This is a genomic window from Amorphoplanes digitatis, assembly GCF_014205335.1.
In the GTDB taxonomy this organism is placed as follows: domain Bacteria; phylum Actinomycetota; class Actinomycetes; order Mycobacteriales; family Micromonosporaceae; genus Actinoplanes; species Actinoplanes digitatus.
In genome coordinates this window covers 3,938,391-3,993,427 of sequence record NZ_JACHNH010000001.1, presented here as the reverse complement: position 1 = coordinate 3,993,427, position 55,037 = coordinate 3,938,391, and the positions used below count along the sequence as shown (strand labels likewise).

Below are 55,037 nucleotides of genomic sequence, written 5' to 3'. Positions count from 1 at the left end.
CCGCCGTCGCCTCACCGCCGAGGCACGTGGTGCCGCTGAAGACGAGCTCGGCGGCGTCCAGCAGGGAGGTGGCCACGTCGGTGGCCTGGGACGAGCGGATGACCGGCATCGACTCGCCGGTCAGCGCCGACAGATCGATCGTGAGCTCGCCGTCGATCAACCGGGCGTCGGCGCAGACCCGGTCGCCCTCCGCGACGACCAGGACGTCGCCGGGGACCAGGTCCGCGGCCGGGATCTCGGTGCGGACCCCGCCGCGGACGACCTGGGCGGTCGCCGGCAGGAACGCGGTGAGCGCCTCCACCGCGCGTTCCGCCTGCATCTCCTGCACGAAGGCGAACGCGGCGTTCAGCAGGATCACCGCAACCACCGCGACCGCCAGCGCCGGCGAGCCACCCACCCAGGCCAGCACGGCGGCGACGGCGAGCAGGACCGCCAGCGGCTGAGTGAACTGCGACAACAGTTCGCCCGGCCAGCGGCGGCCGACACGCCGGGACAGCACGTTCGGCCCGTACACCACGAGACGGCGGGCGGCCTCGCGGGAACCGAGGCCGGCCGGGGACGTCCGCAGATCCCGGAACAGCGTGCCCATGGGTTCCCGGCTGTCCACCGTGACCGCGCCCTGGTCCGGTCCCTGCCCGGACACCGCCGGGCCGACATCGCGGACGCTCATCGCGGCAGCCGCCGCTCACGCGCATGCTCCCCCTGCCGTACCGGGTAGCGCACCTCCCAGTCCTCCACGACCGCGGGCGGACAGCGACCGGTATGCAGCGTGTTCATGACTCCCCTTCGTGCATCCTTTGGGCCACACCGCGCCGGACGGACCGCCGCGAACTGTCAGGACCTCAGGTGTACCGGCCGATGGGTGAACTGCTCGATGTCGCCCGCGGCCACGTCGAGCAGCTTGTAGGCCAAATCGGCCAGCGCCCTGGCGGTGGCCAGTTCGTCGCCGATCTCCGGGACCTCCCGGTCCCTCGGGCTACGATGCGCGTCGCCCTCACCACGCAGAAGGGGACGCATGCTGTGCAGGACTGCGGCGGCGTGGGTACGGCCCTCGTCCTCGTGCTCGTTGATCGTGATCTCGACCGTCCAGGTTCGTGTCAGGCCCATGACGGCACCTCCTCAGGCTGGCTCTCTCCCATTCCAGCGCCGGTTCGATGGCCGTCCCAGGGCCAATGGTCCTGGACACCTCGGGCATTACTCCCTGGCGAACCCGTGCTGTGAGGCACAAGGGCACGGGTCCGGTGGCTCGACGACGGGCGGACCACACTCATCGTCCCCAGCCCTCAGGCCCGTATCGAATCGCCACGCAGCCGAGGCCGGAGACGGCGATGCCCGCGTCATGAGCAGTGAACCATGAGTCCCCCGATGTCCGCTCCCGAAGGTCGCCGCCAGGATCAGCCGATCAGAAAGATCGGGCAGTACGCGTGTTGCAGCAGGTTCCGGCTGACCGAGCCGAGGAGCGTCACCGGACTTCCGGCAGCGCTGTGCCGGCCGAGCACGAGCGCGGCCGCACGGTTCGAGGCGTCGCCGAGGGCGGTCTCCGGGTCGGCGTCGATCGTCCGGTGATGCACCCGGACGCCCTCCACCATCTCGAGCCGGTCGGCCGGGGCGGCATTCGGGTCGGCGTGCAGCATCACCACCTCACATCCGCGGGCGCGGGCCTCGGCCAGAGCGAACCCGGCCACCGGCGTGAGCTGACCCGGCTGGTCGGCGCCGACGACGATCGGGCGCTCGCCGAATCCGGGTCCCGGCGGCCACCCGGGCACCCGAACGACCAGGACCGGCCCCCTATGTTGTGCGGCCACCCGTTCGCCGACGCTGAGCCCGAACGCGGTGTACGCCGTGCCGTGCCGGTGCCCGACGACGACCATCGACGCGGTCGCCGCCTCGGCGAGCAACAGCCGGCCCGCCGAACCGACGGCGAGCGTGCTGGTCACCATCAACGAGGGCGAGCAGGCGTGCACGCGGTCGGTGAGCCGCCGCAGCAGCTGGGCGCCGGCGTCGTGGGAGGGTGGCCGCAGACCGCCCGCCCGCTGCACATGGACGATGCGCAGGGCCCAGCCACGCAATTCGGCCTCGATCGCGGCGTGGTCGACGGCCGTATAGCTGATCGGGGTCTCGTCCGCGCCGACCAGAACCACCCCGGTCGTGGTGCCGCGCGGAACGGTTGACCGGATCGGGGCCGAGACGGCCTCCTCCGTGCGGTAAACGGCCGCTCCCAGGTATCGGTTGATGGCCTCACCGTACCGATTTAGGTGGCCGGCATCCGCGCTCTGGTGCCTGCTGTCCTGTTGCACTCTGTGTGTTTCGAGGTTCTTCATGGCCAACCTCCCGAGCGCTTACGTCTCCGTTCCAGCACACCGCGAACACGGCCCGCGCACCAGGGTCATTGGACCCGTCCGCCCGGATGCCGCAGCGCTGACGTCCCCGTTTCGCCCGGTCGTTCCGCTAGCGATGGAGGTCCACCCCTTCCCCGGTTACGGCGCCGCGTCTACGGCCGGTCCCTCGGCGCCGGTTCCGGGCTCCGCAGCAGGACATCGGCGAGCCGGCGCCGCGGCGTCACGCCGACCGCCTTGCCGTGACCGACCCGCAACACCAGTTGCGCGATCCGGCCGCCGGCCGGATCGGTGAGCCGGCGCCGCAGATCGGGCACCTCCACCGGCTGGCTGATCGGCGTGGTCGACAGGTTCTGCCAGGTCGCGGTGAGCAGCACCCGCTGCAAGGCCTGCCCGGCCAGCGCCCAGTCCGTCCGGTCGTCGCCGTCCGTGCTGAGCACCAGGAGCGTCGGATAGGGCTCGAACTTCTCGGTCGGCCGCGGCAGCGGCATCAGCTCGGCGAAGTCCCGCATCGGCACCGCCTCAAGGGCGTCCCAGGGCCCGACCGCCCAGATCGGGACGCCGTCGTGCCGGACGCCGCCACCAGACCAGCGCGCCAGCTCCGCCCGATAGCCCGGCCGGGCCCGCAGCCACCGTTCGGCTTCCCGGGCGAGGCGCAGGATCGTATCCCGGCCGGCCGCGGTCGCCACCGTAAGCGTGGCGCCCTCCCGGCGGGCAGCGTCCGCGAGGTGATCGAGGACGTCGTCCGGCACGGGCGTGTGGGCGAAGGGAAACCGGTTGGTGTGCCGATGCGGCACCGCCGCGGAGAGTGCCTCCACGGCCGGGGTCGCCGCCGCCGGTCCGGCCGCATACACGCGGGCGACCAGATCGGGCTTCTTCCGATCGGGAAAGGCCGTCGAGTGGCACCGGTAGCCCGCCTGCCGGATGGCCAGACGCAGATTGAAGATCGCCGCGCCGACGCTGATCAGCTGCTCGCGCCCGTCCGGATCCAGGACCGGCAGCCGGCGGCTCGGGTCGGCGTACACCTCGACCGTCGGCCCGGCGATCCGAAACAACCAGGGCTGGCTGTTGTGCAGGGACGGAGCCGCGGTGGCCGTGCGCACGCATTCGGTAAGGACCTGCCGCGATGGTGGTATGGCGGTCATCATCATGCCTCCTCCTACCCGAACAGCCCGATCGGACGGACCGGTCATCTCCACCTCACCGCGACGGACAGCGGCCGGACCAGGGCCGTTGGTCCCGGCTACGCGGCACCCGCGGGACACGGGACCTACGGCTCCCGCCGGCGGTGGCCAGCGCCGTCAGGACCAGACGGATCCACTGGCACCAGCCGCGACGGCTCGATCTGAGTCCCGTGCGCCGGGCCCTCCTTCCGAAGCTCCGCGGCGACCGACCGGGCCCAGGCTCGGATCCGCTCGGGGTTGCGGAAGTCACCGGCGTGGCCCTCCCGCGCGAGCTGCCGCGCCATGATGCCGAGCCAGCCGTGCGCCTCGGACGTCATACGCCCACCGAACGTCCCGTGTTCGCGTGCCGGTAGCACCCTGAGAGCCAGCTCAGCGTGGTGGCTCGGCGGCAGCACACCCCCATCGGCGGAGGTGTCCAATGGCCCGCTGCTGAACAACCAGACGGGACGATCGGTGAACCGGCCGGCGAACCTGTGGGTGAAGTCCCGGGCGTCGGCGTGCCAGCCGGAGGCGTAGACGGCCGAGCCGAGAATCACCGCCTCGTAGGTCCCGACATCCGTCACGCCGCCGCCAGGCGACAGGTCAACATTCAGACCCGCGGAGCGCAACTCCTCGGTGATCCATCCAGCGATCTCACCGGTGCCGCCACCGGCCGATCCGTACGCTACGAGAACGGTCATGTCGGTCTCCTTTCGAACAGTCGAGAAGTTACGTCAGTGCGGCGCGGTTACTGGGAAGACCGGATAGCCGGTGGCCACCAACGGGCAGAGCCTCGTACGCCCGGAGCGCCGGCTCAGGCGACGCCGTACGCCATGCCGGTGGTCAGGATGGCGCGATCGTCGAAGTCGTACCGGATCTCGTCGGCCACCTCGACCACTCCGGGCACCCGCCGGGTGAGAACGACGGCCTCCTCGGCGGTGGTGGCCCGTTCGACGAGCCCGGTCAGGGTGACGACTCCCGCGGCCACCTCGACCGCGACGTCCCTGGCCCGGCCGGCCACGGCTCCGCGCAGGACGCGTGTCTCGACGTCGGCGCGGATCTCATCGTCCGGACGCAGGTGCGTCTTGAGCAGGTCGCTGCGGGTCACGATGCCGATCAGCCGGCCGAGGTCGTCGACCACGGGCAGCCGCTTGACGTACTTGTGGTCCATCAGGCGCGCCGCGGCCGCGATCGACGTCGTGTCCTGCACGGTGACCGCGGGCGCGCTCATCAGATCGACCGCGGTCCGAGCCAGCGCCTTGCCTCGCTCGCCGCGCCGCCGGCGGCTGTCGAAGAGCCACGGCGCCTCGTCACCTGAATACTCGATCTTGCGGAGCAGATCCGCCTCACTCACGACGCCGGTGACCCGCTCGAGCGCGTCGACCACCGGAACGGCGCTGACACGACGGCTGAGCAGCATCTCCACCATGTCTCGATAGGAGGCGCCCTCATCCACGGACACGACTGCCCGGGTCATCACGTCGTGCACGGTCCAGGTCTTCATGACAACCTCCTCATCCTGACGCTACGAGCACGCGGGACGCCGCTCGGCGACGGTCAGATCGGCAGCAGCGCCGCGGACGGAGCGCTGAACTCGGCGCGCTCCTTGATTCCGAGCAGCATCCGCCGCTCCATGACGAGGCTGCCCGGCTCCATCACGATCCGGTTCATCAGCCGGCGCGGCCAGCGGGCGTCCGGAGTCGCGATGCGGTTCCGGCTGATCAGACGGGTGCCCAGCCAGTAGCTGTTCAGATCGAAGATCCACACCCAGGCGCCGTCGGTGGAACGGAAAGCCAGCGTCCGCTCCGGATCGCAGATCTCCACCCGCATGCCGGGCCCGGCGGGTCCGAGCGGCAGCACGTCACCGACGGCGAGCCGCTGGAACTGCGGCAGGATCTCGTCGGCGCTGTGCATGTCCAGGCCCAGCAGGTTCTCGATCCAGTCGTAGCTGTACACGCCGCCGCGCCCGCTGCCCATCTGCACCAGCCACGGCCAGACCGTCGAGGGTGCGGCATCGATCGTGACGGCCCGGGTGGACCGCAGATCCGGGTACGGCAGCAGCGCGTCGCCGGGCAGTTCCCGGGCGACCTCCTCGGCGGTGGCGCCATAGCCCAGATACCACCGCCGCGCCGGCGGCGAACAGGCCGCCACGGCGGACGCCAGGGCCACGCCGCCGATTCCCTTCCAGACCGCTGTTCTCATGCACCCACGCTCCCTCCCATAGGAGAAAGGTCGGTAGGGCCGTCCGGCCCGGGCCAGAGGTCAGCCGGGCCCGCAGGCGAAGCTGCCGCTCAGCTCTTTCCGCGTACGACGACGACCGGGCAACGCGCGTGCTGGGCGCAGCAGCTTTCCCGCCGCGGCCTCGAGGCCGTCGTAGGGGATCAGCGCCCAACCTATGTAGCTCGGTATCTCCCACGCGCTGACGGCGCGGATCCGTCCTCCGGTCAGCCGCGCCTGCGCGAACGCCCACCGCAGGGCCGCCTGGCCCGGCAGGGAGCCGTTCAGGGCCTGAGGACCTCACCCCGCCGGGACCATCGCCGGTGCGTGCGGGCCGGGCAGCAGCACATCGGCCATCGGCCGCCGCAGCGTCGCGCCCGTCTTCCCTCCGTAGCCGACCCTGAGCACCATCTGTACCGACAGGCCGGTGGCCGGATCGAGCACCATCCGTCGCGCCCACGGCACTTCGAGCGGCTGGCTGATCGGGGTGGTGGCCAGGCCGTTGCCGGTCGCGGTGAGCAACACCCGCTGCAGCGCCTGGCCGGCCCGGATCCAGTCTGGCCACCGATCGCCGGTAGTGGCCAGAACCAGGATCGTCGGGTACGGCTCGAACGGTGCGCTGCTTCGCGGCTCGGCCGCCAACTCGGCGAAATCGCGGATCGGGACCATGTCGTTCCCGTCCCGCGGACCGGCCGCCCAGCGCGGCACGCCGTCGTACCGCGTCCCGCCAACGGTCCACCGGGCAAGTTCCTCGCGGTGACCCGGCCGATCGCGCAGCCAGCGGTCCGCCGAGCGAGCCAACTTCAGGATCGCTTCGCGCCCGGCAGCGTGTGCCACCGCCAGGACGGCACCCTCCCGGCGTGCGGCTCCCCGCAGAGCATCGAGAACGTCCGTCGGCACGGGCGTCTGCGCGAACGGCGACCGGTCGGTGTGCCGGCGCCCGATGGCGGCAGCCAGCGCCCGCACGGCCGGGGAGGGCGCGGCCGCATGAGCCAGGGTCACCCGAGCTGCCAGGTCCGGCTCGGCCGGCTCCGGAAAGACATTGAGGTCGGACAGGTATCCGGCCCGTCGAATCGCCAGGCGCAACGTGAAGACGGCGGCGCCGACGCTGATCAGCTGTTCGCGTCCGCTCGGGTCCAAAACGCGCAGGCGGCGCGCGGGATCGGCATACACGTCGACCATCGCGCCGCGCGGGCGGAACCGCCAGGGCTGGCTGTTGTGCAGGGACGGCGCCTCGGTCGCGGTCCGCACGCAGTCGAGGAGAACCTGCCGCGGCGGCGGGACGGGAATCGTGCTCATCGATCCTCCACAACGATCGCCTCGCGGCACTTGTCCGGCCTTCACGGTAGGAGCAGTCCCGATGGTCCATGCAGGGCCAGAGGTCCCGACCCTCCGGGGCGGGCGCGGTCCGCCCGGCCGGCGCAGCGGGACCTCCGGCTCTGACGGGCCGTGCGCAGCGGAGCCACGGTGGGACATATCGCCGTCCGTCTTCCGGGCGGCTTCCGGAGGGAGGGGCCATGACTACTCGGCACCTGATCGTGGTCGGGGTGGACGGAACGGACGGCGGGCGGCGAGCGCTCGACTGGGCGGTTCGCGAGGCGGACGCCCGCGGCGGCGCTGTTCAGGCCGTCACCGCATGGTCGTGGGACGGGCTGGAGTTCGGACCGGTCACCGCGACGAACCCCACAGAGGCCAAGGAGCGGGCCGCGCGCCTGCTCGACCGCGAGATCCGGTCGCTGATCGCCCGCCACGGATCACACGTCCCGGTCGCCGCCGAGGTGGTCGAGGGAAGCCCGGGTGCCGCGCTGGCACACGCCGGGCGCAACGCCGACCTGCTGGTGCTGGGCAGCCACGGCAACAGCCGGGTCCGCCACACGGTGCTCGGCTCGGTCAGCGAGGAGTGCATTCGCAGGGCGACCTGCCCGGTGGTCGTCATCCCCGTCCCGCTTCCGGCTCTACCCGACACCGAACCGGTACCCCGGCGTTGACCGCCGGAGCCTCGCCGACAATGGCGAGGTGACGACATCCTCCTGGCTCGATCGGTGGGCGCCCGGGCTCGCCGATCTCGTGGCCTATCGCCGTGCCTGGCTGCGCGGCGACGTCCTGGCCGGCGTCACCGTGGCGGCGTACCTGGTGCCCCAGGTGCTCGCGTATGCCACGATCGCCGGCCTGCCACCGGTGGCCGGGCTCTGGGCAACCGTTCCGGCCCTGGCCGCGTACGCGTTGCTCGGCACGTCGCGCACGTTGTCGGTCGGGCCCGAGTCGACGACGGCCCTGATGACCGCCGCGGTGGTCGGACCGATCGCCGCCGGCGATCCGGCCCGCTACGCGGGCCTGGCCGCCGAGCTGGCGATCATCGTGGGGGTGCTCTGTCTGGCCGGCCGCCTGCTCCGGCTGGGTTTCGTCGCGGACCTGCTGTCCCGGCCGATCCTGGTGGGCTACCTCGCCGGGGTGGCGCTGATCATGATCGCCGGTCAGCTCGGAAAGCTGACCGGCGTACCGGTCGAGGGCGAGGCGTTCTTCGAGCAGATCGCCTCGTTCGTCACCCAGCTGTCCACAATGCACGCGGCGACCGCCGGGCTGGCGTTGGTGGTGCTCGCGTTCCTCTTCGCCCTCCAGCGCTGGCTGCCTGCCGCACCGGCGCCGCTGCTGGCGGTGCTGCTCGCCACCGGCGCGACGGCGTTGACCGGCTGGCAGCAGCACGGGATCCGGGTGCTCGGCGAGATTCCGTCCGGCGTGCCGGCCCCCGCCCTGCCGCCACTCGGCGACCTGGCGGGCCTGCTGCTGCCCGCGCTGGGCGTGCTGCTGGTCGGTTACACCGACACCATTCTCACCGCCCGATCGTTCGCCGAACGGACCCGGCAGGCCGGGCCGACCCGCCCGATCGACGCCAACCAGGAACTTGTCGCGTTGGGGTTCGCGAACGTCGGCGCCGGACTGGCACACGGATTTCCGGTCAGCAGCAGCGGCAGCCGCACCGCCCTCGCCGACGCGGCCGGCGGCCGGTCGCAGCTCTATTCGCTGGTCACGCTCGTTCTCGTCGTGGCGACGCTGCTCTTTCTAGGCCCGGTGATGGCCGGACTCCCGACGGCGGTTCTCGGCGCCATCGTGGTGTACGCCGCGGTCCGGCTCGTCGACATCGCCGGATTCCGCCGGCTCGCCGCGTTCCGGCGCAGCGAGCTGCTGCTGGCCCTCGGCGCGCTCGCCGGGGTGCTGATCTTCGACATCCTGATCGGCATCCTGCTCGCCGTCGGGCTGTCGGTGGCGGAGATGCTCGCCCGCGTGGCCCGCCCGCACGACGCCGTCGAGGGCTTCGTGCCGGGTCTCGCCGGCATGCACGACATCGACGACTACCCCCAGGCACGCACGGTGCCCGGGCTGGTCGTGTACCGCTACGACTCCCCTCTCTTCTTCGCCAACGCCCAGGACTTCCACCGGCGCGCGCTGGCCGCCGTGGACACCCAGCGGGAACCCGTCCGGTGGTTCGTCCTGAACATGGAGAGCAACGTCGAGGTCGACATCACCGCACTGGACGCGCTGGACGCGCTGCGCCGCGAGATCGCCGACCGCGGCATCGTCTTCGCCCTCGCCCGCGTCAAGCAGGATCTGCTGGATCAACTGGTCTCTTTCGGCCTGGCCGCGGCCGTGGGTACGGAGCGGATCTTCCCCACCCTGCCCATCGCGGTCGCCGCCTACCGGGATTGGAGCGACGGCGATCGGGCCGGTTAGCCGGGCCACACTTCCACCGTGGATCGGACCGGATGGGCCGAAGGACCACCTCGCTGCCATCGGAGCCTTCCGGCCCTGCCCGGACCAGGACGACGGCCGTCGTTGTTCACCGCTGCCCGCCGGCGATCGCGGACAGCTCCGCCGCCAGGGCGAGGCGCAGGCGTGCCGGCGGGCACCGCGATCGTGACGGCGCCGATCGTCTCGCCCCGGCCGTCGAGCACGACTCGCAACGCCCCGGCCACCGCGGTCAGCAGTGCGGCGTGCAGGCCGGCGTCGCGGCGATGTGCGGCGTCGCGCAGGGCGTCCGACCCCACGCGGATCACGACGGCCCGGCGGAGCGCGCCGGTGGCGTGCAGCAGGGAGCAGGGCGGAACGGCTGCCGGGGCGATGCCGCCGCCCGCGGCCATCGCCGTCCGCAGGCGGCGCAGCCGGGCCGGCATCGTTCGCCAGGCCGCGGCCCGAGACCGCCACGCGTCCGCGGCAAGACTGCGCACCGGCGGGCGCCGAACGGGCGGTGTCCCGATCAGACGCTGCCGCAACCGTGGCACCGCCGCGGTCCGATCGCCGAGCAGCCGGACGCAGGTGTCCTCCGGCACGGGCGGGTCGAGCAGCAGCACGACGGCGACCTGCTGCGGCACCGCGTCCCGGTCCGTCGCGAGGAAGGCCAGGTCGGCGTCGCTCGCGCGGTCTATCCGGTACTTCTCAGGCATCCGCGGGGCCGATCTCCCGCGGCACGTTCATGGGGTGACGTTCGTCGTCCCGGGCCGCGAGCCCTTCGACGGCACGGCGGTACTGGCCCGGGGTGATCTCGCGGGCGACGAGTTGAGTCGACAGCACGCCTTCGAGGCTCTCCAGCCGGCTTGGCGGCGAGTCGCCCGGCTGAGTCGCGCTCTCGCCGGCGCCGGTTGCCATACCGGCCGGATCGGTCGAGAGATTGGGCAAGGTCCACGCGAGCACGCAGATCATGCTGAACGCCGCGATGATCGCGATGAAGTAGAACATCCTTCTCACCTCCTGGACACCATGCTCGTCGAGGAGCCGGGATGGTCAGCAGGGACTCATGTCCGCAGGGCTAGGGCCGAAGTACCCGCCCGAGAGCCATTGACGACGTGCCCGAATGTCTGGCTTGCCTGGGACCGCGCCGGGTCGGGTTACGGCCCGCGCGAGTCCGGTACTGGCAATCGGGCAAAATGGTACCGTCGCGATAGGTGGCCTTGGTGATGGATTCGACCGCTTTGGCCGGTGCGGTGCCAGCGCTGAGATCCTCCTCCCTTCCATCGCTTCCACCTCATCCGGCCTCGGGGCCGAAGGGCCGCGGCCGCCGGGACCTTTGCCCCTGGCCCGCGCCGCCGGCGGCTCCTAGGTTCGGCATGACGAGTGTCCGAGGCGGCGAGCAGGACCGAGGAGGCTGACATGTCACTGTCCGAAGCGGATTCCTTCGAGGTGCCATGCCACCGGTGCTGATGGAGGCGACGGCCCTGCCGGCGCTGTTCGAGGTGTTGCACGCGGAGGGCTACACCGTCGTCGGTCCCACGGCACGCGACGGCGCGATCGTCGTCGCCGAGCTGGAGTCGGCGGCCGAGCTGCCGTACGGCGTGGGTGTCGACACCGAGGCGGGCCGGTACCGGCTGCGGGAGCGCGACGACCGGGCCGCGTTCGGCCACTCCGCCGGACCGCAGTCGTGGAAGAGCGTGCTGCACCCGGCGCGCGCCCCGCTGTGGTCGGCCGACCGTGGCGCCGACGGCACGGTCGTGGTCAGCGAGCCGGAGGAACAGCACCGGCGGTACGCGCTGCTCGGTGTACGCCCCTGCGACCTCGCCGCGATCGGCATCCTGGACCGGGTGCTCGCCGGTGGCCGGCACGCGGATCCGGTCTACGCGGCCCGGCGGGACGGCAATCTCATCATCGCCGTCGAGTGCACCGAGCCCGGGGCCACCTGCTTCTGCACGTCCATGGGTACCGGTCCGCACGCCGGCGCGGGCTTCGATCTCGCCATGACCGAGCTGGCGAACGGCGACGAGCATCGCTTCCTCGTCCGCTCCGGCACGCCGGCCGGGGCCGAGGTGCTCGCCCGGATTCCCGGCCGGCCGGCCGACGACGCGAGCATCGAGCGCGCGAGCGGGGAGGTCGCGGCCGCGGCGACCCGGATGGGACGCGCGATGCCGGCACAAGGGCTGCCCGATCTGCTCGCGGCCGCGCGGGACTCGCCGCACTGGGACGACGTCGCCTCGCGGTGCCTGACCTGCGGCAACTGCACGATGGTCTGCCCGACCTGCTTCTGCACGACCACGGAGGACGTCACCGACCTCACCGGCGACCACGCGGAGCGCTGGCGCCGCTGGGACTCCTGCTTCGACCTGGACTTCTCCTATCTGCACGGTGGCAGCGTGCGCACCAGCGGCCAGGCGCGGTACCGCCAGTGGATCAGCCACAAGCTCGGCACCTGGCACGACCAGTTCGGCTCGTCCGGCTGTGTCGGCTGCGGCCGGTGCATCGCCTGGTGCCCGACCGGCATCGACATCACCGAGGAGGTGGCCACGCTGTCCGTGCTGCACCTGGCCGGCGATGACGAGGCGGGGCCGCGATGACCGGCGGCGTGGTCTCCCGGGTGGCGGCGTTGCGGTTCTTCGCCGCGCTGAACCCGCGGCAGCTGGATCAGTTGTGCGAAGCCGGCACGCCGATGTCGTACCAGCCCGGCGAACGCATCTTCGCCGAGGGCGGCGACGCGGACCGGTTCTGGCTCATCGAGACGGGCAGTGTCGCCCTGGATGTGCGGATACCGGGCCGTGGCGACCAGGTCATCGAGACGCTGGGCGCCGGGGCGGTCCTGGGCTGGTCGTGGCTTCATCCGCCGTATCGCTGGCAGTTCGGCGCGAGCGCGCGTGAGCGACTCGAGACCATCGCGTTCGACGGCGCCGCCGTGCGGAACCGCTGCGACGCCGATCCGGCCTTCGGGTACGCGATGCTGCGCCTGTTCACCCCGGTCATCGTCGCGCGGCTGCAGGCCACCCGCCTGCGTCTGCTCGACCTGTACGCCACCTCGGCGCAGGTCGGACGGCCATGAGCACCGCCGCGGCACCGGCCATTGTCGGCTCGGCGGTGCCACAGCCGTACCGGGTGGTGTCGCGCCGTGTCGACACCGCCGACACCGTCACGATCGAGCTGGCACACGACGCCGGGCCGTTGCCGGCCTTCGCACCGGGCCAGTTCGCGATGCTGACCGCGTACGGAATCGGCGAGGTGCCGATCTCGCTCAGCGGCCTGCCCGACCCGGGCGACGACCGGGCCCGGCGGTTGACGCACACCCTGCGGGCCGTCGGCGCGGTCACCCGGGCCCTGCACGCCACCGCACCGGGCGCGACGATCGGTGTCCGCGGGCCGTTCGGCACGTCGTGGGACGTCGAGTCCGCCGCGGGCCAGGACGTGGTGATCGTCGCCGGCGGCATCGGGCTGGCGCCGGTCCGCCCGGTGCTGCACGCCGTCCTGGCCGGGCGCGCCCGGTACGGCAACGTGGTTCTGCTGGTGGGAGCACGGACACCGGCCGACCTGTTGTACCCCGGCGAACTGCTTCGCTGGGCCGCGTCCGGCGTTCAGCTCGGAGTAACCGTGGACCGGCCCGCGGACGGCTGGAGCGGCCACGTCGGTGTGGTTCCCGCGCTGATCCCCCACGCCCGCTTCGACCCTGCCCATAGCGTGGCGTTCGTCTGCGGTCCCGAGGTGATGATGCGGTTCACCGCACAGGCGCTGATCGAGCGCGGCCTGCCGGCCTCGCGGTTGCGGGTCTCGCTGGAACGCAACATGCGCTGCGGGGTGGGCTGGTGCGGACACTGCCAGCTCGGACCGTTGCTGTTGTGCCGCGACGGCCCGGTCGTCGACTACGCCCGCGCGGAACCGCTGATGAGCATCCGGGAGCTGTGATGGGAACCGATGCGGCGATGCCGACGTTGGCCGTGTGGAAGTTCGCCTCCTGCGACGGCTGTCAGCTGAGCCTGCTCGACTGCGAGGACGAACTGCTCGCCGTGGCGGACCGGGTACGGATCGCCCACTTCCTCGAGGCCAGCCGCCAGGTCGAACCCGGCCCGTACGACGTGTCCCTGGTGGAGGGCTCGATCACCACCGCCGACGACGTCGCACGCATCCACCGGGTCCGCGAGATGTCCCGCACCCTGGTCACCATCGGCGCCTGCGCCACCGCGGGCGGCGTGCAGGCGCTGCGCAACTTCGCCGACGTCGACGAGTTCCGGTCGGTCGTGTACGCCCGCCCGGAGTACGTGTCGACGCTGGCCACCTCGACCCCGATCGCCGCGCACGTCGACGTCGACTACGAATTGCACGGCTGCCCGATAGACCGCCGCCAACTGCTCGAGGTGATCACCGCGCTGCTCGTCGGCCGCCGTCCGAACATCCCCGCGCACAGCGTCTGCTTCGAGTGCAAGCAGCGCGGCAACGTCTGCGTGGTGGTCGCGCACGGCACGCCCTGCCTGGGCCCGGTCACCCACGCCGGCTGCGGCGCGATCTGCCCGGCCTACCAGCGCGGCTGCTACGGCTGCTTCGGCCCGATGGAGACCCCGAACGGCACCGCCCAGGCGGGTCTGCTGCGCGCCACCGGCATGTCCGAAGCCGACATGGTCCGCGCCTACCGCACCTACAACGCCGGGGCGCCGGCGTTCATCGAGCTCTCCCGGATCACCGTCGGGCCACCGCAACCGGAGGGAAGTACATGACGCACCGCTCCGATCGGACCCTGGACGTCCGGGCGTTGGCCCGCGTCGAGGGCGAGGGCGCGATGCACGTACGCGTGCGCGGCGACGCCGTCGAAGAGGTCCGGCTGGACATCTACGAACCGCCCCGCTTCTTCGAGGCGCTGCTGCGCGGACGCCGGTACACCGAGCCGCCGGACATCACCGCACGCATCTGCGGGATCTGCCCGGTCGCGTACCAGATGAGCGCGTGCGCGGCCATCGAAGACGCCTGCGCGGTGACCGTCGAACCGGGGGTGGCCGCCCTGCGCCGGCTGCTCTACTGCGGTGAGTGGATCGAGAGCCACACGCTGCACATCTACCTGCTGCACGCGCCGGACTTCCTCGGCTACCCGAGCGCGCTCGAGCTGGCCAAGGACCGCCGCGACGTGGTGGAACGCGGCCTGGCCTTGAAGAAGGCCGGCAACGAGATCGTCGAGTTGCTCGGCGGAAGGGCCATCCACCCGGTCAACGTCCGGGTAGGCGGCTTCTACCGGACACCGGCCCGCCGCGAGCTGGCGCCGCTGCGCGAGAAGCTCCGGACCGCTCTCGACCAGGCCCTGGAAACGGTGCGCTGGGTCGCGGGCTTCGACTTCCCGGACTTCCACCACGACCACGAAATGCTGGCCCTGGTCACCCCCGGGCAGTACGCCGTCGAATCGGGCGGCGTCGCGACCACGGCCGGGCTCGCCTTCGCCGTGCAGCGGTTCGAGGACCACGTCATCGAGGAACACGTGCCGCACTCCACCGCCCTGCACGCCCGGCTGGCCGGCCGGGGCAACTACGTCGTCGGGCCGACGGCCCGCTACACCCTGAACCGGCAATGGCTGTCACCGCTCGCGCTCGAGGCGGCGGACGCCGCCGGGCTCGGCGCCGACTGCCGCAACCCGTACCGAAGCATCCTGGTCCGCGCCGTGGAGACGGTCTTCGCACTCGACGAGGCGATACGGCTGATCGAGCAGTACGAGCCGCCGGCCCGCCCCTTCGTCGAAGTTCCGCCGCGGGAGGCGATCGGATACGGGGCGACCGAGGCACCACGCGGAATCCTGTTCCACCGCTACGGCCTGGACGCCGACGGCCTGATCACCTCGGCCCGCATCGTGCCGCCGACCTCGCAGAACCAGGCCGGCATCGAGGACGACCTGCGCCGCTTCGTCGGCAGCCGGCTGCACCTGGACGACGAGCGCCTCACCTGGCAGTGCGAACAGGCCATCCGCAACTACGACCCGTGTATCTCCTGCTCCACGCACTTCCTCGACCTCACCGTGGAACGACGATGAACCGCCACGGCACCGGCCGGCGGGTGGTGATCGGCGTCGGCAACGACTACCGCCGTGACGACGGATTCGGTCCGCTGGTCGTCGCCGGGCTGGCCGAACGGCAGGCCTCCGACCGCCGCCTGGCGGCGGTCGACCTGCGGGTCAGCGACGGCGAACCCACCCGGCTCATCGACCTGTGGACCGGCGCCGACGTCGCCGTCGTGGTGGACGCGGTGCTGGACGACGGCCACCACAGCGGACTCCGCTACGAGCTTGTGCTCGACGCGCTGAACGAACTTCCCGAGGAGAGCGCGGCCAGTTCCCACGGCATCAGCCTGGGCAGCACCGTGGCGCTCGCGCGGGCGCTGGACAGGCTGCCGCGCCGGCTGGTCGTGCTCGCCGTCTCCGGATCGGAGTTCGGCTTCGGCGAGGGGCTGACCCCGCCGGTCGCCGCCGCGGTAACGCCGGTCATCGAACGAGCCTGCGAACTCGTGGCCTGAGCCGCATCACACCATCCGGGCCTCGCCACGACGGAGGCGTCCGGCCCGACCGGCCGGGACGAACTTCTCTGGACGGTGCCCGGGCATTGACCGACGCTGAGGAGAACGCTCGGAGGTGAGCCGAATGAACGCAGCACACCCGAAGGTACGGTCGGCGCCGGCGATCGTGCCGGACGCCTCGTGGCGCGACCTTTACCGCATCGGCGGGTGGTGCGGCATCCTCATCGTCGTGCCGTACCTCGCGGCCATGGTCGCCGTCGCGATGACGCCGCCACCGGCGGAGGCCGGCGCAGCGGAGACACTCGAACACGTCGCCGCGCACAAGTGGCTGTACGGCATCGAGCAGGTGCTGTGGATCGCGCCCGGCGTGCTGGCGATGGTGGTGTTCCTGGCGCTGACGGCCGCGATGTGGCGGGTGGACAAGGCCGCGGCGGCGATCGCCGGCACGATCGGCACCACGGCCTGGGCGCTGACCCTCGCCCTGCCGACCAGCGGCGGCGGGTCGCTGCTGCTGCTCGATCTCGCCGACCGCTACCAGGCCGCCGGGTCCGACGCGCAGCGCGACGCCTACGTGACCCTCGCCCAGCAGTTGATCGCCGAGAACGACATGCCCGGCTTCGTCGGCGTGCTGACCACCGTCGGCATTCTGCTCATCTCCCTGGTCATGACCAAGGGCGGCGTCCCGCGGTGGGTCGCCTGGCTCGGCGTCGCGACCGGCGCCATCGGCATCGTGTCCGAGGCGCTGCGGCCTCTGCTCGGTGCCGGCTACGCCGTCTACGGAACTCTCCTGCTCGCCTGGTTCCTTGCCGTCGGCGTCACGCTGCGCCGACTGGCCGGACCAGGCGGGAGGCCCACACCGGACGACGTCGCCCGACCGGCCCTCTGAGGTCGGGACCTTGGTCCCGACATGATCGGGCGTTTGGGCTCAGGCGTGCCCCGCGCCGCTCCGGCAGAGTCGAAGGCACAGACATCGATGAAGGAGGACACCATGACCACCACCGGCCACGGCCCGACGACTCACCTCGAGCAGGTCGAGGCCCCCGGTTCCATGCTCACCCACGCCGCCGCCAAGTCCCTCGCGGTCCTGCGCGTCTCCACCGGCTTCGTGTTCCTCTGGGCATTCTTCGACAAGACCTTCGGCTGGGGCTACGCCACCCCGGCGGCCAAGGCCTGGATCAACGGCGGCTCCCCCACCAAAGGCTTCCTGTCCAGCGTCGAGGTCGGCCCGTTCCAGAACTTCTTCCACAGCATCGCCGGCGACACCTGGACCAACTGGGCCTTCATGCTCGGCCTGCTCGGCATCGGCCTCGCCCTGACCGCCGGCATCGGCCTGCGCATCGCCGCCGGCGCCCTCGCCCTGATGATGGCCATGATGTGGGCAGCGGAATGGCCGCTCGCCTCCGGCTCCAGCAACCCCGTCACCGACTACCACTTCATCTACGCGGTCGTCGGCGTCGTCCTGGCCCTCACCTACGCCGGGCACACCTGGGGCCTCGGCCGACGCTGGGCCTCCCTGCCCCTGGTCCAGAAGAACCGCTGGCTCATCTGACCACTCACCCACGAAGGCCCGGTCCGCAACGGACCGGGCCGCACCCATCCTGGACACGCTGCGGGATGTGGTGGACAACGCCACGGCCGCGGCGACGCTTCGGCGGCTCGGGCGCCGCGCGCGGCCCACGACGAGGTAGCAGGCAGGCCGGGAAGGCGGTTGCGGTGAAGGAGTTCGCTGACTTCCTCGGCGAGCAGCCGCCGTTCGACGCCCTCGACGCCGAGGACATGGCCCGGCTGGTGGCCCGGGTGGAGGTCGAGTACTTCGCCGCCGGAGCGGTCGTGGTCGCCGAGGACGAGGACCGGCTCCGGCACCTGTGGGTGGTCCGCACCGGCGCCTTGGAGGTCCTGGATCGCGGGCAGGTCGTCGACCTGCTCGGCGTGGGTGACACGTTCGGGCACCTCTGGTTGCTGTCCGGGCTGCCACCCCGGCTCCTGGTGCGGGCGCACGAGGACAGCCTGTGCCTGCGTATCCCCGACCCGCGGGCGTTCCTCGCCCACCCGGAGCGGCTGCGGTTCGCCGCGGTGGACACGGTCGTGCGGCGGCGGCTCACCGACGGCGGTGTGCGCCGGGCCGACCGGCGGCTGGCGGACGTGATGCGCCCGATCGTCTGGTGCGCCGAATCGGACCTCGTCCGGCACACCGCCGACCGGATCGGCGCCGCCGGCACCTCGTGCGCGCTGGTCCGGACCGCCGCCGGCCTGGGCATCGTCACCGACCACGACTTCCGGCACCGGGTGGCCACCGGGCACATCGGCGTCGACGCTCCGGTCGCCCGGCTGGCGACCGTGCCGGCGTTGACCATCGACGAGGACGCCACCCAGACCGCCGGCCTGCTGCGCATGGTGGAGCACGGCGTCCACCATCTCGTGGTGACCGGCCAGTCTGGCCGCCCCGTCGGCGTGATCCGGGTCGTCGACCTCGCCCGGGCGGAGGTCCGCAACCCGCTACTGGTCCGCTCCGCGATCGAGGACGCCACGTCGGGCGAGCAACTGGCCCGGGCGGCGCGCCTGCTGCCGACCACGATCGTCGAGCTGTGCGACGACGGCGTGGCCGCCGCACACATCGGCGCGGTGCACGCGGCGGTGGTCGACGCCGTCGTCCGGCGGGTCCTGGACCTGAACCCGAGCCCGGCGCTGGCCGCGGTGCGACACTCCTGGGTCCTGCTCGGCTCGCTGGCCCGGCGTGAGCCGCTACCCCTTTCGGACCTCGACACGGCGCTGGTCTGGGCCGACCCGCCGGCGTCGGCGCCGGACCTCGGCCCGGAGATCCGGACGGCCGCCCGGGAGATCCTGCGCGAGCTGCAAACCTGCGGCCTGACGTTGTGCGCGAACGGAGCCAACGCACACAATCCCGTGTTCAGCCGGTCCCGGTCCGACTGGGCCGCCGCCGCCCGCGCCTGGCAGCACGACCCCACCGGAGAGAACGCGCTGCTGCTGTCGGCGATGGTGGCCGACAGCCGCCCGGTCACCGACCCGGCGCTGGGCCGCGCCCTGACCGAACAGATCCGCTCACACACCCGCACCACCCAGTTCATACGGGCCCTGCTCGACGAGGCACTCGGCTGGCGGCCGCCCACCGGATTCGTCCGGGACTTCGTCGTCGCCCACAGCGGTGAACACCGCGGCCAGCTCGACCTCAAGAGCGGCGGGCTCGTCCCGGTAGTGGCGCTGGCACGGTGGATCGCGATCGTCAGCGGCGACGCCCGCGGCACGACGCCCGACCGGCTGCGCCGCGGCGCACAGGAAGGCCTACTCAGCACGGACGAGGCCGACACGCTCGCCGGCGGCTTCGACGACGCCTACTCGCTGCTGCTGCGCCACGAGGTGCACGCCATCCACGACGGAGTCCCGCCCACGACCTACTTCGCCCCGGCCGACCTCGACACCCTCACCCGCCGACACCTGCGCGAGTCGTTCCGCGCCATCGCCATGGTCCAGGCCAGAGTGGACCGCGACTGGACCAGACGGCTCGACCGGTGACACCGGCACGATGAGACTCCGCCGCGGAACGTCGCTCCCCGCACCGCACCCGTCCCTGACCTGGCGTGCGGCCGAGTTCTGCGTCGTCGACGTGGAAACCACCGGCCTGGACCTACGCCGCGACGACATCATCGCGTACGGGGCGACGATCGTGACACACGCCCGGATCCCGTGCGACCGGATCGCCTACGGCCTGGTACGCCCGCCCCGCCCCGTGTCGGCGCCGGCGCTCGCCGTCCATGCGCTACGCACCGCCGACCTGGCCGGCGCGCCCGCCATCGACGAGGTCGTGGACCGCCTCGTCGACCTGCTGTCCGGCCGGGTCCTGGTGGCGCACGCGGCCTGGGTCGAGCGGGCCTTCCTCAACCGGGCACTGCGCCCACGCGGAATCAGGCTGGCGCGGGCGACGATCGACACCGCCGCCCTGCTGCGGGCCTGCCGCCTCGCGGACCCCGACCGGCCGGGCGAGCCGAACCTGGAGGCCGCCTCGCGCCGGCTCGGGCTGCCCGTACACACTCCGCACCATGCCCTCGGCGACGCGTTCACCACCGCGCAGCTGTTCCTCGCGCTGGCCACCCGGTTGGAGGCCTCCCATGCCCGGAACCGGCCACGGCCGCTGACCCTGCGACAGCTGTACGCGATCTCCCGCTACCACCGCCTGTGAACAAATGCCCGGGGCGGCCGCGAAATCACAGCTCGCGGCGATCGCCGAGCACGACCGCACCGGTCAGGGCCACCGCGGCGAGGAGCACCGTCACCACCAGACCAGGCAGATAGTCGGCCGCCGAGGCGCCCGCGGTGAGGTCGGCGAGGGCGCCCAGCAGCCCCGTCGGCAACCAGGTGCTCGCGCCGGTGGCGCCGCCGAGGACACCGATGAACAGCAGCAGACCCATTGTGAGTCCGGCCGCGGCAAGGACGCCGCGCACCAGCACCGCCACGAGGGCGACCAGCGCCACGGCGAACGCCAGAAAGACGATGCCGTACGCGATTCCGGCCACCATCGCGCCCGCGGACGGGGCACCGAGCAGCACCGTCGTCTCGTACCACGCACAGGCGGACCCGAGAAGCAGGCCGGCGACGGCACCGGCGAGGACGTCCTCCAGCCGAGCCTCCTGCGGGCCGAGGCTGACGACCCCGGCGCCGGCCCGGGCAAGCACGCCGGCCAGGAAGGTCTCCGCTTCGCCCAGCGTGCGTACGCCGACAAGCAGGTCGCCGCGGTCGGCACGCAGGGACGTCACCCACGGCTGCCGACGAAGTAGCGGCTCCGCCCGGTCCCGGCCGCTGCGTAGCCGAACACGGTAGGCCGGCGTAGCCCGCCCGACGATCAGTTCCTCCAGGGTGCCCTGGAAGAGCAGCCGTCCCTCGCGCAGGACCCCGATCCGGTCACAGACCTCCTGCACATCGGCCAGGATGTGGCTGGAGAACACGACGGTCGCACGTCCGCGCATCCGGGCGATCAGGTCGAGCACCTCCCGGCGCCCGGCCGGGTCGAGGGCCGAGGCGGGCTCGTCCAGCAGCAGCAACTCCGGCTCGCCCACCACCGTGGCGGCCAGCCCCAGCCGCTGGAGCATGCCACGCGAATAGCCGCCGACCCGGCGGTCCGCCGCACCGGCGAGTCCGGTCTCCGCCAGCACCGCCTCGATCCGCAAGGCCGGGATCGTGACCCCGGACGGTCGGCCGGCGAGGTGCGCGGCCAACGCGACGACCTCGCGGCCGGTCAGCCAGGGGTCGAACTGGGGCGTGTCCGGCAGGCATGCGATCCGGCCGGGACCCGCACCGAGCCGGACGCTGCCGCTGGTCGCCCGGCGCAACCCGGAGAGGATGCCGAGCAGCGTCGTCTTGCCCGCGCCGTTCGGGCCGACGAGCGCGTAGACGGAGCCGGCCGGAACGGACAGGTCGACACCGTCCAGAGCGGCGTGCGATCCGTAGCGCTTCACCAGCGCGGCCGTTTCGACCTTCATCGGTGTTCGCGACCGATGAGCAGGTAGACGACTCCGCCGAGCGGGATCGAGACGACGCAGATCAGGGCCCAGACCCATTTGGGCAGGTAACGCACCCGGGTGCGGGACAGATCGTGGAGGCAGTACCCGACGAAGGCCACCGCGAGCAGAATCAGCGGCAGTAGCGCCGCCACCGGGAGTCCGCCCTGCGCGGCCGCGTGACTCATGACTCGCGATCCCTCACTTTCCGGCCATCTGCCTGGTCAGGTCGACGAGGCGGTTGGTGTAACCCCACTCGTTGTCGTACCAGCCGAACACCTTCACCAGGCGGCCGTGGGCCTGAGTGAGGCCGGCGTCGAACACACACGACGCCGGGTCGCCGACGATGTCGGTGGAGACCAGCGGCGCCTCGGTGTAGCGGATGATCCCGTGCATCGGCTGCCCCGGCGCGGCGGCCGCCGCGACCACCTCGTTGATCCTCACGGCGGTGACGTCGGCGGCCAGGATCAGTGACAGGTCGCTGATCGAGCCGTCCGCGACGGGCACCCGCAGCGCGACCCCGTCGAGGCGGCCGGCCAGCTCGGGAAGCACCAGCCCGACGGCCTTCGCCGCGCCGGTGCTGGTCGGGATGATGTTCACACCCGCCGCCCGAGCCCGGCGCGGGTCCTTGTGCGGCGCGTCCAGCACGTTCTGGTCGTTGGTGTACGCGTGCACGGTGGTCAGGTAACCGCTCTCGATGCCGAACGCGTCGTGCAGCACCTTGACCAGCGGCGCCACGCAGTTGGTCGTGCACGAGGCGGCGGACACGATCTGATGCACGTCCGGGTCGTAGGTGTCCGCGTTCACCCCGGGAACCAGGGTGGCGTCGACACCCTTGCCCGGCGCGGAGATCAGCACCCGGCCGGCGCCGGCCTTCAGGTGCAGCGCCGCCTCGTCACGGGTACGCAGCTTGCCGGTGGCCTCGATCACCAGGTCGACGCCCAGCTCGGCCCAGGGCAGCGCATCGGGACGGCGTTCGGCGAAGGTCGCGATGTCGTGCCCGCCGACGATCAGCCGGTCCTCCGCGTAGCCGACGTCAACGCCGATCCGGCCGAACGTCGAGTCGTACTCCAGCAGATGCGCGAGGGTGGCGGCGTCGTACAGGTCGTTGATCGCCACCACCTGCAGGCCGGCGTCGGCCGGCGCCTTGGTCAGGCGGCGCAGGTAGTTGCGGCCGATCCGGCCGAAACCGTTGATCGCGATGCGGTAGGTCATGATGTTCTCCCAGCTCGGCTCTCTCACCACACCCTCTCTCCAGGACAGAGCCGCGGGCAGGGCCGAAGGTCCCCCGGTCCGGGACACCCCGCACGCCCGCGCGTCCCATCGACACCCTGGTCGTCCCCGCGGCGGCAATGGGTTCTCGCGGCAGACGGAAGCCCTGCCGGACAACGCTGTCCGACAGGGCCGTGGCGACTCAGATGAAGAGCAGTTGGGCGCCGTCGGTCTTCTCGATGAAGTCCGCCGCGCTGATGATGGCTTCCACGCCGTCGTACAGGTCCTCCTCGTCCAGGTGCATCATGTCGGCGGACATCCGGCACGCCCACAGGTGCCCACCGGAGTCGACGATCTGCGCCAGGAACTCCGGCACCTCCGGAACCCCGACGTCCTGGATCTGCTTCTTCATCTGCCGGGTCGCCATTCCCGTCACCCCGGGCAGGCCGCCGAGGCCCTGCGGAAGGTGGGTGGCGGTGTTGCCGAGCATGGTGAATTTCAGGTCGCCCATCCGCGACTTCGTGATCATGTCGAAGCCCCAGAACGTGAAGAACAGGTGCGTCTCGACCCCTTCGCCGAGGGCGGCGTTGGCCAGGATCAGGCCGGGGTAGGCCATGTCCAGGTTGCCCTTGGAGCAGATGATCGCCAGTTTGCGGCCCTGGGTGGCGGCGTCACCGAAGTCGGGGACGACCGCGATGCTGGTCTCGGTGGTCATGGCGATGCCTTCCTTCACACGCAGCCGTGCGGCTTGGGCAGACCGGCGACATACGCCATCTTCTTGGCCGGCTTGCCCGGGAACAGCGCGAACATTTCCTTGATCGGTATCCCGGCGAGGGTGGACACCCGGCGCAGCGTGGCGGTCTGACCCTGCGCGCGGAAGTCCTCGCGCAGGAACCGGATCGCCCTCCAGTGCGCGTCGCTCAGTTCGATGCCGATCCGGGCGGCGAGTCCCCGGCCCAGGTCCTCACTCCACTCGCCGTACTCGGTGAGGAATCCCTCGGCGTCGACGTGGACCGGCGTCCCGGCGATGGTGGCGACGGTCATGATTGCGGCTCCTTCACGGGTTGGTGTTTCCCGGCCATGGACATGTGCGACGGCAGCGGGATCCGGCGGCCGGGCAGCAACAGGTGCCAGTAGATCCAGCGGAACGCGAGCTTGCCCCAGTGGTTGCGGGCGTTCTCCCTCAACAGCCCGAACGGGCCGATCACCGGCAACGGGTAGCTGCCGGGGAGAGGCTCGGTGTCGTAGTTGAAGTCGATCAGCAGCCCTTTGCCGCCACCGGACTCGATGAAGCAGTTCGCGTGCCCGTCGAAGCTGCCGGTCATCGGCTGCCCCGCGATGTGTTCGCAGAAGTTGTCGGCGAACACCTCGACCGAGAAGTGCGCGACGGACCCGGCCTTCGAGGTGGGAATGTCGTTCGCGTCGCCGAGCGCGAAGATGTCGGCATGCCGGGTGGACAGGAACGTGTGCCTGTCGACCGGTACGAGATTCAGTTCATCGCCCAGCCCGGATCGGGCCACGAAGTCGGCGCCCATGTTCAGCGGAACGGTGACCAGCAGATCGAACGGCACCTCGCGCCCGTCATACGAGACAAGGGTTTTGGTGTCGGTGTCGATGCGCTCGACAAGGAAGTCCGGCTCGACGACGATCCTGCGTTCGTCGAGCATCGCGCCGAGGTGCTCCGCCGCGATCGGCTTCGTGAAGGCACCGGGCAGCGGGGTCACGTACACGATCTCGGCCCGGTCCCGGATCCCCCGCGCCCGGAGGTACGCGTCGGCGAGGAACGTGAACTCCAGCGGCGCGACCGGGCACTTGATCGGCATGTCGGTGATGTGCACGACCAGCCGGCCACCCTCAAAGCTCTCCAGGGCGGCCTTGAGCGCGGTCGCACCGTCGAGACTGAAGAAATCGAAGACGCTGCGCCGCCACTGCGGACCGAGCATCCCCGGAGTCTGATCCGGGCGAGGACTCACACCAGTCGCGATGACCAGCTGGTCGTAGGACAGTTCCCGGCCGCCGGCCAGGATGACCGTGTTCGTGTCCGCGTCGACCAGCGCGATCTCGCCGAGGACGAGATCCACACCGTCGGGCAGGAAATGCCGCCGCGGCTTGACGATCTGCTGCGCCTGGATGGTGCCGAACGGCAGGAAGAGCAGCCCCGGCTGATACAGGTGATCATCGTCGTGATCGACGACGGTGACCTGCCAATCGCCACGATCGAGCCGGCGGCGCAGCTTGTTTGCCACCATCGTGCCGGCCGTCCCGCCGCCGAGTATCAGGAGCCGCTGCATGGCGTCCTCCCACATCTGTGATCGACACCCTCTCGGGTCTCCATCACCGACGCTACGTATACCCACCCCGGACGATCAGAGGCGAAGGTCCCGGCCGAGCGGGACAACCTCGGCCTCGGCGGGGTCAGATCACTCGGCCGCGGTGGTGGTGGAGGGTGGCGGTCGCGGCGGCGCCGGCGGTGGCGGTGATCGCGGCCTCGACCAGGTTCACCACGTCCTCGTGTGTGAGTTCGCCGAGCTCCGCGGCCACGTCGGTGACCAGGTCCAGGATCTGCTCGGCGACGTCCTCGGCCAGGCCGGTGACGGCCTCGAGGATCTGGTCCATGAGGCTGTCGTCGATCATTTCGTCTCCCGTCCGGTGGTGAGGTTTCGGCGGGCCTCGACCACCGCGCCGCGGACGATGGCGCGTAGTTCGGCCTGCGACGTGTGGCCCTTGAAGTAGTGCTTGGCCGCGGTGCCGGCGGCATACGCGACGGCCGCGCTGGTGACCGCGTCAAGGGCCATCGCCGCCGGCGTGCCGAGGCCCGTCGGTGTCAGCAGCCACACCATGAACTGGCCTCCGACCAAAGCCGACATATAGACGAACCCAGCCGCCTTGAAGAACTGGCGGATCAGTTTCCAAGCGTCGCGCTTGGACAGTTCGACGCCGTAGCAGGTGCCGATCGCCACGACCCCGCCGGCCACCGCACCCATGAAGGGAATGAGCAGGGGCACCGGCACGCCGCCGGCGGCCACCCCGGTGGCGACCATGCCCTTGATGATCCTGTCCGCCTTCTCGTCCGGTGTCATGCGGGGACAGACGGGGGAATCTCCGCCCTGATACAGGGCCGCGCCGGGAGCCGCGGCCCGGCCGGTTAAGCGCGGATTAAGTGCCGACTAGGTGCGGGCCGGTCGGCTGTATCCCGTCAGATCCGTACCGAACGAGGAGACCGCACCGATGACCACGACCACCGCGAACGCACACGACGCGGCCATCAAGCTGCTCTACGCCGCCGACAAGGGCACCGACTTCACCGTCGGCGTCCTGGACCTGGGCAAGCCGTTCGACGTCGTCGCCGACGTCGAGATCGGCGAGAATCTGAACGAGGACGTCGACGAGCACTCGATCCGGGTGTCGATCGTCAACCTCAGCTCCGCCAACCGCATCGCCCTCGGCACCGTGAGCGCGGTGATCAAGCCGCAGAACAACACGCCGCGGCGGGATCGGCTGCGGGTGCCGTTCGGTGCGCTCGCCAACGCCGACCCCGGTGACGTGATCCAGGCGATCGGCTCCTACAAGGTGACCGCGGGCATCAACACCGACGTCTCCGTCGCCTTCAGCGAGACCTTCACCGTCGGCGGCTGACCTCCGGCGTATCACGCCGGCTGGAGCGTCCGCTCCGGCCGGCGCAGCCGTTCGTACAGCTCGGTGGTCTCGGCGGCGGGGCGTACCCGCAGGTCGGCCCAGAGCGTGGTGACCAGCTGCCGGTATTGCAGCAGGGCCAGGTGGCGCAGGCCGGCCCGTGCGTAGCACAGCATCAGCGCGCGGTGGACGTCCTCGTTGCACGGGTCGTCGGCGAGGATCCGCCGGGCCAGGGTCGCGGCGGCGCCGTACTCGCCGCGCCCGGCGTAGAGGAGCACGAGGTTGCTCTGCGCCTCCAGGGCGACGGCGCGCAGGGCCGCGCGCCGGGCCGCGGCCCAGTCCGCGTACGGCCGGTCGGGCAGGAAGCCGCCGCGGAACAGCATTCCGGCGGCCTCGTAGTGCCGCGTGGCCTCGGCCGGGTCCGCGCCGGCCTGCGCCCGGCGCCCGGCGCGGCAGAGCCGTTCGAACTCGTCGGTGTCGGTCCACACCTGCGCGGCCCGGGCGATCCGGTACGCCTCGCCGCACCGCTCGATCACCGGGTCGGCCGAGGCGGCCCGCAGCGTCTTGCGTACCCCGGCGAGCAGTACGTGCAGGCGGTTGCGGCCCGCGGCCGGGCGGGCCCGTGGCCAGAACGTGTCGATCAGGACGTCCCGCGGGGTCGGCGTCTCGCGGTGCAGCAGCAGGTAGACGATCAGGTCCCTGCCGTGGCGGCTGGGCGTCTCGACGAGCCGGCCGTTGACGATCACCCGCACGTCGCCGAGCAGGTATGCCCGTACCCGAATTCCTTGCATGGTGGACAGACCCGGCCGTGCCGGCGCCTGATACGGCCGGCTCAGCCGTGCCAGGTGCGCCACAGGTTGGCGTACGTGCCGCCGGCCGCGACCAGGTCGTCGTGGGTGCCCAGTTCGACGAGCCGGCCGCCGTCCATGACCGCCACCCGGTCGGCGTCGTGCGCGGTCTGGAGGCGGTGCGCGATCGCGATCACGGTGCGGTCGTGCAGCACCGCGGCGAGGGCGCGCTCCGCGTCCCGCGCGGTCGTCGGGTCGAGCAGCGCGGTCGCCTCGTCCAGCACCACGGTGTGCGGGTCGGCGAGGACGACCCGGGCCAGCGCGAGCTGCTGTGCCTGCGCGCCGTCCAGGACGAAGCCGTCGCCGCCCAGCCGGGTGTCGAGGCCGTCGGGCAGGTCCGTCGCCCAGTCGGCGCCGACGACGGCAAGTGCCGAGATCAGCTCGTCGTCGGTGGCGTCCGGTGCGGCCAGGGTCAGGTTGTCGCGGACCGCGTCGCGGAACACGTGGTGTTCCTGGGTGACCAGCACGACCTGGCGGCGCAGCAGGCCGGGCGGCAGCCGGGAGATCTCCACGCCGCCGACGGTCAGGCTGCCCGCGCGCGGGCGGTCGACCCCGGTGAGCAGCCGCCCGAGGGTGGACTTGCCGGCGCCGGACGGTCCGACCAGGGCGAGGCGCTCCCCCGGCCGCACGGTCAGGTCGACGCCGCGCAGCACGTCGCGGTCGCCCTCGTAGGCGTAGCGGACGCCCCGGACCTCGATCCGGTCGCCGGCCGGCGCCGCGCGCTCGGTCACGACGGCCGGCGGGATCGCGGCCAGGCCCTCGACGCGGGCGAAGGAGGCGCCGCTGCTCTGTAGCTGCTCCAGCCAGACCAGGATCGCGTCCAGCGGCACGGCCAGCTGCCGCAGGTAGAGCGCGCAGGCCGCGACGGCGCCGAGGCTCAGCCTGCCGTCGATGTACAGCGCGCCGCCGACAAGCAGGACGCCGACGACCGGCACCACGTAGGAGACGTCGACCGCGGGGAACAGCACGCTGCGCAGGGACAGGGTCCGCAGCCGGGTGTGCCGGGCCCGGTGTATCGCCTCGTCGGCCACCGCGGTCCGGCGGTCGCGCAGCCCGAGCGCCTCGACGGTGCGGGTGCCGGCGATGGTCGAGGCGAGTTCGTCGGCGAGCACGGAGCCGGCCGCGCCCTCCTCCAGGTACGCGGTCCGCGCCCGGCGCAGGTACCAGCGGGTGACGACCGGGATGCCGGCGAGCCCGAGCAGGGCGACGGCGCCGAGCAGCGGGTCGAGCAGGAAGACGGCGACGAGTACGAACAGCGCCTGCACGGCCGCGATGAGCACCTCGGGGATGGCGTCGCGCAGGGTCGCGGCCACCGTGCCGACGTCGACGGTGCCCCGCGCGGTGAGGTCGCCTGCCGGTACCCGCTCGACCACGGACGCGGGCAGGGCGAGTGCCCGGTCGAGGAAGCGTTCGCGGACCCGGGCGGCCGTGCGCTCGCCGAAGCGGTAGCCGACGGCGAGCGCCGTGCGGGCCAGGATGATCTGGACGATCGTGCACAGCAGGACGGCCAGGGCGAGCCGGTCGACGACGCCGACCGGGGCGGGGCCGGCGGTGACCGTGTCGATGATCCGGCCGAGCAGCCACGGCCCGGCCAGCCCGGCGATCGCCGCGAGGGCGTTGAAGAGCACCATCTGCGCGACCGCGCCCCGGTCGTCGCGGATCAGCCCGGCCACGGCCCTGCGCACGTGCGCGCGCCCGGCGACCGGCAGCTCCGTCATCGCCGGGCCGCCTCGGGCAGGGCGGCCTCCCCCGCCGCCCGGGTCACCAGCGCGCGGTAGCCGGGCTCGGTGTCGAGCAGCGCGCGGTGGGTGCCGGTGGCCGCGAGCCGTCCGCCGACGATGTAGTGCACGATGTCGGCGCGGTCCAGCATGGCCGGTGAGGTGGTCGCGACCAGCGTGGCCCGGCCGGCCCGGGCCGCGGGCAGGCGCTCGGCGATGGCGGCCTCGGTGTGCGCGTCGACGGCGGAGGTCGGCTCGACGGCGAGCAGAATCTCCGGGTCGGCGTAGAGGGCGCGGGCCAGCCGTACCCGCTGGCGCTGGCCGCCGGAGAGGTTGCGGCCCTGTGTGTCGATCACCGACGCCGTCCCGTCCGGCAGGCCGTCGACGATGTCGCACGCCGCGGCCGCGGCCAGGGCCCGGGCGACGGCCTCGTCGTCGGGCTCGGAGCGGCCGGCGACGACGTCGCCGAGCGCGCCGGTGAACAGGTAGGCCTCGTTGTCGGCGACCAGGATCCGGTCGCGGACCGCGAGCCCGTCCACGCGCCGGCCGCCCCAGGTCACCGCCGTGGGCCCGTACCGGCCGAGGCGGTCGACGACGGCGGCGGCGTCGGCGGGCCGGGCGGTGGCCAGCGCGACGAGCCGCCCGGGGATGACGACCACGCCGGAGTCGGGGTCGCGCAGCACGGCCGGGCCGTCGGGGCCCTGCCCGCGCGGCGGCGGATCCACCGGCAGCCGCAGGAAGTCGACGATCCGGCGCCCGGCGACCAGCGCCCGGCTGATGTCGAAGCCGCCCTCGATGAAGAACGCGACCGGCACGACGAGCACCGCCGCGTACCCCCAGACGGCGACCAGCTCGCCCACCGTGATGTCGCCCTGCGCGGCCATCCGGGCGGCCAGCCAGATCACCACGGCCAGGAAGAGCGCGGGCAGCCCCACGCCGAGCGCCTGTATCCAGCTGGTCACGGCGCCGACCCGGTAGCCGACCTCGGCGACGGCCCGCGAGTCGCGCCGGTACCGGCGCGCGTAGCCGTCCTTGCCGCCGAGGCCGTTGAGGACGCGCAGGCCGTCGATGATGTCGACGAGCCGGTCGGCGAGCGCGCCCTGCCGCTCCCGGTAGCGGGCGCCGGCCCGCTGGAGCCGGCCGAGCATCGGGCCGACGACGACGGCGAGCACCGGCACCCCGGCGAGCACCACGACGGCAAGCAGCGGGGAGATCTCCAGCATCAGCACGGCCACCACCACGTACGCGAGGACGGCGCCGAGCCCCGGCCCGGTGACCGTGAGTGCCTGCGCCAGGACCCAGACGTCGGCGATGCCGATGGTGACGATCTCGCCGGCGCCGATGCGCCGCGGCAGCGCGGCGCCGAGGCGGGTGGCGTGCGCGATGACCGCCCGGACGGTCCGGAAGCCGCCGTCGAGCCGGATCTTCGTCATCGTGCGGTGCCGCAGGATGGCGAGCAGCGCGTTGACCGCGCCGACGGCGAACAGGGCCGCGACCCAGGCGGCGAGCGCGGCCGGGTCGCGCCGCTGGAGGCCCCGGTCGATGGCCTGTGCGAGCAGGTAGGGCGGGAGCGTCAGCCCTACCATCCATAACGAGCCGATCAGGGCGCCGGTGGCGATGCGCCCCTTCTGCCGCCGGATGAGCCACCACAGGTAAGGCAACGGGCCGCGCACGTCCGCGACCGGGAGTCCTGCTTCCGTCACGCCTTGCACCATAGAGCAGGTTCGATCAAAGGCGGGAGGCCGAGTCCGGGGGATCCTCGCCACCGGGTTAGTCTCCCGAGGTGAGCGACTACGCACCCCCGCTGATCAGCGCCGAACGGGTCATCGGGGGGCGGGCTTTCGACTTCTCGCGCCGGGTCGCGGTCATGGCGATCGTCAACCGCACGCCGGACTCGTTCCACGACCAGGGCCGCACGTTCGCCCTCGAGAAGGCCGTCGAGGCGGTCCGGGCGGCGGCCGGCGCGGGCGCGGACTGGATCGACATCGGCGGCGTGCCGTTCGCGCCCGGGCCGGACGTCAGCGTCGAGGAGGAGCTGCGGCGGGTGCTGCCCGTGGTCGAGGCGGCCCGGGACCTGGCGGTGGTCTCGGTCGACACCTACCGGCCGGAGGTGGCCCGCGAGGTGATCAAGGCGGGCGCGGGGGTCGTCAACGACACCTCGGGCCTGCGCGATCCCGCGATGGCCGACGCGGTCGCCGGCACCGCGGCGTCCCTGGTGATCACGCACAGCCTGGCCGCGCCGCGCACCCTGCACCCGAGCCCGCAGTACGGCGACGTGACCGCGGAGGTCGCCGACTTCCTGCGGCGGCGGGTGGAGCTGGCCCTGTCCCGCGGCGTACGGCCGGACCAGATCATCATCGATCCGGGCCACGACCTGAACAAGAACACGTACCACTCGCTGGAGCTGACCCGTCGGCTGCGGGAGATCACCGAGATCGGCTACCCGACCCTCGCCGCGCTGAGCAACAAGGACTTCATCGGCGAGACGCTGGACCGCCCGCAGCAGGAGCGCCTGGTGGGCACGGTCGCGACGGTGGTCTTCTGCATCATGCGGGGCGCCCGGATCGTGCGCGTGCACGATGTGCCGGCGGCGGTCGACGCGGTCCGGATGACCGAGGCGATGCTGGGGCTGCGCGAGCCCGCGTACACCCGGCACAACATCTAGGCGAGTGCCGTTGCGGCGAGTCCCATCAGGGCTTCCGTCGCGGCGTGGGGATCGGCGGGTGCGGCCGGCACCGGCTCCGGGTCGAGGCAGCGGTCCAGGAGCAGCTCGACCAGGCCGGCCCGGTTGAGGATGTCCGCGGTGTCGATCGCGCCGGGCAGGATCCGGATCTCGATCGTGTCCCGGACCGGGTCGTCGCGCAGCAGCTGGGTCAGGTTGACGTCGAAGAACTTGGTAAGCCCGCCCTGCTCCGCCGCCGCGCACAGCTCGTCGTGGGACGGGGTGCCGGCGACGGCGGCGACCAGCGGCGCGGGCAGCGGTGCGAGGCGGCGGCAGGCCGGGTTGGTGGCCAGCAGCGTCCGCAGCGGCTCGCGCCAGTAGGCGAACAGCCGTACGACGTTGGCCAGGGCGTGCGGCTCCCGGAACGGCGCGCCGTCCAGGTGCAGGTGCACGGCGGCCTCGAGCGGCACGGTGAAGCCGAGCTCGCGGGCCGGGCCGAGCAGCCGCTCCAGGGCGGCGCCGTGGTCGCCGGTCAGCGGCGGCGTGATGATCTCGCAGGGGCGCTCCCGCTCGCCGCCCTGCGGCGCCGCGAGGGCGATCGTCGCGCCGGCCGCGTCGTCCAGCCGGTAGACGTCGCCGACCCGCTGCACCGCGGTGCCCCATAGCCGGGCCGCCGCGCCGAGCGCGTCCGGCAGAGCGCCGCCCGGATCGCTCTGCGCCTCGAGCAGCCGCAGCAGCCGGGGGTCGTCGCTGAGGATCCGGAACCAGCCCGGCGGCGCGGCGGCGCGGCGGTCGAGCCCGTCGATCAGCGTGATGTCGTCGACGAGGGTGCAGAGCGGTTCGCCGTCGCGGCCGCCTACCTCGAAGCCCTGCGTCAGGTGCAGGAACCGCCCCAGGCCGGGTACCAGGGACGGCTCGCTGTCGTGGTGCCACACCGGCCGGACCTGGCCGCCGCAGCGGGCGGCCAGATCCTGGGCCAGGGTGCGACGGCTGTGGCCTGGCGGGGCCATCAGCTCGATCTCGAACCCCGTACGCCGGTGCAGCCGGGCGGTCACGGGCGGATCGGCAGGGTCTCCCCGGCCAGCAGCTTCTTGCCGCCGGCGACCTTCGCCGCGTACGGGGTCTTCGTCTTCCAGATCTTGGCGAGCTTGACCGCGTCGTCGTAGTCGTAGCCGGCGCCGAAGAAGGCCGCGACCCGCTTCTCCTCCTTGGTGGGCGGCGCGGGCGGCCCGGGCGTACCCTCGCCCGGCTTGACCGGGAGCACCTGGCCGGCCAGCAGCCGCCGCCCGGCCTCGACCTTGATGTCGCCGATGTCGGCCTTCGGCTTCTTCCAGATCTTGGCCAGCTTCACGGCGTCGTCATAGTCGTAGCCGGCGCCGAAGTAGGCGTCGAACTCGTCCTGGTTCGGGTCGATCGGCTGGGCCGACGGCGTCGCCGAGGGCACGGCCGGCGCGGCCGGCCCGGCCGCCTGGAAGGCGGGTGCCACCGCGACGTTGTCGTTCGGCGCCGCGGGCAGCAGCGCGGGCAGGTGCATCACCCCGGCGATCAGGCCGGCGCCCAGCACGGCACCGCCGGCGGCCTGCGCGCCGCGCCGGCGCCACTGGTAGCCCCGGGCGAGCTGCTGTACGCGGGCGTACACCTCGGCCGGATCCGGGCCTTCGTTCTCATGGGCTTCGAATGCCCTACGGAGCTGGTCTCCGTGTTCGGTCACGACATCTCCTCGGCGTGGATCCTGGTCTGCTGCTCCGACTCGAGCCGGAGACTCTTCAATGCCCTCGACGCGTGACTGCGGACGGTCGCCGGCGAGCAGCCGATCAGGTCGGCGATCGCCTCGTCCTCGAGCTGCTCGTAGTAGCGCAGCACGAGCACGGCCCGTTGCTTGCGCCCGAGCGTGCCCAGCCGGTGCCACAGCTCGTCGGCCTCGACGACGGCCTGGGCGTGGTCGCGTACCCCGCCGCGGGCGTCGTCGATGTCGACGAGCCGTTCGCCGACGGCGTGCACGTTGCGGGCCGCCCAGCTACGCCGCCAGGAGAGGTACTCGTTGAGCACCATCCTGCGCACGTACGCCTCGGGTGAGTCCGCAACGCCGATCCGCCGCCACTTGACCTGCGCCCGGGCCAGCACCTCCTGTACGACGTCCTGCGCCAGGTCGCGGTCGCCGGTGAGGACGACCGCGTAGCGCAGCAGACTGGAAAGCCGGGCCACCGCGAACTGCTCGAAGGTCACATCCACTAGAACGCATCCCCGCCGTCGTCTGTGCAGTCATGATCCGAACTTTTCCGGGCCGCGCAGCGACGCCGGGAGGTCGAGGCTGTCGACCAGGTCTTTCATCCGATCGTCGGGCGGCACCGCGCCGGGCCCGATGACGTTCATCGCGCCGAGCACTGTCAGCAGCATGCCGGAGGCGAAGAAGTCGCGGGTCTGCTCCGCGTCCGCGCCGGTCAGCTCGCGCACCGTCGCGTACAGCCGGGCGAAGCACGCCCGGACCACGGGGCCGATGGCCGGGTCGGCGCCGGCGGCGAAGCCGTGCAGCATCACGGTGATCAGCTCGCGCTCGGCGAGCAGCTCGTCGTAGGCGTCGCCGAGGCCGGCGAGGTCCGGGCTGGCCGCGCGGAAGCGCCGCTCGATGCGGTCGGCCGCGTGCTCGACGGTCGCGATGAACAGCTGCTGCTTGGTCCCGAAGAGCCTGATCACGTACGGCTGGGAGACGCCGGCGAGGCGCGCCACCTGGTCTGTCGTCGTGCCGGCGTAGCCGCCGGCGGTGAACGCCGTCAGGGCCGCGCCGATCAGCTGGCCGTGGCGTTCCTCGGCGGTCAGGCGGGTCCTGGTCACGGCGCTCCCTCGGATTCGGCGGTTGACAGGTTATCAGCCGATAACTAGGTTCGATGGCTAGTTATCAGTGAATAACAACTAGGGGTCGGGATGAAGCGCGTGCTCGCCGCCACCGGCCTGCCGATCTTCATGGTCACGCTGGACAACCTGGTGGTGACCACGGCCCTGCCGGTGATCCGCGCCGATCTCGGCGCCTCCGTGACCGACCTGCAGTGGTTCGTGAACGCGTACACGCTGCCGTTCGCCGCCTTTCTGCTCACCGCCGCCGCGCTCGGCGACCGGCTCGGCCGGCGCCGGGTGTTTCTGGCCGGCATCGTGCTGTTCACCCTCGCCTCGGCCGCCGCCGCGCTGAGCACGCAGCCGTGGATGCTGACCGCCTCACGGGCCGCGCAGGGCCTGGCCGGCGCCGCGGTCGCGCCGCTGTCGCTGACCCTGCTGGCCCAGGCCGTCCCGGACCGGCGGCGCAGCGCGGCGGTGGGCGTCTGGGGCGGCATCAGCGGCCTGGGCATCGCGGTCGGCCCGGTCGTCGGCGGCGCGGTGGCGCAGGGGCTGCACTGGTCGTGGATCTTCTGGCTGAACGTGCCCGTCGGCGTGGTCGCCGTCGCCCTGGCCGCGGCCGTGCTGCCCGAGTCGCGCGGCGGCGCGGCCCGGCTCGACCCGCTCGGCCTGCTGCTCTCCGCGGCCGGCATGCTGCTGCTGGTCTGGGGCGTCGCGGACGGCCCGGGGCACGGCTGGTCGTCGCCGCGCGTGCTGTCCATGCTGATCGGCGGGGCCACGCTCCTGGTGGCGTTCGTCGGCTGGCAGCACCGCAACCCCGCGCCGATGCTGCCGCTCTCGCTGTTCCGCTCGCGCGGCTTCAGCCTGATCAGCGTCGTGAGCCTGACCTTCTCCGCCGGCGCGTTCGGCTCGGTGTTCCTGCTCGCCCAGTTCTTCCAGGTGGCGCAGGGGCTGAGCCCGCTGGACGCGGGCGTCCGCACGCTGCCCTGGACCATGGCCCCGATGGTCGTCGCGCCGCTGGCCGGCGTCTTCGCGGACCGCCTCGGCCTGCGGAACCTGATCGTCGCGGGCCAGGCGCTGCTGGCGACAGGCGTGCTGTGGATCGCGAGCAGGACGACGGCCGACGTCACCTACGGCGGGCTCGTCGTCGCGCTGGTCCTGGCGGGCGCCGGCATGGGCCTGACGTTCGCGCCGCTCAGCACGATGACCCTGGCCGGCGTGCCGGACCGGGAGCACGGCGTGGCGTCGGGCGCCAACAACACGATCCGCGAGCTCGGGGTCGCGGTCGGGGTCGCGGCGCTGGCCTCGGTCTTCAGCTCGTACGGCGGCTACGCGAGCCGCCAGTCCTTCGTGGACGGCCTGGTGCCGGCGGTCGCGGTCGGCGCCGGCCTCATCGCGGCGGGCGCCCTGGTGGCGCTGTGGCTGCCTTCTTTCAGGCGCAAGTCCTGATTGTTTCATAATTTGGTTCAACTATTGCGTGAATGTGTCGGGCACTGCCACGATGACCGTCGATCCGTCATCCCCACTCCCCCGAGTTCGGATCAAGAGGAGCGTCGCCGTGCCCGTCTCCCGCCGTACCCTTCTCGCCACCATGGCCGCCGGCTCCGCGGCGGCACTCGCCAGACCCGCCGCGGCCGCCGCGGCCTCGCCGCCCGGCGACGTCGTCGGCAAGATCAGCGCCGGCTACCAGGGCTGGTTCGCCTGCCCCGGCGACGGCGCACCGATCGGCGGCTGGTGGCACTGGAGCCGCGACCGGTTCCAGCCGCCGTCGCCCGCCAACACCACGATCGTGTCCTGGCCGGACCTGACCGACCTCGCGCACGGCTACCCGACCGCCTACCCGAACCTGGGCGACGGGCGGCCCGCGCGGCTCTTCTCCTCCTACGACCAGCAGACCGTCGACACCCACTTCGGCTGGATGCGGCAGTACGGCGTCGACACGGCGGCGCTCCAGCGCTTCAACCCGTTCGGCGACGAGGGCCCGACCCGCGACGCCATGGCGGTCAAGGTCCGCGGCGCGGCCGAGGCCACCGGCCGCAAGTTCTACATCATGTACGACGTGACGGGCTGGACGAACATGCAGTCCGAACTCAAGACCGACTGGACCATGAAGATGTCCGCGCACACGGCGTCACCGGCGTACGCGCGGCAGAACGGCCGGCCGGTCGTGTGCATCTGGGGCTTCGGCTTCAACGAGCCGGGCCGCCCGTTCGCGCCGGGACCGTGCCTCGAGGTGATCAACTGGTTCAAGGGTCAGGGCTGCTACGTGATCGGCGGCGTGCCGACCTGGTGGCGGGCGGGCATCAACGACTCCCGGCCCGGCTTCGGCGAGGTGTACCACGCGTTCCACATGATCTCGCCGTGGATGGTGGGCCGCGCCGCGAGCCCGGCGGACCTGGACTCGTACTACGCCAACGTCAACGTCGGCGACTACGCGGACTGCCAGGCGCACGGCATCGACTACCAGCCGTGCGTGCTGCCGGGCGACCTCTCCTCCGGGCACCGCCGGCACGGCGACTACTACTGGCGCAGCCTCTACAACATGATCCGGCTCGGCTCGCAGGGCCTCTACGTGTCCATGTTCGACGAGTTCAACGAGGGCAACCAGATCGCAAAGACCGCGCCGACCGCCGCATCGGTGCCGGCCGGCTCCGGCATCCGGGCGCTGGACGAGGACGGCACCGCCTGCTCCTCCGACTACTACCTGCGCATCACCGCCGACGGCGGCCGGATGCTCAAGGGACAGCTGGCACTTACCGCGACCCGCCCGACCGCGCCCGTCGTGGGCGGCGGCACCGGGCCGGACCCCACCCGGGACCTGGCCGCGGGCCGCCCGACGGCCGAGAGCGGGCACACACAGGTGTACGGCCCGGGCAACGCGGTCGACGGCAACCCCGGCACCTACTGGGAGAGCGTCAACAACGCGTTCCCGCAGTGGCTCCAGGTCGACCTCGGCGCGGCCACCGCGGTCGCGCGGGTGGTCCTGCGGCTGCCGCCGGGCTGGGGACAGCGCACCCAGACGCTGCGGATCGAGGGCAGCACGGACGGCGCCGCGTTCACGACCCTCGCCGGCGCCGCCGGCCGCGCGTTCGACCCGGCCACCGGCAACCAGGCGACGATCTCCTGCTCCGGCGCGCCGGCCCGCCACCTGCGGGTGACGTTCACGGCCAACACCGGCTGGCCGGCCGGCCAGGCCTCCTCCCTCGAGGTGTACGCCGCATGACCCGGCCCCTGCGGCTTCCATCCTCAGCCGCAGGGGCCGCCGGCCCGCCCAGGTCAGCCGATGCTGACCCACACGTCGTCGATGCTGCCGTGGAACTGGTCGTTATCCACGCCCGTGCCCTTACCGCCGAGGCTCAGCGGCTGCGCCGTGGTGATCGCCAGGCCGGCCGGCAGCGTCGCGCTGCCCGCCTCCTGGTCGTCGACGTGGATCGACAGGCTGGTGCCGGCACGCCGGCACTCGAGCGTGTGCCACGCACCGTCGGCGATCGACCGGCCGCCCCGGGCCACGTGGATGGTCGGCTGACCCTGGTCGCTCATCACGCACGTCGGCTTGCCGGAGACGCCGTCGACCTGGAGCTTGTACTGGCCGCCGCCCGCGGTCGAGTAGCCCTTCTGCATCACGTTCTCGCCGGACGAGGTCTCGGCCGGAGACAGCAGCACCGCCGCGCCGTAGCGCAGGTTCCGGGTACCCGGGTTCAGGTCCGGCACCTCGCCGGAGCGCAGCACGACCCGGGCGCAGTCGGTGCCGGTGCACTTGGTCGGGAACGCGATCGCCGTGCCGTCGCCGTGCCGGACCGACTTGAGCGCGCCGCCGTTGACCGCCTGGGTCCGCAGCACATGCCCGTTGCCGGACCCGTCGTCGTAGCTGCCGTCATTGACGGTCGAGTCGAAGTTGTACGACGCCACGTACGGCGACGACGGGGCGGGCGGCGCGGGCGGCACGGTGCCGGCCTCGGTCGGGCCGCCGAAGGACGCGTACCGCTTCTGCGCCGAACCGGTGATGGTGGTGAAGTCGCCGCCGACGCTGATCAGGCCGATGGCCGGGTTCGCGGCGAGGGTGCGCACCCCGACGACGCCGTTGGCCTGCGGGGCCCATTCGGTCAGGTTGCCCGCGCCGTCGATCGCCGCGAGCTTGACCCGCGGCACCGAGCCGTCGGTGCAGACGCCCTTGATCCCGTTGTTGGTCGTCGTGCAGGCCTTGTCGAAGTGCCCGCCGACGTACGTGGTGCCGTTCATGACGGCGATCGCCTGCGCGTCGCCGTCGAACACCCGGGTCCAGCGGGTCGCGCCGGCGAAGGTGTACGCGATGGCCCGGCCGCCCAGGCCGCCCAGCGCCGCGTAGACGCCGTCGGTGTCGGCGGCGAGGGCGAAGACCTGCGAGACCGGCTTGGGCTTGAAGCCCGCGTCCAGCACGCCCGTGTTGCCGTCCACCGCGGCGAGCCGCAGCGTGGACTTGACCCCGTTGACCTTGTGGAACGTGCCGCCGAGGTAGACCCGGCCGCCGGCGACGGCGAGCGCGTTGACGGTGTCGTCGGCCATCGGCGCCCAGGCGTCGAGCAGCCCGGTGGTGGTGCTGAACGCGGCCAGGTTGGCCCGCGGCGAGCCGTCGACGGCGGTGAGCCGGCCGGCGACGTAGAGCCGGCCGTTGGCCACGGCGAGCGCGTTCGGCTGGCCGAGCACGGTGTGCTTGAGCGCGCCGAGGACGCCGGTGTCGGCGTCGATGCTCGCCACGGCGTCGCGCGACATGCCGGCGACCTTGTCGAAGTCGCCGGCGGCGAACACCGTGGCGCCGTCGACGGCGAGCGCCCGGACGGTGGCGTCGGCGCCGGGGTTCCAGTCGAGCAGGGCGCCGGTCCGCGCGTTGAAGGCCGCCAGGCGCTGCCGGGCGATGGTCTTGCCGCCGACCAGGGCGCCGGTGAAGGATCCGCCGGCGTAGACGATGTCGCCGCGGTGTGCGATCGCGTACACCGGGCCGTTGAACGACGGCGACGGGGTGGGCGCCCCGGTAACGACCTCGGCGAGGGCGGCGCCGCCCACGGCGACGACCACCGTGGCGACGCCGACGGTCACGAACCTACGTACGACGAATTTCAGGCTATTTCGGTTATTACGCACAACGGGAACTAACGGGGCTCGCGCCCAAAGGACGCGAGCGCGGGACGTTGAACGGATCACGTGGCGCTATGGGGTGACGGGCCCGGACGATCTATATCGATGAACGTAAATGGCTCTCATGTTTTCCGGCGGCGACTGTGGAATACTTCCGAAAACTGCTACCGAAACTTACGAGGAGATCGCCTTGGCCCGCGTGACCATCGCCGCGATCGCCCGTGAGGCCGGGGTCTCGGTACCCACGGTCTCCCGGGTGCTCAACGGCCGCGCCGACGTGTCTCCGCAGACCCGGGAGGCGGTGGAGAACCTGCTCAAGCAGCACGGCTACCGGCGCCGGGCCTCGCGCCAACAGGCCGGGAAGGCGGCCCTCGTCGACCTGGTCTTCAACGACCTGGACAGCCCCTGGGCGGTCGAGCTGATCCGCGGCGTCGAGGACGTGATGCACTCCTCCGGCGTCGGCACCGTCGTCTCCGCGGTACACCGCAAGTCCGCGGCGACCCGCCAGTGGCTGCAGAACCTCTACGTGCGCGCCTCCGACGGCGTCATCTTCGTGACCTCCGACCTGACCACACCGGTCTACGCCGAGCTGCAACGGCTCAACATCCCGGTCGTGGTGATCGACCCGGCCGGCGGCGCGGCGATCGACGTGCCGACCATCGGGGCGACGAACTGGGCGGGCGGCCTGTCCGCGACCCAGCACCTGGTGCAGCTCGGCCACCGCCGGGTCGGCTTCGTCGCCGGCCCCAAGAACCTGCTGTGCAGCCGGGCCCGGATGGACGGCTACCGCGCGGGCCTCGAGGCGGCCGGGCTCAAGCCGGACGAGGACCTGATCCGCCAGGGCGACTTCCTGTACGACTCGGGCTTCGCGGGCGGCGCGTCCCTGCTCGACATGGCCACGCCGCCGACGGCGATCTTCGCCTCCAGCGACACGATGGCGCTGGGCGTGCACGAGGCGGCCCGCCGGCGCGGGCTGCGCGTGCCGGACGACCTGAGCGTGGTGGGCTTCGACGACCTGCCGGAGGCGCGGTGGGCGTCGCCGCCGCTGACCACGGTGCGGCAGCCCCTCGCCGAGATGGGCGGCCTGGCGGCCCGGACCATCCTGCGCCTGGCGCAGGGCGAGGAGATCCAGGCGCCCCGCATCGAGCTGGCGACCGAGCTGATCATCCGCGACAGCACCCGGGCACCGCGCGCGTAGGTTGCGGCCGGGCTTGCGCCCGGCCGCAACACCCCTTCCTTAGTCGATCACCGGAGGTGCCGTCTCGGCGGCCCGCTTCAGGTCCGCCGCCTCGGCCGAGAACGGGTTGTAGGTGTAGCTCCGGGAGAGCTCACCCGGGACCGTGAAGTACTCCGCCGACAGCTTCGCCGGGTTGGTGGCGATCTCGCCCCGGCCCGGCAGGTCGTCGCCGTCGTCCCAGCCCCACGGCGCGTTCGCCGAGTTCGTGCCGCACGAGAACGTGCCCGTGCCGCAGCCGCCCGAGGTGTCGCCCGCGAAGGTGCCCAGGTTGGCGTACAGGTTGGTGTTGTCGCGCTGCGCCCAGAGGCCGCCGGACGCGAAGACGTCGATCAGCTCGTACGTGACGTCGCGGTCGTTGCCGCTGCTCGGGGTCTCGCCCGCCGCCGCCGGGTAGTAGACGATGCCGTCGCCGTTGATGGTGTACTGCGGGTACGCCTTCAGGCCGTGCCCCTGCACCTCCTGCGCGGTCACCGGGTGCTGGAACGCGTCGTGCGGCGAGGACTGCATCTGCAGGGTCCCGTCCACCGTCTCGCGCCCGCCGGTCCAGGTGCTCCCGCTCGGCGTGTACGAGTAGAAGCTGGTGTGCGCCACCGTCACCGCGGAGCGCAGCACCCCGTACGTCGAGCCGTCCTTCTGCACCGCGAGCAGGACGCCCTCGCCGTCGTTCTCGTGCTCGGTCTCGAAGAACGGATGGTCAACCCAGTCGCGGGGGTGGAAGAAGAAGTACGTGATGTACCAGTGCGTGCTCGTCTCCGCGACGGAGTAGTACGCCGCCGCCGAGAACGAGACGTCCGTCCGCGCCGCGGAGTCCCAGTTGTTACGGCCGTTGAGGTCGCCGTCGAAGTCGACGCGGGTGATGTAGTCGGACTTGCCGCCCAGCGCGTGGCTGCCGGTGGTGTCGACGTCCTGGTAATGGATCGGCGCCCAGCGCAGCGCCAGTTCGGACCGACTGACCGCGGCGCCGGCGGGTGCCGGCGCCACGATGCCGAGGGAGACCAGCGCAAAGGTCAGCGCGGCCGCGATCCTGCCCGTACCGAGCATGTGTGCTCCCACGTTCCGGAATTGATGGACCGCCGTCAATGTATGAGATCAACGGCGGCCTGTACATGTCCGGAGCGGAAAGCGCGGGTGTCAGTCGCTCGGCTTCTTGAACTCCTCTTCCGGCCGGTCCTGCATGTAGTCCGCGACCGTGCGGTACACCGCCGGGTTGACGATGCCGTGCGACATCCGGTCCGGGTGATCGGCCCAGTCGGGGTTCACCAGGTAGCCGGCCACCACGAGATCCTGGGTGCCGACCACCAGCGCGGCGGTCTTGTCGGAGTCGGTCGTGCCGGTCTTGCCGAAGATCGGGTGCCCGACCACGCTGCGGGCGTTCCGCTCGGTCGCGCCGGCGCAGTTGCCGAGCTGCGCCTGGTCGCCGACCGGGCACCGGGCCGCGTCGAGCGCCCTGCGCGCGACGTCCTTGCTGGTCGCCCGGTTGCACTTGGGCTGGCCGATGTCGCTCTTCTTGCCGTCCTGGGTGTAGATCTGCTGGATCGGCGTCGGCGCGCAGTACCGGCCGTCACCGGCGAGGGTCGCGTACGCGTTCGCGATGTCCAGCGGCGTCGAGGCGGAGACGCCGAGCGTGAACGCGCCCCACTGGTTCGCCGCCGCCTCGTCGTTGGCCATCCGGGCGTCGCTCTCCGAGCGGAACTTCACCCCGAACCGCTTCGCCACGTCGACGACCTTCTCGGCGCCGACCTCCTCCTGGAGCGGCACGAAGTACGTGTTCACCGAGCGGCCGAAGCCGGTCCACATGTTGAACGGGCCGACCTCGTTCTTCGCGGCGTTGCCCGGGCAGTAGAAGTGCGTGCCGGGGCAGGCCGCGTCCGAGCTCGGGTCGATGATGTACCCCGACTTGTAGCGCCCCTGCGCGTTGATCGTGTGATCCAGCCCGTAGCCGTTCTCCAGCGCCGCGACCATGGTGAACATCTTGAACACCGAGCCGGCCTGGTAGCCGGCGATGTCGCCGCCGCCCGTGATGATCGGGTTGGTGGTGTTCGGGTACGTGCCGCGGATGCCCTTCGCCGCCTTCGCCGGGTCGGACGAGAGCCGGTTCGTCGGGTCGGCCGCGCTGTCCAGCTTGTATTTGCGGTTGGCGGCCAGGGTGCGGACCCGGCCGGAGCCCGGCTCGACGCCGGCCAGCAGCAGCGCGTTGCGGTTGGTGTCCCGGATCAGCCCGGTGATCTCCTTGCGCGCCGCCTTCTGCGCCTTGATGTCCAGCGAGGTGACGACCCGGTAACCGCCGGTCTTGAGCTGGCGCTCCCGGTCGTAGGTGCTCTTGCCGAACGCCTCCTGGGTCAGCCACCAGCGGTAGAAGTAGTCGCAGAAGAAGCCCCAGTTGTTCTTCGCGACCGAGACGCAGCCGTTGCCGGGCCGGTTGGTGGTCCGGCCGAGCTTGACGGTCTTGGCCTTGGTGGCCGCGGCCGGGGTCAGGTAGCCGAGGTCACGCATGTTGTCGATGATGTAGTTGCGCCGGTCCAGCGCCTGCGGGTAGCCGCTGGGCGTGGTCGGGTCGAACGACGTCGGCGCCTTCACCATGCCGGCCAGCAGCGCGGCCTCGGGCACCGTGAGGTCCTTGGGCTTCTTGCCGAAGTAGACCTGGCTGCCGGCGTAGACGCCGTACGCGCCGTTGCCGAAGGGCGCGATGTTCAGGTAGCGCTCGAGGACCTGCTGCTTGGTCAGCTCCTTCTCGAGCTGGATCGCGTACTTCATCTCCGAGAGCTTGCGCTCCGGGGTGTCCTTGGTGGCGTCGACCGCTTGCTGCGGCGTCTTCGCCGAGTAGGCGAGCGTCATCCGCACCAGCTGCATGGTCAGCGTCGACGCGCCCTGCTTGCCGCCGCCGTTCTTGTTGTTGACGAACGCGCGGGCGACACCCTTGAGGTCGACGCCGTTGTGCTTGTAGAACTGGTGATCCTCGGCGGAGACGATCGCGTTCTGCATGTTCACCGAGATGTCCTTGAGCGGGACGTCGCTGCGGAACTCGTCGTACATGACCGCGAGCTGGGTCTTGTTGTCCGACGCGAACACCCGCGTCACCTGCGGCGCGCTCTGCTGCGAGAGCTGGCTCGGCAGCTCACCGAACGTCTCCGAGCCGGCCTTCGCCGCCAGCCCCGACATGGCGACGGCGGGGAACGACGCAGCCGCCACCACGATCCCGGCCAGCAGTCCGCAGATCAACAGAGATCCGGCGCTGGCCAACTTGTTGCGATCACGGGAAGGCGTTGGGGAAGTCACCTCAATCAGGTTAGTCAGGAAGATCCAGGGCCGCCTCTCAGAGCTGGTCCTCCAGCGTGCCTACATTTCCGGCGGCCGCCGCGGCCGGGATGCGCGCCCGCGCCGCCGCGTCGCCGTACAGTGCCCAGCGAAAGAACTCCGTCGATGTGCCGACGGTCGCCTCGAAGTCCGGGGCCTTGGTGACGTGCCCGCCCTCGGTGATCGAGAGCATCGCGCGTGACCAGGGAACGGCCGCGAAAACCGCGTGTCCGGCCCGGTGCGTGACGGTCTCGTCCCGGCGCCCGTGCACGAAGAGCAGCGCCGCCGGCGGGCCGGCGAACGGCGTGCCCTGGAAGTCGGTGCCGTTCAGCACGACGCCCGCTTTGAGACGTTCGTCACGGTAGGCGCTGAACAACCCGACGGTGGTGATTCCCCCGGCCGAGTGACCCGCGGCGGCCAGCCGGTTCGGGTCGACCATCGCGCCGAACGGGCCGGCGGGCGCCGACAGCGAATCGATCACGAACGACGCGTCGGCGGGCTGGTTGACGATGTCAAGCGCGTCGAAGTCCGCGGCGCCGTACGAGGTCCGCGGGTAGGTGGGCCCGGCCACGACGAAGCCGGCCCGCGCCCACCGCGCCAGGATTGCCTCGTAGTCCTCCGGCCGCGAGGTGAGGCCGTGGCTGAACAGCACGAGCGGGAAGCGGCCGGCGGCGGGCGCCGCGCCGTCGGCCGGGTCCGGTTCCGCCCGCACGGTGCCGGCCGCCGGGTACCAGACCGTGGTGGGCAGGGCGCGGTCCGGGCCGCGCTGGAATCGCAGCACCCGCCGGCCCACCGCGTACGCGGCCGGCGCGCTGCCCGGCGCCGGCGTGTACGGCGCGCTCACGGGCCGGGGCGCCAGCGACGACGCGGCGGTCGAACCGAGGATCGGCGCGCGCGAGGCGGGCGCCGGCGCCGGCACGGACCCGCTCGGGGACGCCGAGGTGGTGGCGACGGGGTGCGCCGGCGCGGCGCAGGCGGCGAGCGCCCCGGTACCGGCCAGGCCCACGATCAGAGTCCGTCTACGCATGGTGACCATCTTCCGGCACGGAACCCGTACCGACCTCGGGCCGGGCCCGAGCCGAAGATCACACAAGGTCACCGGGTCGCCGTCTCCTGATCATCGCGCCGACGGCGAGCGCGCCGAGGAGCAGGACCGCGAGCGCCGCGGCGCCCGCGACGAGCAGCGGAGCCCACTTCGATCGCGACGGCGGTGGCGGGCCGGCCGGCGGTGCCGCCTCCGGCGAGGGTGACGCGGAGGCCGGTACCGGCGGCACGTTCGCCGTGAGTGCCCGGACGACGTCGAGGCGCCCATAGCCGTAGGCGTCATCGCGTCCCTTCGGGCCCGCGTCCACGGCGGTCGCGGTCAGCCGGTGCACGACCTCGGCCGCGCTCAGGTCGGGGTGGCGCGCCCGCACCAGCGCCGCGGCCCCGCTGACCACCGCGGTCGCCTCGCTCGTGCCGCTGCACAGGCAGTAGCCCGAGGCACCGACGCCGGTCGTGACCACCTCCGCGCCCGGGGCGACGATCTCCACCTGCGGTCCGCGCACGGAGAAGTCCGCGACGGATCCCCGTCGATCGACGGCGCCGACCGTCAGCACCTCCGCAAACCTTCCCGGGTATCCGGCGGCGGCGCCGTCGCTGATGTTGCCGACCGCGGCGACCAGGACGACGTCGGCGGCCGACGCCGCCCGGATGGCGTCGTGCAGCGTGTCCTCGTTCGCCGCCCGGAACGACATGTTGATCACATCGGCGCCGTGGCCGACCGCGAACTCGATCGCCGCCACGATCGAGTCGTCGGTCGCGAGGACGCCGATCGGCGCCTCGATCGGCAGGATCTTCGCCGCCGGGGCGATGCCCAGGACGCCGCCGCCGCGGCCGTGGCCCCGGCCGGCGATGAGCCCGGCCATCTCGGTGCCGTGCCCGTCGAGATCCTCGCGGCCGTCGCCGGTCCCGTTCGGGTAGGCGTCGGCGCCGGGGAGAACGGCACCCGCAAGATCGCGGTGCGTCGCGGAAACCCCGGTGTCGATCACCGCGACGGTCACCCCGGCGCCCTTGGTGATCCTGTGCGCCCGCGCGATGTCCAGCGTGGCCAGGTGCCACTCCCGGTCACGGACGGAGTCCGCGGCGGCCGGCGTGGCACACACCCCCGAAAGGACGAGCGACAGCGCCGCCGCCACCGGCACCCGGGCGATCACCGGTCCAGGCCGATCACACCGGGCCCGGGACCGTGTTCGGGCACGGCCAGGTCGGGGGCGATGACCGGCGCCACGCCGGCGAGGACGCCCCACCGCTGGTCCGCCCCGCCGACCGACTCCTCCAAATCGCGCATATCGCGATCGCCGGGCCGCACTCCGCGGCCGGGGCCGCCCAGCCCCGGCCCGGATACGCCTCCGGGCCCAGCCGGGCCGATCACCGCGCCGGAGGGCAGTGCCCGGCGCGGGCCGGACGCCGGTCGCCCCCGTGCCGCGCCGGTACCCCGGGGCACGCCCGCGCTCCCGAAGCCCCCGACGCCGCCCGGCGCGCCGCGGCTCGGCGGAAGGCCGAGGCCGAGGCCGGCGCCGGCACCGGCGCCGATCACCGTTCCGGGCAGGGCCACCCCGGAAGCCTGCGCCGCCACGGGCGGGAGGGCGCCCACCGCCGGCGGGGGTTGCCCCGGAACGACACCCGCCAGTTCGGGCCCCGGCCCGGGCGACCGCGCCGGGTCGGCGGACGGTGCCGGGGGGTCGTGCGGCACCTCGACCGGCCTCGGCACGGCCCGCAACGCGCCGTCGGCCGGACCGCCGCCGGGGCCGGAGCCCGGTGGTTGGCCCGGTAGTTCGAGCCTGCTCTCGTCCTCGTCGGACCCCAGTCGGAAGAGCGCCGGCGCCTGGATCTGCGTGCCGTGCTCGGCGATCGCCGCCTCCGCCTCGCGCATGGCCTGGCGGGCCCGCTCGTCGTACTCGTCCTCGGCATGGTCGAGGAAGCGCGGGACGAGGTCGTCGCTGACCACGACCCGCTCCGCGACGAGCGGCCGGATCGTGCTCTGCGCCGCGCCGAGGGCGTCGAACACACCTTGCAGGCCGACCCGGGTCTCCTCCGCGCGGGTCAGCGTCTGGTCCAGCGACGCGGCCAGCAGGTCCAGCTGCCTCATGAAGACCCGCGCGGACGCGTTGCTCTCGGGCGGCCACACCTCGGCCAGCTCCTCGCGGGCGGCGAGCAGCCGGCGATGCTGCTCGCGGCAGGCGGACGCGAGGTTCAGCCAGCTCAGCACCCGGTCCGCGCCGTCGCAGGAGTTCTCGGTCTGGATCATCGACCAGATCGCGGGCAGGTTGTAGGCGTCCCAGTCCGCGCCGCCGGCCATCAGAGCCCCTCCAGGGCCGCGTTCGCCTCCGCGACGGCGCCACGCAGCAGCCGGTCGACGCGCCCCTGCGCCTGCGCCGACGCCAGGTCGGCCGCGGCGAACTCGCGGGCGATCCGCTCGGCGACGTCGGCGAAGATGCTCGCGGCCCGCCGGTACGCGCGCAGGTTGGCGTCGGTGTTGGCCAGCGCCCGGGCGTAACGGTTCTTGACGTCCAGCACGGTGCCGCCCGGGATTCCCGCGCCGAAGACCACTCCGTGCCGGTGCAGGTCGGCGCCGCGCTCGGCGGCCGCCGCGAAGCCGCTGTCCGCCTCCAGCCGCAGGCTCGTCGCGAACTCGCGCACCCGCGGTGTCTCGACTGCAACGCCGTCCGGCATGCCGCCCTCCCCCTGTCCACAACCGGCGCTGCCGCCGGCCGCTGACGCTACGTAGGACACGGACGACCCGTAGCCGCGGTTCAACCCGCGGCGAGGCTTACGCTGCGATCATGACTTCCAGGCCGGTACGGATCGGGCTGCAGTTGCAGCCACAGCACGCTGACTACGCCACCATTCGCCGGGCGGCGGCCGAGGCCGAGGAGCTCGGTGTCGACGTCCTGTTCAACTGGGATCACTTCTTCCCGCTCTCGGGTGAGCCCGAGGGTCTGCACTTCGAATGCTGGACCATGCTCGGCGCGTGGGCGGAGGCGACCTCACAGGTGGAGATCGGCGCCCTCGTGACCTGCAACAGCTACCGCAATCCCGAGCTGCTCGCGGACATGGCCCGCACCGTCGACCACATCAGCGACGGCCGGCTCATCCTCGGCATCGGCTCGGGCTGGTTCGAGAAGGACTACCAGGAGTACGGCTACGAGTTCGGCACCGCCGGCGGCCGCCTCGACGCCCTCGCCGTGGATCTCCCTCGGATCGAGTCCCGCTGGGGCCGGCTCAACCCGCCGCCGACCCGCAAGATCCCGGTGCTGATCGGCGGCGGCGGCGAGAAGAAGACGCTGAAGCTGGTCGCCCGGCACGCGGACATCTGGCACAGCTTCGGCGACGCGGAGACCGTCGCCCGCAAGCTCGGCATCCTGCGGGCGCACTGCGCGGACGTGGGCCGCGACTTCGCCGACATCGAGATCTCCGGCGGAGGCCGCGCGACGGACGACCCGTCGGTGAGCGGTGGCGCGCTGCGCGAGCAGGGCGTCTCGCTCTTCACCGTCGGCATCGGCGGCCCGAAGCCGGACCTGGCACCGCTGCGGCAGTGGCTGGCCTGGCGCGACGAGCAGAACGCCTGAGTGTGCGGGGGCCGGCCGGCGGCCGGCCCCCGCTATATGAAGACGTCCAGGAGCATCACGCAGCCGAAGCCGAACACGGAGATGATCGTCTCCATCACCGACCAGGTCTTGATGGTCTGGCCGACGGTCATCCCGAAGTACTCCTTCACCAGCCAGAAGCCGGCGTCGTTGACGTGCGAGAAGAACAGCGAGCCGCAGCCGATGGCCAGGGCCAGCAGCGAGACCGACGGCTTGTCGAGAGTGGTCGCGAGCGGGGCGACGATGCCGGCGGCGCTGATGGTGGCGACGGTCGCCGAGCCGGTGGCGACCCGGATGCCGACCGCGACGAGGTAGCCGAGCAGCAGCGCGGACATGTTGGCGTCCTGTGCCGCGTTCGCGACCACGTTGCCGACGCCCGAGTCGACGAGCACCTGCTTGAAGCCGCCACCGGCGGCGACGATGAGCAGGATGCCGGCGATCGGCGGCAGCGAGCCGCCGATGACCGCGGAGGTCTGCACCCGGTCGAAGCCGGCCCGCTTGCCGAGCGTCCACATCGCCAGGAGCACGCCGGCGAGCAGCGCGACCACCGGGGTGCCGGCGACGTCGAGCGCCGTGCGCAGGCGGTTGTCCTCGGGGAGGGTGAGCTCGCCGAGGGCCCGCAGCAGCATGAGCACGATCGGCAGCAGGATGGTGAGCACGGCGGCCAGCACGCTGGGCCGGCGCCGGCCCTCGGGCAGCGTGTCGTCGACGGGCCGGTCCGGCTCACCGGCGCCGGCGTTGACCAGGTCGTCGCGGTCGACGAAGTCCTGCCCGCCGGCCGGGCCGGAGCCGGGCCGGCCCTGGTAGTCGATGCCGGCCGGCACCAGCGCGGGCGGGGCGGCGAGCGGCACCCGCTTGGAGATGAAGTTGCCGAAGATCGGGCCCGCGACGATCACGGTCGGTATGGCGCAGACCAGGCCGAGGGCGAGGGTGAGGCCGAGGTCCGCGTTCAGGGTGGAGACCGCGACCAGCGGGCCGGGGTGCGGCGGGACCAGGCCGTGCAGGACGGAGAGGCCGGCCAGCGCCGGGATGCCGATCTTGAGCAGCGGCAGGCCGGTGCGCTGGGCGGCGAGCACCACGATCGGCACCAGCAGCACGACGCCGACCTCGAAGAAGAGCGGGAGGCCGATGAGCGCGGCGACGCCCGCCATGGCCCAGGGCAGCGCCGAACCGGAGACCTTGCGGACCATCGTGGTGACGATGGCGTCCGCGCCGCCGGACTCGGCCAGCAGCGCGCCGATCATCGAGCCGAGCGCGATCAGCAGCCCGACGCTGCCGACCGTGCTGCCGACGCCGGTGGTGAACGACGTGACGGTGGCGCCGGGCGCGGCGCCGGCGGTGACCCCGAGCGCGGCGGCGCCGAGGATGAGGGCCAGGAAGGGATGCCACTTGGCCCAGGCGATGAGCAGGACGACGACCGCGATTCCGAACACCGCGGCGAGGATGAGCTGGGTGGTGCCGGCGGAGGTGATGGCTTCCGCGGCGAGTGGCGGGGTCATGCGCGAGGGCGTACCCCCTGCCCCCGGTTTCTATGCGCCGGGCAATGATCAGACCATGACCGAGTTCTGGACCGCGCTGGGACTGCCCGGCCTCGCCGACGTGCACACCCACTTCCTGCCGGAGCGGATGCAGCGCCGGGTCTGGGCGCACTTCGACGAGGCCGGCCCGCTGATCGGCCGGCCCTGGCCGATCCGCTACCGCGGCACCGAGGCCGAGCGGGTCGCCGAGCTGCGCCGGCTCGGCGTGCGGACGTTCTCCGCCCTCGCGTACGCGCACCGCCCCGGCATGGCCGCCGACCTCAACGCCTGGACGCTCGACTTCGCCGGGCGCACACCGGGCTGCCTGCCCAGCGCCACGTTCTTCCCCGAGCCGTCGGCCGCCGCCGACGTGCGCTCGGCGCTGGAGCGCGGCGCCCGGATCTTCAAGCTGCACCTGCAGGTTGGCGGCTTCGACCCCCGCGACGAGCTGCTCGACGAGGCCTGGGGCCTGCTCGCCGAGGCCGGCGTACCCGTCGTCGTGCACGCCGGCTCCGGCCCGGTGGCCAGCGGCTTCACCGGGCCCGGCCCGATCGGCGGCGTGCTGGCGCGCCACCCACGCCTCACCATGCTCACCGCGCACCTCGGCGCGCCCGAGTACGAGGGCTTCTTCGACCTCGCCGAGCGCTACGAGAACGTCGGGCTCGACACGACGATGGCGTTCACCGACTTCTTCGCGCGGTTCGCGCCGTTCCCGCCCGCCCTGCTGCCCCGGCTGCGCGACCTCGGCCTGGCCGGCAAGGTCCTGCTGGGCAGCGACTTCCCCAACATCCCGTACCCGTACGAGCACCAGCTCGACGCGCTGGCCGGCCTCGGGCTCGGCGACGAGTGGCTGCGCGCGGTCTGCTGGCACAACGCCGCCCGGCTGCTGCGCGACTGGCCGCTTTCACCGGCCGATCCCGCGTAGATGCACGTCAAGCGTGCGCGGCTGTGCCACGATCCATAGATCATGACCGAGCGACTACCCGCGAGCAGAGGTGAGCGATGAAGAAGGCCATCGGCTGGATCGTGCTGATCCTGGTCATCTTCTACATCGGCACGAACCCGGGGCCCGCTGCGGACATCGCCGAGGGGATCGGCTCGGGCGTCGCGGACATCTTCCGCAACATCGGCGTGTTCTTCTCCGAACTCGCCGACTGAGCCCGGGCCGGGCCCATGCGCGTCGTCTGCGTCGGCCTGGCCACCGTCGATCTGGTGCAGCGCGTCGAGCGGCTGCCCGGCGTGGACGAGAAGGCCGAGGCGCTCTCCGCGGACGTCGCCGCGGGCGGCCCGGCCACCAACGCGGCGGTCACCGCGGCCGCCCTCGGCGCGAGCGTCACGCTGGTCACCGCGGTCGGCGCGCACCCGCTGGGCGCCCTGATCCGCGCCGACGTCGCGGCCTGCGGCGTGTCGCTGCTCGACGCCGCGCCGCGGGCCACCGCGCCGCCGCCGGTCTCCGCGGTCACCGTCGTGCGGGCCACCGGTCAGCGCACGATCGTGAGCCGCAACGCCCGCGGCGCCGACGTCACCGCTCCCCCGGGGCTGGCCGACGTGCTCGGGGCGGCGGACATCGTCCTGGTGGACGGCCATCACCCCGCCCTGGCCCGGGCCGCCGCGGCCTGCGGGCGTCCCCTGCTGCTCGACGCCGGTAGCTGGCGGCCGGTCTTCGCGGACCTGCTCGGCGCCGCCGACGTGGTCGCCGCCTCGGCGGCGTTCCGGATGCCCGGCGCCGCCGCGGCCGGCACCGGTGCCGCCCTGCGCGCCGCCGGCGTGCGGCGCGGGGCGATCACAAACGGTCCGGACCCGGTCGCCTGGTGGTCCGGCGACCGCGGCGGGGAGCTGCCGGTGCCGGGCGTGCCGGCCGTGGACACCGCGGGCGCCGGCGACGTCTTCCACGGCGCCCTCGCGGTCGCGCTCGCCCGCGACCCCGATCTGCTGCCGGCCCTGCGCTACGCGGTGCGCATCGCGGGAATCCGGGTACGGCACGCCGGGCCGCGCGCGTGGCTCGACGCCGTCCGAAGTCAACGGAAAAGCGCACCTGGGCACGCTCCCAGATTCCACACATGATCCATAGGATTGGCGCACGTCCTCAGGCGACCCGCTCGACTTCCGTTCCGAAAGGATGCTCGACATGGCACCCGACACGATCGTGCTCGTACACGGATTCTGGGTCACCCCGCGCAGCTGGGAAAACTGGATCACCCACTACGAGAGCAAGGGCCTGCGCGTCGTCGCGCCCGGCTACCCCGGCTTCGAGGTGGAGGTGGAGGCGCTCAACGCCGACACGACACCGATCCTCGACCTGACCGTTCCGAAGATCATCGCCCACTACGAGGAGGTCATCCGCGGCCTCGACGCCCCGCCGATCATCATCGGCCACTCGGCCGGCGGCGCCTTCACCCAGATCCTGCTCGACCACGGCCTCGGCGCGGCCGGCGTGGCGATGAACTCCGCGCCGACCGAGGGCGTACGCGTGGTGCCGCTCACCCAGGTGAAGTCGACGTTCCCGGTGCTCAAGAGCCCGGCGAACCGGCACCGGGCGGTGCCGCTCACCTTCGAGGAGTGGCAGTACGCCTTCACCAACACGTTCACCGAGGAGGAGGGCCGCGCACTTTACGAGCGCTACGCGATCCCGGCCAACGGCGGCATCCTGTGGGGCAGCGTGCTCGCCAACTTCCAGCCGGGCCACCAGGACACCTGGGTCGACTACAGCAACGACGACCGGGCGCCGCTGCTGTTCGTCTCCGGCTCCGAGGACCACATCATGCCGCCGGCGGTGCAGGAGTCGAACCTGCGGCACTACAAGTCCGCCACCGTCACCGAGCGCAAGGAGTACGAGGGCTACGCACACCTGCTGCCGGCGCAGAAGGGCTGGGAGCGGATCGCGGACGAGGTGCTCGACTGGGCGCTGCGGCACGCCGGATGACCGAACCGCGGATCACCCACATCGGCGGCCCGACGACGCTGATCGAGGCGGAGGGCTGGCGGATTCTCACCGACCCCACGTTCGACGCGCCCGGCCGGACCTACCGGTTCGGCTGGGGCACGGCGTCGCGCAAGCTCACCGGCCCGGCGGTGCCGGCGGAGTCGCTCGGGACCATCGACGCGGTGCTGCTGACGCACGATCACCACGCCGACAACCTCGACGACGCCGGCCGCGCGCTGCTGCCGTCGGCGGGCCGGGTGGTCACGACGGTGGCCGGCGCCCGCCGCCTGGGCCCGGCGACCACCGGGCTGGCGCCGTGGCGCACGACGCGGCTCTCGGCGGCCGGCCGGCCGGACATCGAGATCACCGCGACGCCGTGCCGGCACGGCCCGCCCCTGAGCCGGCCGATCGTCGGCGAGGTGACCGGCTTCGTCCTGAGCTGGGCGGGCCAGCAGCACGGCCCGCTCTGGATCACCGGTGACACGGTGCTCTACGACGGCGTGCGGCAGGTGGCCGGCCGCTGGAACATCGGCACGACGGTCCTGCACCTCGGCGCGGTCCGGTTCGGCCTGACCGGCCCGCTGCACTACACGATGACGGCGGACCACGGCGCGGAGCTCTGCGGTCTCGTCGGTGCGCGCACGGTCCTGCCCGTGCACTACGAGGGCTGGGGGCACTTCAGCCAGGGCCGCCCGGCGGTCGAGGCGGCCTTCACGGGCGCGCCGGCCGCCGTACGGGAGAGCCTGCGCTGGCTGACCCCCGGCGAGGCCACCTCGATCGAGGTCTGAGGACGACGGGACCCCGGCGGCCGGAGCCGTCGGGGTCCCGTGGTGCCGTCGGTCAGTTCGCCCGGAAGGTGCGGCGGCGCCGGCGGGTCAGCAGCACGGCGCCCGCGCCGGCGGCGACCAGCAGCACTCCGGCCGCGGCCAGGCCGGCCGTCGCGGTGCCGGTGACGGGCAGGCCGCCACCCGGCTCACCGGCGCCCGAGGTGGGTGTCGGCGCCGGCGTGCCGGACGGCTTGGCGGCGAAGACGATCACGGTGCTGGTCCGCAGGTCGCCACCGAGGGACTGGGTCTGGAACCCGACGGTGGAACGGGTGCCGAAGTACTTGTCGCCGGCCTTGGTGGGCAGGACGAACTCCAGGACCAGGTCCTGATCCGGCTCCACCGTCTGGTTGATCTCGCAGGTCAGCGAGCCGGGGTCGCCGAAGCAGTCCGACGGCACGTTCACCAGGTCGCCCCCGCCGAACCAGTCGCCGTCGATCGAGGCGCGGATGGCGAAGTCGTCGACGGGCTGGTCGCCGCCGTAGTGCACCCGGACCGTGACCCGGGCCGGCTGGCCCGGTACGACGGGTGCGGCCGGGACGGTCGCCTTGATGACGCTCGCGCCGGGCCCGGCGACCACCGACGTCGCGGTGACCGTGTTGTCGGCCGGGTTCGTCTCGGCGCCGTCGGAGAGAATCTCCGCCCGGGCGGTCAGCACCGTGCCGACCGCCAGCGTCTCCGCGGCGCGGGCGCGCACGGTCCACTCCCGGCCGCCCGGGTTCCCGTCGGTGCCGCCGGGGTCGACGATGCAGGTGACCACGGTGGCGCCGGACCCGGCCGTGCACGGCCCGGACCCGCCGCCGTCCTCGAACGTCAGACCGTTCGGCAGGGTGAGCACGATCCGCACGCCGGTGGGCGACGGCGGCCCCGGCACGACGGTGGTCAGCACGTAGTCGGCGAGCTCGCCCGGAGTCACCTCGGCCGGCGCGGCGAGGTGGGCACTGAGGTCGACCGGTATGGGCGCGGCCGCGGCCGGGGCCGCCGGCGCGACGAGGGCGGCCGCGGCCGCCAGCAGCGCGAAGGTCAGGTTGATACGGAAGCGTCCCGTCATGCGCGGCAGTATGCACGATCGATCACGCGGCCGCTGGCCGGACGCCCTCGATCATCGAATTTCGTCGTCGCCGTCATATCGGCGAAACATGATGAC

At 72.5% G+C, this 55,037-nt stretch carries 57 protein-coding genes (1 of these 57 only partly in view); 23 read left to right on the top strand and 34 right to left on the bottom strand.

Going from position 1 to position 55,037, the window contains the following annotated elements:
- The 8 genes from BJ971_RS17355 to BJ971_RS17320 all read right to left on the bottom strand — a co-directional run.
- Positions 1–670 carry the 5' portion of a cation-translocating P-type ATPase gene (locus BJ971_RS17355; RefSeq protein WP_184994306.1) on the bottom strand. The gene continues 2,084 nt to the left of window position 1, outside the view, so 670 of the gene's 2,754 nt are visible here — the first part of the coding sequence; its start codon is at positions 668–670; the stop codon falls past the left edge of the window.
- A gap of 164 nt (positions 671–834) precedes the next feature.
- On the bottom strand, positions 835–1,107 hold the full coding sequence (locus tag BJ971_RS17350) for a DUF1876 domain-containing protein (RefSeq protein WP_184994305.1): 273 nt from the start codon (positions 1,105–1,107) through the stop codon (positions 835–837).
- Between the two features lie 287 nt (positions 1,108–1,394).
- On the bottom strand, positions 1,395–2,321 hold the full coding sequence (locus BJ971_RS17345) for a universal stress protein (RefSeq protein WP_184994304.1): 927 nt from the start codon (positions 2,319–2,321) through the stop codon (positions 1,395–1,397).
- 170 nt (positions 2,322–2,491) lie between these two features.
- Positions 2,492–3,487 carry an Acg family FMN-binding oxidoreductase gene (locus BJ971_RS17340; RefSeq protein ID WP_239087188.1) on the bottom strand — a complete coding sequence of 332 codons (996 nt, stop codon included), beginning with the start codon at positions 3,485–3,487 and terminating at the stop codon, positions 2,492–2,494.
- A 119-nt stretch (positions 3,488–3,606) separates the two neighbouring features.
- On the bottom strand, positions 3,607–4,200 hold the full coding sequence (locus BJ971_RS17335) for a flavodoxin domain-containing protein (protein ID WP_184994303.1): 594 nt from the start codon (positions 4,198–4,200) through the stop codon (positions 3,607–3,609).
- Between the two features lie 113 nt (positions 4,201–4,313).
- Positions 4,314–5,003 (bottom strand): CBS domain-containing protein, encoded by a 690-nt coding sequence (locus BJ971_RS17330; RefSeq protein WP_184994302.1) that lies wholly within the window; start codon positions 5,001–5,003, stop codon positions 4,314–4,316.
- A 53-nt stretch (positions 5,004–5,056) separates the two neighbouring features.
- Positions 5,057–5,701 carry an SRPBCC family protein gene (locus tag BJ971_RS17325; RefSeq protein WP_184994301.1) on the bottom strand — a complete coding sequence of 215 codons (645 nt, stop codon included), beginning with the start codon at positions 5,699–5,701 and terminating at the stop codon, positions 5,057–5,059.
- A 315-nt stretch (positions 5,702–6,016) separates the two neighbouring features.
- A complete protein-coding gene (locus BJ971_RS17320; RefSeq protein WP_184994300.1) occupies positions 6,017–7,015 on the bottom strand; it encodes an Acg family FMN-binding oxidoreductase in 999 nt (332 codons plus the stop codon).
- A gap of 218 nt (positions 7,016–7,233) precedes the next feature.
- On the opposite strand from BJ971_RS17320, the gene BJ971_RS17315 reads away from it, so the two are divergent.
- Together BJ971_RS17315 and BJ971_RS17310 are read left to right on the top strand one after the other, a co-directional pair.
- Positions 7,234–7,704 carry a universal stress protein gene (locus BJ971_RS17315; RefSeq protein ID WP_184994299.1) on the top strand — a complete coding sequence of 157 codons (471 nt, stop codon included), beginning with the start codon at positions 7,234–7,236 and terminating at the stop codon, positions 7,702–7,704.
- 28 nt (positions 7,705–7,732) lie between these two features.
- Positions 7,733–9,445 carry a SulP family inorganic anion transporter gene (locus BJ971_RS17310; RefSeq protein ID WP_184994298.1) on the top strand — a complete coding sequence of 571 codons (1,713 nt, stop codon included), beginning with the start codon at positions 7,733–7,735 and terminating at the stop codon, positions 9,443–9,445.
- On the opposite strand, the gene BJ971_RS17305 is transcribed toward BJ971_RS17310, so the two are convergent.
- Both BJ971_RS17305 and BJ971_RS17300 read right to left on the bottom strand, forming a co-directional pair.
- A complete protein-coding gene (locus BJ971_RS17305; protein ID WP_184994297.1) occupies positions 9,442–10,155 on the bottom strand; it encodes a hypothetical protein in 714 nt (237 codons plus the stop codon). The genes BJ971_RS17310 and BJ971_RS17305 overlap by 4 nt on opposite strands.
- Positions 10,148–10,447 (bottom strand): hypothetical protein, encoded by a 300-nt coding sequence (locus tag BJ971_RS17300; RefSeq protein WP_184994296.1) that lies wholly within the window; start codon positions 10,445–10,447, stop codon positions 10,148–10,150. The genes BJ971_RS17305 and BJ971_RS17300 overlap by 8 nt, the downstream gene beginning before the upstream one ends.
- Positions 10,448–10,893: 446 nt before the next feature.
- Between BJ971_RS17300 and BJ971_RS17295 the strand changes: the two genes are divergently transcribed.
- The 10 genes from BJ971_RS17295 to BJ971_RS17250 all read left to right on the top strand — a co-directional run bounded on the left by BJ971_RS17295 (position 10,894) and on the right by BJ971_RS17250 (position 20,138).
- Entirely contained in the window at positions 10,894–12,033 is a 1,140-nt protein-coding gene (locus tag BJ971_RS17295; RefSeq protein ID WP_203709120.1) for a 4Fe-4S dicluster domain-containing protein, read from the top strand.
- Positions 12,030–12,509, top strand: a complete 480-nt coding sequence (locus BJ971_RS17290) for a cyclic nucleotide-binding domain-containing protein (RefSeq protein ID WP_184994295.1) — start codon at positions 12,030–12,032, stop codon at positions 12,507–12,509. The genes BJ971_RS17295 and BJ971_RS17290 overlap by 4 nt, the downstream gene beginning before the upstream one ends.
- Positions 12,506–13,363, top strand: coding sequence for an FAD/NAD(P)-binding protein (locus tag BJ971_RS17285; protein ID WP_184994294.1), 858 nt, complete (start codon positions 12,506–12,508; stop codon positions 13,361–13,363). Before BJ971_RS17290 ends, BJ971_RS17285 begins: the two co-directional genes overlap by 4 nt.
- On the top strand, positions 13,363–14,169 hold the full coding sequence (locus BJ971_RS17280; protein WP_184994293.1) for an NADH-quinone oxidoreductase subunit B family protein: 807 nt from the start codon (positions 13,363–13,365) through the stop codon (positions 14,167–14,169). The genes BJ971_RS17285 and BJ971_RS17280 overlap by 1 nt, the downstream gene beginning before the upstream one ends.
- Positions 14,166–15,464 carry a Ni/Fe hydrogenase subunit alpha gene (locus BJ971_RS17275; protein WP_184994292.1) on the top strand — a complete coding sequence of 433 codons (1,299 nt, stop codon included), beginning with the start codon at positions 14,166–14,168 and terminating at the stop codon, positions 15,462–15,464. The genes BJ971_RS17280 and BJ971_RS17275 overlap by 4 nt, the downstream gene beginning before the upstream one ends.
- Positions 15,461–15,943: a hydrogenase maturation protease gene (locus BJ971_RS17270; protein WP_184994291.1), complete on the top strand. Its 483-nt coding sequence runs from the start codon at positions 15,461–15,463 to the stop codon at positions 15,941–15,943. The genes BJ971_RS17275 and BJ971_RS17270 overlap by 4 nt, the downstream gene beginning before the upstream one ends.
- A 124-nt stretch (positions 15,944–16,067) precedes the next feature.
- Complete coding sequence (locus tag BJ971_RS17265) at positions 16,068–16,829, top strand: DUF4386 family protein (protein WP_184994290.1); 762 nt, start codon at positions 16,068–16,070, stop codon at positions 16,827–16,829.
- A 102-nt stretch (positions 16,830–16,931) separates the two neighbouring features.
- On the top strand, positions 16,932–17,492 hold the full coding sequence (locus tag BJ971_RS17260; protein ID WP_184994289.1) for a DoxX family membrane protein: 561 nt from the start codon (positions 16,932–16,934) through the stop codon (positions 17,490–17,492).
- A gap of 164 nt (positions 17,493–17,656) precedes the next feature.
- Positions 17,657–19,474 carry a putative nucleotidyltransferase substrate binding domain-containing protein gene (locus BJ971_RS17255; RefSeq protein ID WP_184994288.1) on the top strand — a complete coding sequence of 606 codons (1,818 nt, stop codon included), beginning with the start codon at positions 17,657–17,659 and terminating at the stop codon, positions 19,472–19,474.
- A 10-nt stretch (positions 19,475–19,484) separates the two neighbouring features.
- Positions 19,485–20,138: a 3'-5' exonuclease gene (locus BJ971_RS17250; RefSeq protein ID WP_184994287.1), complete on the top strand. Its 654-nt coding sequence runs from the start codon at positions 19,485–19,487 to the stop codon at positions 20,136–20,138.
- A gap of 25 nt (positions 20,139–20,163) precedes the next feature.
- Here the strand turns inward: BJ971_RS17250 and BJ971_RS17245 are convergent, their stop codons facing one another.
- From BJ971_RS17245 to BJ971_RS17210, 8 genes are all read right to left on the bottom strand, one after another.
- Entirely contained in the window at positions 20,164–21,435 is a 1,272-nt protein-coding gene (locus tag BJ971_RS17245) for an ABC transporter ATP-binding protein (RefSeq protein WP_184994286.1), read from the bottom strand.
- A complete protein-coding gene (locus tag BJ971_RS17240; RefSeq protein WP_184994285.1) occupies positions 21,432–21,641 on the bottom strand; it encodes a PLDc N-terminal domain-containing protein in 210 nt (69 codons plus the stop codon). Before BJ971_RS17240 ends, BJ971_RS17245 begins: the two co-directional genes overlap by 4 nt.
- 13 nt (positions 21,642–21,654) lie before the next feature.
- Positions 21,655–22,668 carry a type I glyceraldehyde-3-phosphate dehydrogenase gene (gene gap / locus BJ971_RS17235; protein WP_184994284.1) on the bottom strand — a complete coding sequence of 338 codons (1,014 nt, stop codon included), beginning with the start codon at positions 22,666–22,668 and terminating at the stop codon, positions 21,655–21,657.
- Between the two features lie 199 nt (positions 22,669–22,867).
- Complete coding sequence (locus BJ971_RS17230) at positions 22,868–23,380, bottom strand: DsrE/DsrF/DrsH-like family protein (RefSeq protein ID WP_184994283.1); 513 nt, start codon at positions 23,378–23,380, stop codon at positions 22,868–22,870.
- Positions 23,381–23,394: 14 nt separating this feature from the next.
- Positions 23,395–23,709, bottom strand: coding sequence for a TusE/DsrC/DsvC family sulfur relay protein (locus BJ971_RS17225; RefSeq protein ID WP_184994282.1), 315 nt, complete (start codon positions 23,707–23,709; stop codon positions 23,395–23,397).
- Complete coding sequence (gene sqr, locus BJ971_RS17220) at positions 23,706–24,956, bottom strand: type III sulfide quinone reductase, selenoprotein subtype (protein WP_184994281.1); 1,251 nt, start codon at positions 24,954–24,956, stop codon at positions 23,706–23,708. The genes BJ971_RS17225 and sqr overlap by 4 nt, the downstream gene beginning before the upstream one ends.
- A gap of 124 nt (positions 24,957–25,080) precedes the next feature.
- On the bottom strand, positions 25,081–25,299 hold the full coding sequence (locus BJ971_RS17215) for a hypothetical protein (RefSeq protein ID WP_184994280.1): 219 nt from the start codon (positions 25,297–25,299) through the stop codon (positions 25,081–25,083).
- Positions 25,296–25,745 carry a DUF697 domain-containing protein gene (locus BJ971_RS17210; RefSeq protein ID WP_184994279.1) on the bottom strand — a complete coding sequence of 150 codons (450 nt, stop codon included), beginning with the start codon at positions 25,743–25,745 and terminating at the stop codon, positions 25,296–25,298. The genes BJ971_RS17215 and BJ971_RS17210 overlap by 4 nt, the downstream gene beginning before the upstream one ends.
- A 148-nt stretch (positions 25,746–25,893) precedes the next feature.
- On the opposite strand from BJ971_RS17210, the gene BJ971_RS17205 reads away from it, so the two are divergent.
- Positions 25,894–26,301, top strand: coding sequence for a hypothetical protein (locus BJ971_RS17205; RefSeq protein WP_184994278.1), 408 nt, complete (start codon positions 25,894–25,896; stop codon positions 26,299–26,301).
- A gap of 11 nt (positions 26,302–26,312) precedes the next feature.
- On the opposite strand, the gene BJ971_RS17200 is transcribed toward BJ971_RS17205, so the two are convergent.
- From BJ971_RS17200 to BJ971_RS17190, 3 genes are read right to left on the bottom strand one after another with little or no spacing between them, the layout of a single operon-like run.
- Positions 26,313–27,089, bottom strand: coding sequence for an AfsR/SARP family transcriptional regulator (locus BJ971_RS17200; RefSeq protein WP_184994277.1), 777 nt, complete (start codon positions 27,087–27,089; stop codon positions 26,313–26,315).
- A gap of 41 nt (positions 27,090–27,130) precedes the next feature.
- Positions 27,131–28,864: an ABC transporter ATP-binding protein gene (locus BJ971_RS17195; protein WP_184994276.1), complete on the bottom strand. Its 1,734-nt coding sequence runs from the start codon at positions 28,862–28,864 to the stop codon at positions 27,131–27,133.
- Positions 28,861–30,483: an ABC transporter transmembrane domain-containing protein gene (locus tag BJ971_RS17190; RefSeq protein WP_203709128.1), complete on the bottom strand. Its 1,623-nt coding sequence runs from the start codon at positions 30,481–30,483 to the stop codon at positions 28,861–28,863. Before BJ971_RS17190 ends, BJ971_RS17195 begins: the two co-directional genes overlap by 4 nt.
- A gap of 164 nt (positions 30,484–30,647) precedes the next feature.
- Between BJ971_RS17190 and folP the strand changes: the two genes are divergently transcribed.
- A complete protein-coding gene (gene folP / locus BJ971_RS17185) occupies positions 30,648–31,529 on the top strand; it encodes a dihydropteroate synthase (protein WP_239087189.1) in 882 nt (293 codons plus the stop codon).
- Here the strand turns inward: folP and BJ971_RS17180 are convergent.
- Genes BJ971_RS17180 through BJ971_RS17165 form a run of 4 tightly spaced genes read right to left on the bottom strand, consistent with a single transcriptional unit; the run spans position 31,526 to position 34,358 of the window.
- Positions 31,526–32,581, bottom strand: a complete 1,056-nt coding sequence (locus tag BJ971_RS17180) for an amidoligase family protein (RefSeq protein ID WP_184994274.1) — start codon at positions 32,579–32,581, stop codon at positions 31,526–31,528. The genes folP and BJ971_RS17180 overlap by 4 nt on opposite strands.
- The gene (locus tag BJ971_RS17175; RefSeq protein ID WP_184994273.1) at positions 32,578–33,237 is read right to left on the bottom strand and encodes a hypothetical protein; all 660 of its coding nucleotides are present in this window, start codon (positions 33,235–33,237) and stop codon (positions 32,578–32,580) included. Before BJ971_RS17175 ends, BJ971_RS17180 begins: the two co-directional genes overlap by 4 nt.
- Positions 33,234–33,752, bottom strand: a complete 519-nt coding sequence (locus BJ971_RS17170; RefSeq protein ID WP_184998917.1) for a SigE family RNA polymerase sigma factor — start codon at positions 33,750–33,752, stop codon at positions 33,234–33,236. The genes BJ971_RS17175 and BJ971_RS17170 overlap by 4 nt, the downstream gene beginning before the upstream one ends.
- 36 nt (positions 33,753–33,788) lie before the next feature.
- Positions 33,789–34,358: a TetR/AcrR family transcriptional regulator gene (locus tag BJ971_RS17165; protein WP_184994272.1), complete on the bottom strand. Its 570-nt coding sequence runs from the start codon at positions 34,356–34,358 to the stop codon at positions 33,789–33,791.
- A 90-nt stretch (positions 34,359–34,448) separates the two neighbouring features.
- Between BJ971_RS17165 and BJ971_RS17160 the strand changes: the two genes are divergently transcribed.
- Both BJ971_RS17160 and BJ971_RS17155 read left to right on the top strand, forming a co-directional pair.
- The gene (locus BJ971_RS17160; protein ID WP_184994271.1) at positions 34,449–35,804 is read left to right on the top strand and encodes an MFS transporter; all 1,356 of its coding nucleotides are present in this window, start codon (positions 34,449–34,451) and stop codon (positions 35,802–35,804) included.
- 109 nt (positions 35,805–35,913) lie between these two features.
- Complete coding sequence (locus BJ971_RS17155) at positions 35,914–37,578, top strand: glycoside hydrolase family 99 protein (RefSeq protein ID WP_184994270.1); 1,665 nt, start codon at positions 35,914–35,916, stop codon at positions 37,576–37,578.
- Positions 37,579–37,631: 53 nt separating this feature from the next.
- On the opposite strand, the gene BJ971_RS17150 is transcribed toward BJ971_RS17155, so the two are convergent.
- Positions 37,632–39,428, bottom strand: coding sequence for a LamG-like jellyroll fold domain-containing protein (locus tag BJ971_RS17150; protein ID WP_239087190.1), 1,797 nt, complete (start codon positions 39,426–39,428; stop codon positions 37,632–37,634).
- Between the two features lie 229 nt (positions 39,429–39,657).
- Between BJ971_RS17150 and BJ971_RS17145 the strand changes: the two genes are divergently transcribed.
- The gene (locus tag BJ971_RS17145) at positions 39,658–40,665 is read left to right on the top strand and encodes a LacI family DNA-binding transcriptional regulator (RefSeq protein ID WP_239087191.1); all 1,008 of its coding nucleotides are present in this window, start codon (positions 39,658–39,660) and stop codon (positions 40,663–40,665) included.
- 39 nt (positions 40,666–40,704) lie between these two features.
- Here the strand turns inward: BJ971_RS17145 and BJ971_RS17140 are convergent, their stop codons facing one another.
- The 6 genes from BJ971_RS17140 to BJ971_RS17115 form a co-directional block, all read right to left on the bottom strand.
- Positions 40,705–41,745, bottom strand: a complete 1,041-nt coding sequence (locus tag BJ971_RS17140) for a hypothetical protein (protein WP_184994268.1) — start codon at positions 41,743–41,745, stop codon at positions 40,705–40,707.
- A gap of 90 nt (positions 41,746–41,835) precedes the next feature.
- A complete protein-coding gene (locus BJ971_RS17135) occupies positions 41,836–43,980 on the bottom strand; it encodes a transglycosylase domain-containing protein (protein ID WP_377885303.1) in 2,145 nt (714 codons plus the stop codon).
- Between the two features lie 37 nt (positions 43,981–44,017).
- Positions 44,018–45,025, bottom strand: coding sequence for an alpha/beta hydrolase family protein (locus tag BJ971_RS17130; RefSeq protein WP_184994267.1), 1,008 nt, complete (start codon positions 45,023–45,025; stop codon positions 44,018–44,020).
- A gap of 58 nt (positions 45,026–45,083) precedes the next feature.
- A complete protein-coding gene (gene mycP, locus BJ971_RS17125; RefSeq protein WP_184994266.1) occupies positions 45,084–46,193 on the bottom strand; it encodes a type VII secretion-associated serine protease mycosin in 1,110 nt (369 codons plus the stop codon).
- The gene (locus tag BJ971_RS17120) at positions 46,190–47,338 is read right to left on the bottom strand and encodes a hypothetical protein (RefSeq protein WP_184994265.1); all 1,149 of its coding nucleotides are present in this window, start codon (positions 47,336–47,338) and stop codon (positions 46,190–46,192) included. The genes mycP and BJ971_RS17120 overlap by 4 nt, the downstream gene beginning before the upstream one ends.
- A complete protein-coding gene (locus BJ971_RS17115; protein ID WP_184994264.1) occupies positions 47,338–47,712 on the bottom strand; it encodes a hypothetical protein in 375 nt (124 codons plus the stop codon). Before BJ971_RS17115 ends, BJ971_RS17120 begins: the two co-directional genes overlap by 1 nt.
- 110 nt (positions 47,713–47,822) lie before the next feature.
- On the opposite strand from BJ971_RS17115, the gene BJ971_RS17110 reads away from it, so the two are divergent.
- Positions 47,823–48,608, top strand: a complete 786-nt coding sequence (locus BJ971_RS17110) for an LLM class F420-dependent oxidoreductase (RefSeq protein ID WP_184994263.1) — start codon at positions 47,823–47,825, stop codon at positions 48,606–48,608.
- Between the two features lie 32 nt (positions 48,609–48,640).
- Here the strand turns inward: BJ971_RS17110 and BJ971_RS17105 are convergent, their stop codons facing one another.
- Complete coding sequence (locus BJ971_RS17105) at positions 48,641–50,125, bottom strand: GntP family permease (RefSeq protein WP_184994262.1); 1,485 nt, start codon at positions 50,123–50,125, stop codon at positions 48,641–48,643.
- 55 nt (positions 50,126–50,180) lie between these two features.
- Between BJ971_RS17105 and BJ971_RS17100 the strand changes: the two genes are divergently transcribed.
- From BJ971_RS17100 to BJ971_RS17080, 5 genes are all read left to right on the top strand, one after another.
- Positions 50,181–51,068 (top strand): amidohydrolase family protein, encoded by an 888-nt coding sequence (locus BJ971_RS17100; protein ID WP_239087192.1) that lies wholly within the window; start codon positions 50,181–50,183, stop codon positions 51,066–51,068.
- 77 nt (positions 51,069–51,145) lie between these two features.
- Positions 51,146–51,301 (top strand): hypothetical protein, encoded by a 156-nt coding sequence (locus BJ971_RS17095; RefSeq protein WP_184994260.1) that lies wholly within the window; start codon positions 51,146–51,148, stop codon positions 51,299–51,301.
- 15 nt (positions 51,302–51,316) lie between these two features.
- Positions 51,317–52,207: a PfkB family carbohydrate kinase gene (locus BJ971_RS17090; RefSeq protein ID WP_184994259.1), complete on the top strand. Its 891-nt coding sequence runs from the start codon at positions 51,317–51,319 to the stop codon at positions 52,205–52,207.
- 64 nt (positions 52,208–52,271) lie between these two features.
- A complete protein-coding gene (locus BJ971_RS17085; protein ID WP_184994258.1) occupies positions 52,272–53,066 on the top strand; it encodes an alpha/beta hydrolase in 795 nt (264 codons plus the stop codon).
- Positions 53,063–53,854, top strand: coding sequence for an MBL fold metallo-hydrolase (locus BJ971_RS17080; protein ID WP_184994257.1), 792 nt, complete (start codon positions 53,063–53,065; stop codon positions 53,852–53,854). Before BJ971_RS17085 ends, BJ971_RS17080 begins: the two co-directional genes overlap by 4 nt.
- A gap of 52 nt (positions 53,855–53,906) precedes the next feature.
- Here BJ971_RS17080 and BJ971_RS17075 read toward each other — a convergent pair whose 3' ends face one another.
- Positions 53,907–54,941, bottom strand: a complete 1,035-nt coding sequence (locus BJ971_RS17075; RefSeq protein WP_184994256.1) for an LPXTG cell wall anchor domain-containing protein — start codon at positions 54,939–54,941, stop codon at positions 53,907–53,909.
- Positions 54,942–55,037 lie beyond the last annotated feature (96 nt).

What these genes read in the sequence shown, in the direction of transcription:
- BJ971_RS17350 (WP_184994305.1), bottom strand. Translation starts at nt 1,107, where the DNA reads ATGGGCCTGACACGAACCTGGACGGTCGAGATCACGATCAACGAGCAC.
- BJ971_RS17345 (WP_184994304.1), bottom strand. Translation starts at nt 2,321, where the DNA reads ATGAAGAACCTCGAAACACACAGAGTGCAACAGGACAGCAGGCACCAG.
- BJ971_RS17340 (WP_239087188.1), bottom strand. Translation starts at nt 3,487, where the DNA reads ATGATGATGACCGCCATACCACCATCGCGGCAGGTCCTTACCGAATGC.
- BJ971_RS17335 (WP_184994303.1), bottom strand. Translation starts at nt 4,200, where the DNA reads ATGACCGTTCTCGTAGCGTACGGATCGGCCGGTGGCGGCACCGGTGAG.
- BJ971_RS17330 (WP_184994302.1), bottom strand. Translation starts at nt 5,003, where the DNA reads ATGAAGACCTGGACCGTGCACGACGTGATGACCCGGGCAGTCGTGTCC.
- BJ971_RS17325 (WP_184994301.1), bottom strand. Translation starts at nt 5,701, where the DNA reads ATGAGAACAGCGGTCTGGAAGGGAATCGGCGGCGTGGCCCTGGCGTCC.
- BJ971_RS17320 (WP_184994300.1), bottom strand. Translation starts at nt 7,015, where the DNA reads ATGAGCACGATTCCCGTCCCGCCGCCGCGGCAGGTTCTCCTCGACTGC.
- BJ971_RS17315 (WP_184994299.1), top strand. Translation starts at nt 7,234, where the DNA reads ATGACTACTCGGCACCTGATCGTGGTCGGGGTGGACGGAACGGACGGC.
- BJ971_RS17305 (WP_184994297.1), bottom strand. Translation starts at nt 10,155, where the DNA reads ATGCCTGAGAAGTACCGGATAGACCGCGCGAGCGACGCCGACCTGGCC.
- BJ971_RS17300 (WP_184994296.1), bottom strand. Translation starts at nt 10,447, where the DNA reads ATGTTCTACTTCATCGCGATCATCGCGGCGTTCAGCATGATCTGCGTG.
- BJ971_RS17295 (WP_203709120.1), top strand. Translation starts at nt 10,894, where the DNA reads ATGCCACCGGTGCTGATGGAGGCGACGGCCCTGCCGGCGCTGTTCGAG.
- BJ971_RS17290 (WP_184994295.1), top strand. Translation starts at nt 12,030, where the DNA reads ATGACCGGCGGCGTGGTCTCCCGGGTGGCGGCGTTGCGGTTCTTCGCC.
- BJ971_RS17285 (WP_184994294.1), top strand. Translation starts at nt 12,506, where the DNA reads ATGAGCACCGCCGCGGCACCGGCCATTGTCGGCTCGGCGGTGCCACAG.
- BJ971_RS17280 (WP_184994293.1), top strand. Translation starts at nt 13,363, where the DNA reads ATGGGAACCGATGCGGCGATGCCGACGTTGGCCGTGTGGAAGTTCGCC.
- BJ971_RS17275 (WP_184994292.1), top strand. Translation starts at nt 14,166, where the DNA reads ATGACGCACCGCTCCGATCGGACCCTGGACGTCCGGGCGTTGGCCCGC.
- BJ971_RS17270 (WP_184994291.1), top strand. Translation starts at nt 15,461, where the DNA reads ATGAACCGCCACGGCACCGGCCGGCGGGTGGTGATCGGCGTCGGCAAC.
- BJ971_RS17265 (WP_184994290.1), top strand. Translation starts at nt 16,068, where the DNA reads ATGAACGCAGCACACCCGAAGGTACGGTCGGCGCCGGCGATCGTGCCG.
- BJ971_RS17260 (WP_184994289.1), top strand. Translation starts at nt 16,932, where the DNA reads ATGACCACCACCGGCCACGGCCCGACGACTCACCTCGAGCAGGTCGAG.
- BJ971_RS17250 (WP_184994287.1), top strand. Translation starts at nt 19,485, where the DNA reads ATGAGACTCCGCCGCGGAACGTCGCTCCCCGCACCGCACCCGTCCCTG.
- BJ971_RS17245 (WP_184994286.1), bottom strand. Translation starts at nt 21,435, where the DNA reads ATGAAGGTCGAAACGGCCGCGCTGGTGAAGCGCTACGGATCGCACGCC.
- BJ971_RS17240 (WP_184994285.1), bottom strand. Translation starts at nt 21,641, where the DNA reads ATGAGTCACGCGGCCGCGCAGGGCGGACTCCCGGTGGCGGCGCTACTG.
- gap (WP_184994284.1), bottom strand. Translation starts at nt 22,668, where the DNA reads ATGACCTACCGCATCGCGATCAACGGTTTCGGCCGGATCGGCCGCAAC.
- BJ971_RS17230 (WP_184994283.1), bottom strand. Translation starts at nt 23,380, where the DNA reads ATGACCACCGAGACCAGCATCGCGGTCGTCCCCGACTTCGGTGACGCC.
- BJ971_RS17225 (WP_184994282.1), bottom strand. Translation starts at nt 23,709, where the DNA reads ATGACCGTCGCCACCATCGCCGGGACGCCGGTCCACGTCGACGCCGAG.
- sqr (WP_184994281.1), bottom strand. Translation starts at nt 24,956, where the DNA reads ATGCAGCGGCTCCTGATACTCGGCGGCGGGACGGCCGGCACGATGGTG.
- BJ971_RS17215 (WP_184994280.1), bottom strand. Translation starts at nt 25,299, where the DNA reads ATGATCGACGACAGCCTCATGGACCAGATCCTCGAGGCCGTCACCGGC.
- BJ971_RS17210 (WP_184994279.1), bottom strand. Translation starts at nt 25,745, where the DNA reads ATGACACCGGACGAGAAGGCGGACAGGATCATCAAGGGCATGGTCGCC.
- BJ971_RS17205 (WP_184994278.1), top strand. Translation starts at nt 25,894, where the DNA reads ATGACCACGACCACCGCGAACGCACACGACGCGGCCATCAAGCTGCTC.
- BJ971_RS17200 (WP_184994277.1), bottom strand. Translation starts at nt 27,089, where the DNA reads ATGCAAGGAATTCGGGTACGGGCATACCTGCTCGGCGACGTGCGGGTG.
- BJ971_RS17195 (WP_184994276.1), bottom strand. Translation starts at nt 28,864, where the DNA reads ATGACGGAGCTGCCGGTCGCCGGGCGCGCGCACGTGCGCAGGGCCGTG.
- BJ971_RS17160 (WP_184994271.1), top strand. Translation starts at nt 34,449, where the DNA reads ATGAAGCGCGTGCTCGCCGCCACCGGCCTGCCGATCTTCATGGTCACG.
- BJ971_RS17140 (WP_184994268.1), bottom strand. Translation starts at nt 41,745, where the DNA reads ATGCTCGGTACGGGCAGGATCGCGGCCGCGCTGACCTTTGCGCTGGTC.
- BJ971_RS17130 (WP_184994267.1), bottom strand. Translation starts at nt 45,025, where the DNA reads ATGCGTAGACGGACTCTGATCGTGGGCCTGGCCGGTACCGGGGCGCTC.
- BJ971_RS17120 (WP_184994265.1), bottom strand. Translation starts at nt 47,338, where the DNA reads ATGGCCGGCGGCGCGGACTGGGACGCCTACAACCTGCCCGCGATCTGG.
- BJ971_RS17115 (WP_184994264.1), bottom strand. Translation starts at nt 47,712, where the DNA reads ATGCCGGACGGCGTTGCAGTCGAGACACCGCGGGTGCGCGAGTTCGCG.
- BJ971_RS17110 (WP_184994263.1), top strand. Translation starts at nt 47,823, where the DNA reads ATGACTTCCAGGCCGGTACGGATCGGGCTGCAGTTGCAGCCACAGCAC.
- BJ971_RS17105 (WP_184994262.1), bottom strand. Translation starts at nt 50,125, where the DNA reads ATGACCCCGCCACTCGCCGCGGAAGCCATCACCTCCGCCGGCACCACC.
- BJ971_RS17100 (WP_239087192.1), top strand. Translation starts at nt 50,181, where the DNA reads ATGACCGAGTTCTGGACCGCGCTGGGACTGCCCGGCCTCGCCGACGTG.
- BJ971_RS17095 (WP_184994260.1), top strand. Translation starts at nt 51,146, where the DNA reads ATGAAGAAGGCCATCGGCTGGATCGTGCTGATCCTGGTCATCTTCTAC.
- BJ971_RS17090 (WP_184994259.1), top strand. Translation starts at nt 51,317, where the DNA reads ATGCGCGTCGTCTGCGTCGGCCTGGCCACCGTCGATCTGGTGCAGCGC.
- BJ971_RS17085 (WP_184994258.1), top strand. Translation starts at nt 52,272, where the DNA reads ATGGCACCCGACACGATCGTGCTCGTACACGGATTCTGGGTCACCCCG.
- BJ971_RS17080 (WP_184994257.1), top strand. Translation starts at nt 53,063, where the DNA reads ATGACCGAACCGCGGATCACCCACATCGGCGGCCCGACGACGCTGATC.
- BJ971_RS17075 (WP_184994256.1), bottom strand. Translation starts at nt 54,941, where the DNA reads ATGACGGGACGCTTCCGTATCAACCTGACCTTCGCGCTGCTGGCGGCC.